This window comes from Fluviibacter sp., assembly GCF_057744235.1.
On the sequence record NZ_JBIJFP010000008.1, the window covers coordinates 1 to 56,595 of the forward strand.

The following is a 56,595-nucleotide window of genomic DNA, read 5'->3' on the forward strand; positions in this document are numbered from 1 at the left end:
GTAAGAAATGGACGATGCCCATCAAAGATTGGAAAGCGGCATTGACTCGGTTTACTATTGAGTTCGGCGATAGACTCGTTGTGAATTAAATGAAACACCGTTTACACAAAAATTCTGACACGCTCCTGTCGGGGCAACCATGTTGCTCAATGCAGGTTTTATTAATGCGTTTTGGGCTATCTTAACCACTGGGTTATTCATACTTTTATTGAGCTTGCCGATTTGTTTTGTCGCTGCCCGGCAAGGGCTTGATATGGATTTGATGACCCGTGGCGCGGGGTTCGGCTATATAGGCTCAACCATTACCTCACTCATATACGCCAGTTTCACGTTCATTTTTTTTGCGCTTGAAGCGGCAATCATGGCTTATGCGCTAGAGCTGGGCTTTGGTATTTCACCTGTCTGGGGCTATCTTATTTGTGCTCTGGTCGTTATCCCGCTGGTGACTCATGGGGTGACGGTCATCAGCAAGCTTCAATCCTGGACCCAGCCTGTGTGGCTGATATTGCTTGCGTTGCCCTTTGTCTTTCTCTTGCTCGAACAGCCGGCAGCGTTAGAAGGTTTGTGGCTATACGCAGGTCTAAATATTGATCAGGCAAACGTTGGTTTTAACCCTTATTTATTCGGAGGGGCAGTAACCGTTGGCATGGCATTGGTGCCTCAGATTGCAGAGCAGGTTGATTATCTTAGGTTTATGCCTGAAAAGAAACCGTCAAATGGCGGTCGATGGTGGGCGGGTGTGCTTCTTGGAGGCCCAGGCTGGGTGATACCAGGTGTTCTGAAAATGCTTGGTGGCGCTGTTTTGGCCTATGTGGCTTTAAAAGCAACGTTGCCCCCCGAAAAGGTCGTTGATCCTAACCAGCTTTATCTAATTGGCTTTTCCCACGTATTTGACAGCGAGTGGCTAGCGTTATGGGCCACTGTACTTTTTGTGATCATCTCTCAGATCAAGATCAATGTGACGAATACCTATGCGGGGTCTCTCGCTTGGTCTAATTTTTTTGCACGGCTCACACATAGTCATCCGGGTCGTGTTGTCTGGGTAATTTTCAACGCCGTGATTGCATTGCTTCTGATGGAGATGAATGTTTTTCAAGCGCTTGGACAGGTCCTTGGGCTGTATTCGAACATTGCCATTTCCTGGATTGCAGCAGTTGTGGCTGATCTGATCATCAATAAGCCAATGGGTCTTTCTCCGGCAGGCATCGAATTCAAGCGCAGCAAACTTTATGATATCAATCCCGTCGGGGTCGGCGCGATGGCAATCGCTTCAACCTTATCAATTCTCACTTATACGGGTTGCCTAGGCGACAAAATTCAGCCTTTTGCCTCATTTGTGGCTATCGTGAGTGCCTTCGTTGTGTCTCCTATAATTGCTTGGGTGACTGCTGGCAAGTACTACCTAGTGCACGACCAGTCCGAACCTAAGAAGGGACCGTTATCCACGCACTGTGTAATCTGTGAGGGTAATTATGAAACCCCTGATATGGCCTATTGCCCAGCCTATCAGGGGAGCATATGTTCACTCTGTTGTGCTTTGGATGCTCGCTGTCATGATCGTTGCAAACCCAATGCCAGCTTATCAGCACAGTGGCATGCTTTTCTGAGGGTTGTGTTGCCCAAGGTTGCATTACCCTATATTGAATCAGGTCTAGGGCATTATCTCTTGTTAATGGGATGCATTATTCCGGTACTCGGCTTAGTTCTTGCAATGCTGTACACCCACGAATCCCTGAGTCATCCTATTGGGAACGATGATCTGGCCTTCTACTTAAAAGACAGCTTCCTAAAAATCTTTGCCATGCTGTCGCTTCTGTCTGGAGTTATTGCCTGGTGGATGGTTCTCACCCAGCAAAGCCGTCGGGTGGCTCAGGAAGAGTCAAATCGCCAAACCACCTTATTGCTCGAAGAAATAGAGTCACACAAGCGAACAGATGAGCAGTTACAAAGAGCTACCCGTTTGGCTGATCAAGCTAATCAAGCTAAGAGTCGCTACATTACCGCAATTAGCCATGAACTACGTACGCCTTTGAACAGTATTCTTGGGTATGCACAGATACTAGATGCCGATGGGGATATCCCGCCACACCGTCAGCAGGCAGTCAGTGTAATACGTAAAAGTGGAGACCACCTGTTGTCACTGATTGAAGGAACTCTTGATATCGCGAAGATTGAGGGAGGGCGTTTGGCCCTTGATATTAGGCCCCTTGTTTTTAAAGAGTTTTTACTTCAAATAGTCGGTATGTTCGAATTACAGGCGCGCAATCGTGGATTATCGTTTGACTACATTGAATCCGGAAAACTGCCTGATTACGTTCGAGCAGATGAGAAACGGCTCCGCCAAATTCTCATTAATATTTTGGGCAATGCCATTAAATTTACCCTGAGTGGAGGGGTTGTATTCAAAGTCGAATTTCTTCGTGAAATGGCGATTTTTGAAATTACCGATACCGGTCCTGGCATTCCTGAAGCCGAACTAGAAAATATCTACGAACCTTTTGTTCGAGGAAGTAATGCTCAGGCTAGCGGTAGTGGTGTTGGACTAACTATCGCCAGAATGCTGACTGACCTTATGGGTGGTGAGATGCAGGTCAGCAGTGAGGCTGGCAAGGGAACCACCTTTCGAATCAGATTGTTTTTGCCTAAGTTGCACGAAGGGATAAAGCATCGCGCGATTCAGCGACTTCGTCCGTTGGGCTATGAAGGGCCCAGACGACGCATTTTGGCTGTTGATAACGAGAAAGCTGATCGAGAGTTACTCAGTCAATTACTTACTCCCCTCGGTTTTATTGTAGAACAAGCTGACAGTGGAGAAGCATCCCTAGATGTCATTGGTGAGTTCCAACCCGACATTATTTTCATGGATCTCGCTATGCCGGGTATTGATGGGTGGGAGACAGTCAGTCGTATCCGTTCACAACAACTTTCCAACGCTAAAATAGCGATCATTTCAGCCAATGCTTTCGATAAAGGTCTTGAAAATTCATGTGGAATCGAGGCTGAAGATTTTATTGTCAAGCCTATCAAGGTTCAAGATCTATATCGGTGGATTGGTCAGGCAATTGACCTGATATGGATTGAATCTCCCGATGACATCCCGTCAAATGGTGTACCGATATCGCCCCCCCCAATTATTAGCCCAGGGGGTATTCACCGAAAGCGCCTTGAAGAAGCGATAAATCTTGGTTATCTCCGTGGCATCCTGGAAGTTCTCCAATCTATAGAAAACCTGGATCCGCGCTACGCGGAATACGTTGACGTGTTGCGAAATCTTGCCAAACAATTCGAGTTTGATGCCATGACACAAGTCATCCGGAAATATGAGCATGAATCTCACTGAACGAATGTCTGCAGGCATCGTCCTGGTTGTTGATGATGTCCCTGAGAATCTGGCGCTCTTGCATGATGCGCTGGATGAAGCCGGTTATACAGTGCTCATTGCTACTAATGGTGAGGCAGCGCTTCAGCGGGCACGGCAAAGCCTACCTGATGTCATGCTGCTGGATGCGATGATGCCAGGAATGGATGGTTTCGAAGTGGCTCGTCAGATGAAGTCCAATTTCACTACTGCCCAAATTCCTATCGTGTTCATGACTGGCCTGACAGAAACTCAGCATGTGGTTGCCGCTTTTGGTGCTGGTGGTGCTGATTACGTGACAAAACCCTTCAAGCCGGTTGAAGTTCTAGCACGTATCGCCGCCCATATGAATAATGCACGGCACATCCGTCAGGCACGAACGGCACTTGATGCCTTTGGTCAGGCCACAATCGCCATACGTCCGGCTGATACTCGTTTAGTCTGGCAAACCCCCTTGGCACGAGAGCTGCTCAAAGCCTTTTTTGATTCACCGCCAGAGGTTGCTCCGCTAGAGCTTCTGCAATGGATTCATAGAGCTCTTGAAGCTCGCGCATCCCAGCGTGACCCTGCTGGGATGCTTATTCAGCAGGGAAATCGCCGGCTTATGGCTACTTTTCATGATCAAATGGATGATGATGAGTGGTTGGTGGTTATTCGGGAAGAAAACGATACTTCAGCGATTGAGGCTATTGTGGCAGCCTTTAGGCTGACTCAAAAAGAGGCAGAAGTTCTTTACTGGGTGACTCAAGGTAAAACAAGCAAAGATATTGGCGATATCCTGGAGATCAGCCCCAGAACGGTTAATAAGCATCTTGAGCACATATTTGAAAAGCTTGGTGTTGAAACCCGGACTGCCGCAGCTAATCTTGCGCAGGGAAAAATACGCGGACTCTGAGGGTTTTAGGCTCGTATACGCAATCTGACGTATTTCAGCTTTAGCTTCTGAACCGTAATCTGGCATCGCAGTGCAGCAATGCTGCCCCAGTTTATTCATGTTCAAGGAGCTATCAAGATGAAACGTCGTAATTTCCTTAAAGCGACTGCGCTATCAATTGCCGTTGCTTCCGTTGGGCTAAACTCGCTGAGCGCTTTTGCTGCTGACACCATCAAGGTCGGTATTCTGCATTCGCTGTCTGGCACGATGGCCATTTCAGAGACAGCGTTAAAAGAAACGGCACTGATGACCATTGCCGAGATTAACAAAAATGGTGGGGTAAACGGTAAGCAGCTTGAACCGGTGGTAGTAGATCCTGCCTCAAACTGGCCACTGTTTGCTGAAAAGGCACGCCAGTTGATTACTAAGGATAAGGTAGCCGTAGTGTTCGGTTGCTGGACATCAGTTTCCAGAAAATCAGTGCTTCCAGTATTCAAGGAACTGAATGGCCTGCTGTTCTACCCGGTTCAGTATGAAGGTGAAGAGCTCGAAAAGAATGTGTTCTATACGGGTGCAGCACCTAACCAGCAAGCAATTCCAGCTGTTGAATACCTGATGAGTAAAGAAGGTGGTTCGGCCAAGCGTTTCGTACTGCTGGGTACCGATTATGTCTACCCACGTACTACCAATAAGATTCTGCGTGCTTACCTGAAGAGTAAGGGTGTGGCTGACGCTGACATCATGGAAGAATACACGCCATTCGGCTTTAGTGATTATCAGACCATTATTGCCAAGATCAAGAAGTTCTCTTCAGATGGCAAGAAAACCGCAGTTATTTCCACCATTAATGGTGATTCGAACGTTCCTTTCTATAAGGAACTGGGTAATGCGGGTATTAAATCCAAGGATGTCCCAGTCATGGCCTTCTCGGTGGGTGAAGAAGAGCTGCGCGGTATCGACACCAAGCCGCTCGTGGGCAATCTGGCCGCCTGGAACTATTTTGAGTCTTTGAAGAATCCGGCAAACACTAAGTTCATTGACATGTACAAGGCCTGGGCGGTTTCCCAGAAGTTGCCGAACGCCAGTACAGTTGTGACTAATGATCCGATGGAAGCGACTTACGTTGGTATCCATATGTGGAAGCAGGCAGTTGAAAAAGCTAAGTCAACTGATGTTGATAAGGTCATCGCGGCTATGGGGGGGCAGAAGTTCAACGCACCATCTGGTTTTGTTGAAGAGATGGATCCCAAGAATCATCACCTGCACAAACCAGTCTTCATTGGTGAAATCAAGGCCGATGGTCAGTTCAAGGTAGTTTGGAAGTCCAAGGGCACCATTAAAGCGCAACCCTGGAGTCCTTACGTTCCTGGTAATGACAAAAAGAAAGATGAGCCAGAAGCCAAGTAAGTTCGAAGCGGTGCGGTTTTCCGCACCATGCTGAAAAGCAAACCGGCTCAGTGTGATGAAGATCATCTCTCTGAGCCGGTTCTGCGAGCGAGAAATCTATGAAAAACCGTCTAGTAGCCCTTCTGTTAGTTTTCATGACGTTCCCTGCGTGGGCAAGTCTTGATACTGGTCTCTTAAGAAAGCTTGCCTCGGATGATGCCGAGATCAAAGTTTTGGCAATCCAAAAGATTGCGCAAACAGCAGATCCAGAAGCGTTAACAGTGTTACAGGCTATGGCCGATGACAAGCTGTACATTGCTGGCAAACAGGTATTGATCATTGATAGGGATCAGGCGATGGATGCAGCCACCGGTAAACCTATTGAAATGCCTGCCGAACCAGAGAGCATTACAACAAACAATCAAATTGTTGGTGAACTGGAAACGTCTATTGCTGCATTGAAGTTATTTGATCCACAGGTCAAGGTACGTCTGGCTGCCGCCAAGATGCTTGAGGAAAACCCATCAGCAGAACTCGCACCATTGCTGGCAAAAGCGCTGGCTAGCGAGCAAGATTCCAAAGTTAAATCTTTGCTTACAGTTGCTTATGCTGAATCGAATCTAGGAAACCAGGATCCGAAAGCGCGTTTAGCCGCCGTTCAGGTCCTCGGTGATACTGGTTCACCGATGGCCAAGACACTCTTGTTGCCGTTAACAGAGTCAGCAACGGAACCTAACGAAAAGGTACGCCTGGAAGCGATCAAAGCGATTAAAGCGATTGATGGCCGTTTGGCTATCGCTGACTTTATCGCCAGTGCATTTTCTGGGCTGTCTTTAGGAAGTATTCTTTTATTGGCTGCGCTGGGACTTGCTATTACCTATGGTGTCATGGGCATTATCAATATGGCACATGGCGAGTTGTTGATGATTGGTGCTTATGCCACCTATGTTGTCCAAAGCATCTTCCGGACTCATTTTCCAGGGGCAATTGACTGGTATCTACCGGCCGCTATCCCCGTGGCATTTTTCTCCGCCGCTCTTGTGGGGATTCTGATGGAGCGTACGGTGATTCGTTGGCTTTACGGGCGTACGCTGGAAACATTGTTAGCCACCTGGGGACTATCACTGGTATTGATCCAAGCCTCTCGGGTGGTCTTTGGTGCGCAAAACGTCGAAGTTTCGAACCCCAGTTGGATGTCGGGGGGTATTACATTGCTGCCGAATCTGATTTTGCCGTGGAACCGAATCTTCATTGTTTGTTTTGCACTCTTTGTGCTGGTGCTGGTCTGGGTTCTCATGAACAAGACCAGACTAGGGATGTTCATTCGTGCGGTGACTCAGAATCGCCCTATGGCAAGTTGTGTGGGTGTGCCAACTGCACGGATTGATACGATGGCCTTTGCTTTGGGCGCAGGTATTGCTGGCCTTGGTGGTGTTGCACTCTCACAGATATCTAACGTTGGCCCTGATATGGGGCAGAACTACATCGTGGATTCATTCATGGTAGTGGTGCTCGGTGGGGTGGGCCAATTGGCCGGTACTGTCTGGGCTGCCTTGGGATTGGGTGTGTTTACCAAGGTTCTGGAAACCTGGGTGGGTGCAGTTATTGCCAAGATCCTTGTGCTGGTTTTCATCATTGTATTTATACAAAAGCGTCCGCAGGGCATCTTTGCCCTCAAGGGTCGCTTTGTTGAGTAAAGGGTAACAATCATGCGAACTCCACTGATTACCCGCGTCATGTCATCCATGAGTGGTAAAGCTTGGCTTTCCCTAGGGTTATTTCTGTTCATCACACTAGTGATCGTCCCGTTTCTAAATTTAGGCACCTCAGAAGAAAGTACGTTTCACCTGTCGACCTACGCCATTACCTTGTTTGGCAAAATCATGTGCTATGCGCTCGTCGCTGTGGCAATGGATTTGATCTGGGGATATGGTGGCATCTTGTCACTGGGGCATGGATTGTTCTTTGCCCTAGGCGGTTACGCATTTGGGATGTATCTGATGCGTGAGACAGCCATTGCCAATGGTAATGCGGGTGGCTTGCCTGATTTTATGGTGTTTTTGGATTGGCAAGCCTTGCCGTGGTTCTGGTTCGGCACAGATCATTTTGCCTGGTCGGCAGTGCTGGCCTTTCTAGTGCCCAGCGTTGTCGCTTTTATATTTGGTTACTTTGCATTCCGTTCACGAATCAAAGGGGTGTATTTTTCAATCATCACCCAGGCACTAACCTACGCAGGTATGTTGTTGTTCTTCCGCAATGAAACAGGATTTGGCGGTAACAACGGGTTTACAGATTTCAAGACCATTCTTGGATATTCGGTCACGGCACCTGAAACACGTATTGTATTGTTTGGATTAACAGCCTTTGCACTGGCCGTTGCTTTAGTATTTGGTCGCTGGCTGGTGACTTCAAAATATGGTCGTGTGCTAACCGCCATTCGTGATTCTGAATCACGGGTGATGTTTATTGGGTATAACCCGCTTTGGTACAAGCTTTTTATTTGGACTATCTCTGCAGTGCTTTGTGGCATTGCAGGTGCACTCTATGTCCCACAAGTCGGCATTATTAATCCCTCTGAAATGTCGCCAGCAAACTCCATTGAGATCGCAATCTGGGTAGCTGTTGGGGGGCGCGCAACACTTATCGGGCCTGTGATTGGTGCTTTCGTTGTTAACTTGGCTAAAAGCTGGTTTACCGTCAGCTTCCCAGAGTACTGGCTATTTTTCCTGGGGCTGTTATTCATTGTCGTGACCCTGTTCCTACCTCAAGGACTTGTTGGGTTGTGGAAGAAAATTGCTGAACGCATGAAAGCTGCCAAGGGGGTTGTATGAACTCAGTCATCAATAACAATTACCTCAATGAAGGATCTGGGGGTGATGTTGGTTCGAGTTTAGGACACCAGTTCATACCGGGTCAGCTCGATACATCTCATAACGTTATTCTTTATCTAGAAGACATCACGGTCAGTTTTGATGGATTTCGCGCGTTGAACGACCTTAATTTGCGTATTAACGTGGGGGAGCTTCGCTGCATCATTGGTCCAAATGGCGCAGGAAAGACGACCATGATGGACGTCATAACCGGAAAAACACGCCCCGACTCTGGGTCAGCTTTCTTTGGTCAAACCATTGATCTGACCAGAATGACTGAACCTGAAATTGCGCATGCTGGTATTGGGAGAAAATTCCAAAAACCAACGGTCTTTGAGCATCACACGGTTTTCGAAAATCTTGAACTCGCAATGCGAACTGACAAGCGGGTCATGAAAAGCCTGTTTGCATGGATATCTGGAGATCAGAAAGACCGGATTGCCGAGACCTTGCGTCTAATCAGGTTAGATAAAGATGCTGATCGTCCGGCAGGTTTGTTATCTCATGGTCAAAAGCAATGGCTTGAAATTGGCATGCTGCTGATGCAGGAGCCCAAACTGCTTTTGCTCGATGAGCCAGTTGCTGGCATGACCGATGATGAAACCATGCGAACCGCAGAGCTATTCGTGTCGCTGGCTGGTAAGCATTCTTTGGTCGTCGTTGAACACGACATGGCCTTTATCGAAAAACTGGGTGGCAAGGTGACTGTATTGGACGCTGGTTCGGTTTTGGCTGAAGGTGATCTCGCAACAGTTCAAAATGACCCGCGTGTGATCGAAGTCTATCTGGGACGTTAATCATGTTAGTTGTTAATGATCTAAATCAGTATTACGGCGGAAGTCATATTCTTCGCGGCTTATCATTTGAACTTAAGTTGGGGGAGGTAACAACGCTCCTTGGCCGCAATGGCGTAGGCAAAACTACGTTACTTAAATCACTTATGGGGATCGTCAAAACAAAGTCAGGAAGCATTACTTTCGATGGCCAGAACATTACTACCCTCCCATCATACGAGCGCGTAAAGGCAGGAATTGGTTATGTTCCTCAGGGCCGAGAGATATTTCCACGGCTGACTGTAGAAGAAAATCTGCTGATGGGTTTGGCAACAAAACCAGGCTCAACCCCGATACCTGCAAGAATCTTTGAAATGTTCCCAGTGCTTCAGCAAATGATGCATCGTAGGGGAGGTGATTTATCCGGTGGGCAGCAGCAACAGCTCGCTATTGGACGTGCACTTGCAATGGGCCCTAAGTTACTCATTTTGGATGAGCCTACTGAAGGCATACAGCCATCGATTATCAAAGATATCGAAAGAGCAATTCGAGCCCTGGCAGCAACAGGTGAAATGGCTATATTGCTCGTTGAGCAATACTACGACTTTGCTGAATCGCTAGCCGATCAATACCTGTTAATGGAGAGAGGTGAATTCATCATGCGTGGCCGTGGCGAAGATATGCCTCGCGACGGAGTTAGAGAGGCACTGTCCGTATAATCACGCTATGAACCGTGATGAGCAATGCCATCAATCTAGCTGGAAAGCAGTCCTTCATTTGGGCTTCGAAAAGCGTAAAGAAACTACTGTGCTAGCGCATTGCCGGCATGAAGGACCCCTTCGCGTTCAAAAAGCCTTGTATCCCGAGGGCAAGGATTTGTGCCAGGTAATTGTGTTGCATCCGCCTTCAGGTATTGTTGGAGGCGATGACCTTCAAATAACAGTAGAAGCTAGTGAGCAAAGCCTTGTACAAATGACTACACCAGGGGCTGGCAAACTGTATGGTTCAGCTGGCCCTTTAGCTAGACAATCGGTAGACATTTCGGTAGGAGCTGGTGCACTCGTTGAGTGGATGCCCCAAGAAACGATTGTTTATGACGCGGCACGCGCTAACCTTCATACCCACGTTAATTTATCCGCGGACAGTACTTTCTTTGGCTGGGATATTTATTGTCTTGGTCGTTTAGCTTCTGGCGAGGTGTTCAACCAAGGTGCTGTTAATGTGTCCTACCGTCTAGAACGTGATGGTGAAGCACTCTGGATAGAACGGGGACGTTTTTTGGGCGATGACCCATTGCTCCACAGTGTTGTTGGTCTTGATGATCGATCTGTGTGTGGCACCCTAATGCTTTCATACAAAGGTATTGATGCCAGTGCAAAAGATTTAATGGCGCTATGCCGTGAAACTGCACCAATTGATGATTCACTCTATGGGGTGACCTTTTTGCCGGGGTTGTTATTGGTACGATATTTAGGGCAGAGCAGTGAGGCCGTCAGAAGTTGGTTTACAGAACTTTGGACGAGACTTAGACCAGAATACCTGGAAAGACCCGCTGTTCTTCCAAGAATTTGGAACACATGAGGAAAAGCTATGGAATTAACGCCACGCGAAAAAGATAAGTTGCTGATCTTTACAGCAGGCCTTTTGGCCGAGCGACGCAAGGCCAAAGGATTGAAGCTTAATTATCCTGAAGCGGTTGCATTGATTACCTGCGCAATTATGGAAGGCGCACGTGAGGGACGTACTGTGGCAGACCTCATGTATGAGGGGACTAAGGTTTTGCAAAGGGATGATGTGATGGATGGCATTGCTGAACTCATTCCTGAAATTCAGGTGGAGGCAACATTCCCTGATGGAACAAAACTGGTGACCGTTCACCACCCTATTGTTTAAGCGACGGAGTTAACTATGATTCCTGGAGAAATGTTGGTAGAAGCCGGTGAAATTACCTTGAACCAGGGGCGCGCTACCATCACGTTAACTGTAGCAAATACGGGGGATCGACCCATTCAGGTCGGGTCACATTACCATTTCTATGAAACCAATGCCGCATTGAGCTTCGATCGTGATGCTGCCAGAGGCTTCAGACTAGACATAGCGGCCGGTACGGCCGTACGTTTCGAACCCGGTCAAAGCAGAACCGTACAGTTGGTCGCCCTAGCTGGTCGACGCACAGTTTACGGGTTCCGTGGTCTGATTCAGGGAGCACTGTAATGAGTATAAAAATATCCCGACAGTCTTATGCAGAGATGTTTGGACCTACCGTTGGTGATCGATTTCGTTTGGCTGATACAGACCTGATTATAGAAGTTGAGAAAGACTTTACGACCTATGGTGAGGAAGTGAAGTTTGGCGGTGGCAAAGTCATTCGTGATGGCATGGGACAAAGTCAGAGTCTTGCTGAGAAGGTTGTTGATACAGTCATTACAAATGCGCTCATCGTTGATGCGATCCAAGGCATAGTGAAAGCTGATATTGGTTTAAAAGATGGCAAGATCGCCGCCATTGGCAAGGCGGGTAATCCGGATATCCAGCCAGATATCAGCATTGAAATCGGTCCGGGTACTGAAGTCATCGCTGGTGAAGGCATGATCGTAACGGCAGGGGGTGTTGATTCACACATTCACTTTATTTGTCCACAGCAGATCGATGAAGCGTTAAATTCAGGTGTGACCACGATGATCGGTGGTGGCACAGGTCCTGCAACAGGCACTTTTGCGACAACATGCACCTCGGGGCCTTGGCATATCCATCGCATGCTTGAAGCAGCAGAAGCTTTTCCGATGAATATTGGATTTCTGGGTAAGGGAAACGCCAGTCTTCCCGGAGCCCTAAGGGAACAGGTTGAGGCAGGTGCTATGGGCCTCAAGCTCCATGAAGACTGGGGAACAACGCCTGCCGCAATTGATTGTTGTCTAGGTGTTGCCGATGAAATGGATGTGCAGGTTGCTATTCATTCGGATACATTGAACGAATCGGGATTTGTTGAAGCAACCTTGGATGCTTTCAAAGGCAGAACTATCCATACCTTTCATACCGAAGGCGCTGGTGGTGGGCATGCGCCGGATATCATCAAGGCCGCTGGGCTTCCTAACGTCTTGCCTAGTTCAACGAACCCAACGATGCCCTACACCATCAATACCATTGATGAGCACCTCGATATGTTGATGGTTTGCCACCATCTGGATCCGGCCATCGCGGAAGATATTGCTTTTGCCGAGTCACGGATACGCAGGGAGACGATTGCTGCAGAAGATATTCTTCATGATCTGGGGGCCTTCTCAATGATGAGTTCGGATTCACAGGCGATGGGTCGGGTAGGAGAAGTCATCATTCGTACTTGGCAAACAGCTCATAAAATGAAACAACAACGTGGTCCACTGCCAGAAGATACCGAACGAAACGACAATTTCCGTATTAAACGCTATATCGCCAAATACACCATCAACCCTGCACTAACACATGGTATTGCGCATGTTGTTGGATCAATTGAAGTGGGTAAGTTGGCAGATATGGTTTTCTGGAAACCCGCCTTTTTTGGAGTCAAGCCTACTCTGGTCTTAAAAGGCGGGATGATCGCTACGGCAGCAATGGGAGACCCCAATGCCTCGATCCCAACCCCACAACCAGTGCATTACCGTCCCATGTTCGGTAGTTTTGGTAAAGCACTTAAAACATCGGTGACATTTGTTTCAAAAGCGGCGCTGGATAATCCCGCAGTGAAGGCCTTGGACCTCGCAAAGCCCTTAGTTGCGGTTACTGGAACGCGACATCTGAAAAAATCAGACATGATCCATAACGGCAGCACACCGCTAATAGAGGTTGACCCAGAAACTTATGCAGTTCGGGCTGATGGTGAGCATTTAGTGTGTAATCCTGCTCAGACTCTGCCAATGACCCAACGTTACTTCCTTTTTTGATGACAATGCGGATATTTACACAAAAAACTACAGTGCCAGCAACAGAATCGGTTGCTTTGTCCTACGATGATAGAAAGCGTAGTCGTCTTAAAGTTACCCTAAATTCTGGCGAGGAAGCCGGCATCATGCTGGAACGAGGAGAGCATCTTCATCACGGTGATCGGTTGTTGGATAGAGAAAGCGGTGCGGTAGTTGAGATACATGCTGCACCGGAAAAGCTCATTGAGGTGATAGCCGGTACATCGATACTTTTTGCGCGTGCTGCCTATCACTTAGGTAACCGCCATGTCCCAGTACAGATTATTCCCGGGCCAGAAGGCGGACGCTTATTATTTCAGACAGACCATGTTTTAGCAGAAATGGTCAAAGGATTGGGCTGCCTGGTCGGAGAGACGGAAGCTGGCTTTCAGCCGGAACATGGCGCTTATGGCGGTGGACACCATCATCATGATCCTGATGAACATGCAGAACATCATCACCATGATCACGCCCACGTCCACGAAGAGCATCATCACCATGACGAACATCGTCATGATCCTGGACATGGTCCGCATCGATCTGTTCCCAAAATTCATCAGTTCAACACGAAATAAATCCATTCGTGCCAGTTTCTAGGTCACTGATCCGTTTGTTGCAATTGAGCAGTCCAGCATTGCCTGTGGGTGCATACACCTATTCCCAAGGATTAGAGTGGGCGGTTGAAAGTGGCACGATAGTCGATGAAGCTTCTACCTGCGCCTGGATTTCAGATCTTTTGATGTATGGCATGGGTCGTTATGAAGCGCCCTTGATCGCACGCCTGATTCAGGTTTGGACGGATGGAGACCTCCAAACTCTAAGCCGATTAAACAAAGAATTTATTGCCACGCGTGAATCATCGGAGCTTCGGGCAGAAACAGTGCAGATGGGGTATTCCATGACTCGTCTTGCTCGCGAACTTATGGATCCAGCGCTCGCTCAACTCATTACTAGATTGGCGGAAATGCCTGAGGTTTCCTTTCCTACTGCCTGGTCTGGTTTTGCTGCATCGTGGGATATAGAACCAAAAGATGCTTTAACCGCATATTTATGGAGCTGGTGTGAGAATCAAGTGATGGCAGCCTTGAAAGCGGTGCCCCTTGGGCAGGCTAGCGGTCAGCGTGTTCTCATGAAGTTAACGGAATCAATCCCGACTATAGCTGCAAAAGCGTTAGTGATGCCTGAATGCGATTGGTCCAATTTAACCCCGGCGTTTGCTATTGCAAGTGCTCGTCACGAAACTCAATATTCACGTCTTTTTAGGTCTTGATCATGAAAAAACCTCCCCTAAGAGTTGGCATTGGTGGCCCTGTTGGCTCTGGTAAAACGGCATTAACCTTAGCGCTATGCCAGGAATTGCGGGACAAAGTTGACATGGCGGTGGTCACGAACGATATATACACTGCGGAAGATGCGCGCTTCCTCGTGGACCATTCAGCATTGGCAGCAGAAAGAATTATTGGCGTAGAGACTGGGGGGTGCCCCCACACAGCAATCCGTGAAGATGCCTCGATTAATCTTGAAGCGATTGATCGTCTGCAAAATGCATTTCCAGACGTCGAGCTTATTCTGGTGGAATCAGGTGGGGATAATCTTGCTGCAACCTTTTCGCCAGAGCTATCTGATCTGACAATCTATGTCATCGATGTTGCTGCCGGAGAAAAAATCCCAAGAAAAGGTGGGCCAGGCATTACAAAGTCCGATCTCTTGGTCATTAATAAAATCGATCTTGCGCCTATGGTTGGCGCATCTCTTGAAGTTATGGATCGTGACGCAAAGGCACAGCGCCATCATCGACCGTTTGTATTCACCAACCTCAAGACTGGTGAAGGCTTGTCCAAAATCATAGAATTTGTTCGTGATAAGGGTATGTTGTCTATCTAGTTTGGTTTTCTTATGTTGAACACGTCTCCTGATAGCCTAGCGTCTCTATATGGATTGATATTCCTGCTAGGTATGAAGCATGGTTTCGATGCGGATCATCTGGCAACAATCGATGGCATGACCCGGTTTAACGCAATCGCTAACCCCACATTAGCCAAATATTGCGGTGTTTTATTCTCTTTGGGTCATGGGGTTGTTGTTATTACGATTGCACTAACGGTCAGTGTGTTTGCAAGTAACTGGCAACCGCCCGAATGGCTCAATGCTCTTGGTTCGATAACCTCTTTCGTCATTTTGCTAATGCTTGGCGTTATGAATCTACACGCTGTAGTTACAAGTAAACCATCCGATGTTGTTGCATTTGTAGGGTTTAGGTCTCGGATTTTCGGCACGCATTTAGCAGTTAACAATCCGCTTTCAATGGCCCTGATTGGGGCTTTATTTGCACTATCTTTCGACACGGTGAGCCAAGCGGTTTTTTTTGCATTGACGGCTACTTATTTTGGCGGCTGGCAAAATGCACTGGTGTTTGGTTTAGTTTTTACGTTGGGGATGCTTTTTACGGATGGCATCAATGGACTGTGGATTTCTCGCCTAATCAATAAGGCAGATGCTACGGCTCGCAATGTTTCACGCATCATGACGATCGTTGTGGGCGGCGCAAGCATTGGGGTAGCGCTATTAATTGCTCTGAAATTCTTTGTGCCGCAGGTTGATGTCTGGTTCGAACACAAAGAACTGTTGCTTGGCCTTGCGGTAGTTTTGATTATAGTTGGTAGCTATTTCATTCCGATGAAGTTATTGAAGGCTTCGGGTGAGTTTGGCTGATTCTGCTTCTATCAATCTTTGCTATGAATGCTGCTCCTTTGGCCTGAGTTTCATTATCTAACGCCAGTGGTATTTCACGATGGGTCTGTAGCTTTCCTAGTCGAGTGCGCTGGTCATAAATTCGTGTTCCGTGACCAACTGTGAAAGTTCCTCTGATGATTGCTTTCACTATTCCTCGCGCAAAAGGCACTAGATTTGTCTTTATCACCCCAGCCTGTCGTGCACCCTCGATCTCATCAAGTACGATCTGTCGCATCTCAGCCGGGCAGGAGGCAATAAGCTCACCGATAGCAATCCTTTCGTTTTGGGTGCATTTTGGAAAAATTAGATCTTCTCCACAACCACTCGATGTCATAGCATTGCTATCTTCTGTGGTTGTTGTAGTTTCTGTGTTGTAGTCTCTGTTTAGGGGAGGTGGGTATTCTTTATTTCCTGTAAATGAAGAATCCTGACTCCCAGTGAAGCCTAAATCCTGCTTTACTGTAAATTCACATTCCGAATTCCCTGTAAATCCATATTCCGGCTTTACAGTAAATTTAGCAACTTGGTTAGGGTTTGCTGCCAAATGAGAACTATGCTTTGCTGCTTGGTGTGGTGGTGTAGTTAGTAATTCATCAAGAGCCGCATCCAACAATTCGTGGTTTCGAAAATAATAGGTCAGATTGCTCCGGCGATCGAGATTTTGCACTTAAAATCTGTCCCATTGAGTCTGCATGTGGCGAAACAAAACAATGGGTTAGAGAACTTCGCGTGCTTAATGCATGGGCTAAGCTTCGATGATTTAACCCATTGCCTGATAAAGGATAAAATTGGCTTAAAAAACCTACCTACGAACCAAGGGGTAGGGAGTTCGAATCTCTCCGAGCGCGCCAGAATACAAGGCCTCCAGCGATGGGGGCCTTTCTCATTTGTCCCATTCATATCAAAGTGTCCCATAGATTTTGGGTGCTTGGGCACTGTTACATATCTTGACCCCTTGATGCTATTGACTTTGCGGGGTTTAAGTCAGATCGAGTACTTGGTTACCGGCCAAGTACTCGATAGATGAATCAATGAACAGGAGTGCACCCACAAATCAAGCCATGGACTGTTCCTATAATTGAAGTCAATTCCGACCTATGGTTTGTTTATAGGAGGAAGCAATGAAATCAGAGCGGTTTACCCACGAATTTAAAGATGAAGCCGAAAAGCAAATTGTTGAGCGAGGCTATTCCGTTGCAGAAATTTCAGCTCGGCTCGGACTATGGGACAGTCAAATTACTGAAAATTATGAGTAAATTGACGTAGGCTTCTCTATCATTATCCCTTTCCATGTAGACTTGGGCGCCATTAACGCTTAATGGTGTTAATTGTTATAATTAGAATTTCACGATGGGTCTGTCGCTTTCCTAGTCGAGTGCGCTGGTCATAAATTCATGTTCCATGACCAACTGTGAAAGTCCCTCGGAAGATTGCGCTCACTATTCCTCTCGCAAAAGACACCAGATTTGTCTTTATCACCCCAGCTTGTCGGGCACCCTCGATCTCATCGAGGACTATCTGTTTTAGATGGTCCGTGCCACCAAATGTCGTTAGGCCATACCTACGAAGAGGTATTTCAATCAGTCTGGCTTCTTCTCATAATATTCCTACTTGTTTAGTCGGATTAGTGGAGGAGTGAGGCGATGTCAGGTTGTGCGAATAATCATGTGAACATTGAAGGTGTCTATCAGTTCGACGCACGTGGCGTTTCCAAACGATTCCGGCACGCGGCAATCTTTGGTGCGATCAGTGCCTTGACGCCTGGTGAAGCAATGCGCTTTGTCAATGACCACAATCCGCTACCTTTGATTGAGCAACTCCTGGTTCGTTATGGTGATCGCATTGAGGTGAACTATGTGAATAAAGATCCGGGTGCCATTGTCATTGATTTCAAAATCGTTCAGTAGTTAATTGGCCTTGGGTGTCTAATATGTTCAAAAACATAGGAAAAATTTCATTTGTTTTATGGTTGGTGACAATGCTCATCGTCGGTGTTTACGTCATTCGGGGTGGTGCTGTGCAACAGGTTTCTGGTGCTCGTAACGCTATTATTCTTTCGCAAAGCGATCGCGCATTAGTGCTTGAAGAAATGCGAGCAATGCTTGCGGCCACGCAGCAGATTATTGATGGTGCGGCTCGGGATGACCGCCAGCAGATTATTGCTGCGGCCAAAGCCGCAGGGATGGGGTCGGCAATTGATCTGGATCCAAATTTTCTATCTAAACTGCCGCTTGAATTTAAAACACTGGGATTCAGCATGCATAGTGACATGGATGCTATTTCAAAAGCTGCAGATAAGCAGGTGCCATTGCCAGAGATTTCTGGCATGTTGGCCGCGACTTTGAATAAATGTGTGGCTTGTCATAGCGCATGGGAAATCAAGCTCAAAGAATAATGGACTATCAAGGCATCCCTATTAAACCAACGGCATCGCTGCAATATTTCGATGCAGAAATTATCTCTCGACGATTCCGGGATATGGCCATGGTTGACGCGCTTAAGGCGCTACATCCAGGTGAAATTCTTAGATATCAGGATGTGGAGGCGCCATTTTCTTTGATACGAAAGCTGATCATTACTTTTGGGGCCAAAATTGAAATGTCGTATATCCAACGGAGCGTTGGTTTCGTTGTCATAGATTTTATGCGGCGTTGAACTGCACGCTGGTTGGCTGCTAGGTTGAGGCGCGCCGGTCGATGTCGATTTCGAGGGAGACGGTTAGCATGTCACCCTGGCCAAAGGTCAGAATCTCTTTGACACCGTTTTTAGCATGTTCTGGCTTGATAAGCATATCAATCGCGCTGCGATAAACCGTTAGATTCCAGATCATGCCGTTTATACCACTGCTCGATTCAAAGTCTAATGCAGTGCCATCAGGGCTAGTGATTCGCTCATCCGGTTTGATCGTGTACTGTAAACGGCTACCGGAAGGCAGGCTGAGCTCTGCGGTAATCACCTGCGAGTTTGTCAATGCATCGAATTCAGATCGGGAAATTCGAAAACGGATGTGCTCTGTGGCCAGGCGTAACTTCATGAATGATGGACTCCCATTGCTCAGGGGTGTTAACGTTGGTCAAGTATCTGACGCTATCTGAATGAGGGCAGATGATATTCATACAAAGTGGCTGAATAAAGCGCTTGATGGACCATGCGTGTGCTAAAGCCAGATCGGTTGAAGCGCGTCTGGCCTGTTCGCAGGTGGCCTGGGTCAGTTTGATCACAAGCGGCAGCGGTGATCCGCTGACATAACAGCCATCAAACCCTTGCGCATGAGTGATTAGTTGCTGGAGTATCTCTTGGGTCAGCAAGGGTGTATCGACTGGGATAAAGATCAGGGTTGCAGGCTCTGTGGTCTGCATGCTGACCCAGTTAATGGCACTGACCAACCCAGAGACCGGGCCCAGCCCGGGAGTGTTGTCATGGATAATGCTTTGAGGCTCTTCTGGCCAATCCGGGCGGTCTGCACCACTCATGAGCACATGATCACATCCCACTGTATGAAGCAGCAGGCGTGAACGCTCAAGGAGCGTCAATCCATTAATACGCAGGGCGGCTTTGTCTCGCCCCATTCGGACGGATCGCCCACCCGCCAGTACGATGCCGATCTTTTTAATGGCTGGCATGATCTTTAGTGCAGCCTTCATAAGTGACAGCGCCATGTGAGCAGAGGGCATGGCCTTGAACCCATTCGCTATCTCCATCGGTGTAATGCTCTTGTTTCCAGATAGGCGCACGGTGTTTGATTTCTTCGATGATGAAGCGGCAGGCTTTGAATGATTCATCACGATGCGGTGAGCTCACGGCGATGAGTATGCTAACGCCACCGATATCTAGTCGACCTTGGAAATGCTCAATAAAAATGTTGAGCTTTTGACCCCAGTTGGTCCGGGCTTCATCGCACAGTTCTCTTAAGGTTTGTAGGGCTAGCGCTTCAAAGACATCGTACGAAACGCCTTTGACTGACTTTCCAAGGTTGTGGTTGCGTACTGTGCCAATAAACATATCGGCAGCGCCGTGCTCGGGGTCGGCAACAAAGTTGATAGCCTCTTCCGTTGAAAGCGGTGCCATAGAGATGGCAAGATGATTAAGCCCTCCCATATCAGCCACCGCAGACCGGAGGAAGAATAGCTAGATCCGAAGATTCGGAGATGCAATCACTATCGTTTAGCACGCATCGACTATCAGCCAGAGCTGATTTCTCAATAAGTTCATCATCTCGGAAACCCGGTACGAGTTCTTGTAATTTTTGTCCGATCAAATTCTTAATTTGGCTAACACTAACGCCCTCCATCGTAGAGAGGCAAAGCGTACCTGTGTGGTATTTCCGGAAAGCGCCAAAGAGCTTGATATTTAATTCCAGAGGTTTTTCCATAAGGTTTTTTGTCCCGTTTTATTAAAATGCCAGTGGAAAGAGATCCATTGGCGCAATACAGACAGAGTCATCGATTGCCAGATCATTCTGGCCCTCTCCGAGGATGGCCCAGCAGTTCATGTCGAGCATGGGAGATAGTTTGAAAGACTGTTGACCATCAAGAATGGTGAGGTGTGTCTGACCATGGTCATCGCTATCCAGCCGGGCCTTGAGGAAATTGCGCAGGTCGCCTTTTTTGGTAAATGCATGCCGCAATTCACCATAATGGAACGATTCCTCGGGCATGCCGAGCAGTTGCCTGATCAAGGGCTGTACGAAAAAACGTAACCCAACGGCCGTCGAGATGGGGTTGCCGGGTAAGCCGAAGTAATAGCGCCCATCGGGTAACACGGCAAAGATCACGGGTTTGCCAGGCTTGATACCAACACCATGAAAAATGATTCTGGCGCCGTTTCGTTCAAGTAACTCGGGAATGAAATCCCATTTCCCCATAGAGACAGCACCGGAACTGATAATGATTCTGGCAAGTTTGCCGACATTTAGTGTATCCATGAAGGTCTGTATGTCATCTCCCATACTGCCTGCATAGGATGCAGGTATACCGGCTGATCTGAGCTGACTCAATAGGTAGGGCGCATTCGAGTTATAGATCTCTCCGTCTTTGAGTGGTAAATGATAGGCATCGCTGACTTCTTTACCGGTCGTAAATATTTCGACCTCAGGCATGTGGAAAACACTGACTTCATGAATGCCCGTTGCTGCCATGGCAGCGATATGACCCGCATGGATTCGGATGCCTTTGGTGACAAGCACCTGACCTGATTTGAGATCTTCGCCGGCATAGCGGATGTTGTCGCCTTTCTGCAGCGCGCTTGTCAGCTCTACTTCGACGGTTTCACCATTGGCATTTTTTATGGCCACTGTACGCTCGACAGGCACGACAGCATCAAATCCATTAGGGATTTTGGCGCCTGTCATGATTTCTATTGCCAGGCTCTGATCTGCCGTATCGAGGACGTCGCCCGCCGCCAAGCAGTGCCGCACATCGAAACGGCGAGGGGCGTCGATGTTGATGCCAGCAGTCTTGCTGGCATGTAGTGCAAACCCATCCATCGCCGAGTTATTAAACGACGGCACGTCTATCTGGCTGAGAACATCGTTTGCAATGACCAGACCCAGTGACTCATTCCTGTCGACAAGACGTGTAGCTTGGGGCTTGGCTTCTGCGGCAATGAGTGCCAGCGCTTCTTTGTAGCTGATCATTTTTGACATGCTGATGCCTGTATCTAGCCGCCCATGGCGGCCAGATTTGGGGTTGTGCCAGTCTGATGAAAGTGCAACAGGTGGGTCGGTGCTTTCTCAACCAACAGGGCGGCGATGGTTTCTTGTAGTTCTTCGCGCTGGTTGCGATGTTGTAACAGGTGGCGTAAATCATGCCCCCCGTTGCCAAAAAGACAAAGCCGCAGGTTCCCTGTTGCAGTGACTCGGAGCCGGTTGCAGGTGTTGCAGAAATCTTTGCTGTAGGGGGCGATAATGCCGATCCGGCCACGATAATCCGGGTGATGGAATTCCTGTGCTGGGCCGGCACCCTCTTCGCGGGGAAGTTGAGACCAACCCAGTATCAGCAATCGATCCCTGATTTCGTGGCCCCGGATATGATGCCGCTCAAAATAGTCCCGGTTTGTACCGGTTTCCATGAGTTCGATAAAACGGATGCTCAGGTCTTCTGTCCGGATCCATTCGAGAAATGCCGGCAGTTCGTGGTCATTGATGTCGCGTAACAGTACCGTGTTGATCTTGATATGTTCAAAACCGACATGTTGGGCAGAACGTATTCCCGCAAGTACCTGCGGTAGATGATCCTGTCCGGTAATTTCGGCAAAGCGTTGTTGATCTAGACTATCGACGCTGACATTAATGGCAGAGATGCCTGCCTTATGCCAGAGGCCGGCATTTTCTGCCAGGCGATAACCATTGGTCGTAGCAGCCAACCGGCGGATGCCCGGGATAGCCGAGATGCGTGCGGCGATTTCGGCAAAGTCCTTGCGGATGGTGGGTTCGCCACCTGTCAGTCGAACCTTCCAAAGCCCAAGACCGGCAAGGCCTGTGACCAGGTTTTCAATCTCATCAGCGGATAGAAACTGCGGCTGGCCGTTCTTTTTGTAGCCGTCCGGTAGGCAATACTGGCAGCGGTAGTTGCAAATATCGGTGATGGATAGACGCAGATAGCTGAAACGCCGTCCGTGCGGGTCAATGAGCGTGTGCATCTTATCCTCGGTTTCTTCCAGGCGTTGCCTCTAAAGCCAGCGGTTATTGCGCATTCAATGCGTTGTACGCTGTAGTGATAACACTTTTATTATGAAATGAAAGTAATGCTGGTATCGGGCTTATCCGGGGTAGAGGCGCTACACCTTTGGTGGTAGACGCAATCAGATGCTTAGCCTGGCATGCCATCAATTCGAGGGCGCCAAAGCCATGGGGCATATCGAATGACGTACATTAGAAAGCCGAGAGACCAGGCTGTACCGGCAATGATCAGCAGGGGGTTTGCCCAGCCGTTTTCTAGTGTCACGGGGGCGCTTGCAAGTACACGAGTGATGGCGCTAATGCCAATGAGGCAAAAGAAAGTGATTTCGATGCGGCTGGCGATGATGGGGCGGCCAGTGTGTCCCATGGCCGTACGCGTGATCATGCCAGCAATGATTAGGCCCATTGCTCCGGTTGCAAGTGCATGCACCGGCAAAGAACGGGGAACAAGGCCTAATGATTCCAAACCCATACAGATCAGCGTGATGGGAATCCAGACATAACCAATCTGCAGTACACAGACCATGGGTTGCTTCAATGTTTTCCATGGTCTCCAGCCGATCCATCGGATTGTATTGATGGCAGCGGCAACAAGACAAAGAAAAAAGGCAATGCGTGGGGCAGCCGTCAGCCAACCAGCAATGCCTAATAGGGTAGCTAGGGGCGTGGCCACGATAAAGAAAGATGGTTTCCAGAGAGCGATGCCACGGATGGCATTCTGGGTGAAGTTAGGAATAACTCGCCCGCCCATGATGACGAGTAGCATCATGATGGCCAGAAGTGCCAGTTCTATCGGATACAGCAGGTTGCTCTGTGTGTCTGAGATGAGCATGGTATAGAACCAGGCATTCAGTGCACCAACTAGTGTGACAATGCCGAGCAGGCTGAAGTTCTTCCAGAGCTTGGCCAGCCAGAGTACGCGGCAAAGTAAGACGGCCAATAATACGTTGAAGGTGATATCCAGTGTAGCGGCCAGAACGATGTGGTCATTAACTAATGACATCGCCATCGCAATGCGAGCGGCCAACCAAATACCACACAGTATTGCCAGGGGTAGGCCAGCTGCTGGCAGGATGCCTGTCCAGTTATTGCTGGCTGTCAGCAGAAATCCGGCAATAACAGCCAGAGCAAAGCCGAAGACCATTTCATGCGCATGCCAGACAACGCCAGTGAGGTTGTTGCCCGAGAGTGAGAGCGCGCCGAAAACTAGTGCTAACCAGAGAGGTATGGTCGTAGTGGCAATTAGTACGGCACCTAGGTAAAAGGGTCTGAAGCCCAGTCGCCACAAGCCGAAACCAGACATCGGTTGCTCTCGTCTGGCCTGGCTTTCTTGAATGCTCAGCAAATTGCTGGGGCGGGCTGATTTCTTGGGGGGATGCATGTGTGTCTGCCATTTGGGAAGCTAGACACAGATTTTCGTCAGGAAGCGCTCAGTTTGACCATACCCATTCGGGTGTAGTCGACATTGTTTAACTGAGGTTGTTGGAAACAGCCCATACGGCGGCTTCAACACGAGAACGGAACTTCAGCTTCTTAAGGAGGTTACGGATATGCACCTTCACGGTGCTGTCCATGATGTCGAGTTCACGGGCGATGAGTTTGTTCGACATACCGTGCGCCAGGCATTTCAGAATACTTAACTCCCGCTCCGTCAGACCAGCCTGGGAACGATTGGTGACCATAGCCTCCTGCCTTAAAGCGCTGGCCAGAAGGCCGCTTAATTCCGCACTGATGGCGTTTCGCCCCAGCATCGACTCTTTAATGAGACGAATCATTTCTTCGGGGTCTGTGTCTTTCAGAATGTAACCATCAGATCCTGCCCGTATGGCACCGACCAGATCCTCTGAGCTATTGGAAACGGTAATCATGATGATCCGCGCATCCACATCCATGTCTCGCATCCGCTGAAGGCTTTCAATGCCATTCAGCCCTTTCATATTTAGGTCCAGCAGAATCAAATCCGGCTTGTGTTCAAGTGCCAGGGCAATGCCTTCTTCACCTGAAGCGGCTTCTGCAATGATGTCGAATTCCGGCTCCATGCCGAGTAACTGGATCACGCCTTTCCGGAATAGCGGATGATCGTCTATGATCAATGTCTTGATGGTGCTGTTCATGATCTGCCTTTATGAGTCGATATTTGATTTTTCGGGTACAAAGGTCAGCAGAACTTCTGTGCCACCCTGTTCACCGTTTCTGATGGTGATTACCCCATCAAGGGATTGGGCCCGGTCTTCCATGATGATCAATCCATAATGGTTTTCCGGAGATTTAGCATCGCCAATGCCGACACCATTGTCCGTAATCTGGACGGCGACCACGCCGTGCTCCGTGACGGTTGCATTGATCGTGACGTTACTTGCGCCAGCATGTTTCTCGATGTTGGCGAGTGCTTCACGGATAATGCGCAGCACATGAATTTCTTCGTTCGCTGATAGTAATGTGGGTGATAGTTCGTTATGGCAATCAATCTTAAGATTGCAGCGGCGCCCGAATTCATCAGCAGTTTCAATCAGCGCTGTATGGAAGCCTCGTTCGTCAATCTTCAGCCGGAACGCACTGATCAGCTCTCTTAGCTCCTTGTAAGCCGTGGCCAGCCCAGATTTAAGTTCTGCAACAATTTCGTGTTGATGTTCGGGTGATAACTGGTTTTTTTCGAGTCGGGCTACCTGAATTCGCAGATAGCTGAGGGACTGAGCGATGGAATCATGAAGTTCTCTGGCAATTGTTGAACGCTCTTCCAGAACGGCGATACGGTGCAGTTCTTCCTGGTGCTGTATTTTAGAAAGCGCCATGGATAGATTGCTGCCAATGGCTTCCAGAACGCGGAACTTCCAGTCGGGTAGATCGGCATCGGAGTTTAGGGTGAAAGGCATGACACCATTGATCGAGCCCATATGTTTCATCGGCACAAAAATCATGTTTTGTGGATGGTTAGGATCACCATGCGTTTTACTAAGACTCTTTTTGAAGCAGTTTTCGCAGTCACGCTCTTCGCACAGATGTTGAATTTCCTTTGGGGGAAGATTAGAGGTAAGGCGATGTGCCGGGAAGACACCATGTTCGCTGATGCAGATCGTGCCGGCGCTCAGACCTAGCTCGGCCTCGATATCATCGAGCAAGTCTTTGAGCATGCCGGGCGTGATGTTATTGTCAGTCAACTGTAATGCTGATTTATACATGAGCTCCAGGGAGCGATTGCTCTCGGTCAATTCTCTAGTGCGCTCTTCGATGAGTTTTTTCTGGTTGTCATAGGTGGTGGCGATTTCCGACACCATCATGTTAAATGCCACGCCAAGCTGGCCCAGTTCATCTAGATCCGTGTGTTGTGCTTTGGCCGAGAAATCCTTGTCGCGCACTCGACTGGCTGCCTGAAGCAGATCTCTCAGTGGCCGAACAACCTGGTTTTTCATCATCCACATGCTGATTAGACACACGGCAACGGTCATGATGAGCAGTGCAATCTGCAAAGATCGCAAGAGGGCAATCTTTTGTTCTAGATCTTGTTCAATCAGGAAAACCACATCGTCGATCTGTTGAACAAATTCGGGAATGATCTGTTCTAGCTGATTTAATGTTGAGCTATTCGTCCTGACCCCAATGGCGATCAAGGAGGGAGCGATTTCCTTTTCCCAGGTCGTGTGGATATCGTTGAACTTTGCCGGTAGCTCACTATAGTCTGCGGCACGGATAAGAATAAAATCTTCGAGTGCATTAAGGCGAATCTCGAACTCTGCCGTGGCGGCGGCTATTTTCTGGTGAGATCCACTGGCTTCGGCATAACTCAGCAGTCGGTAACTCATCATGCGCAGGGAGCCTGCCGAGTTAATGGCGTTGGCTTTGCCTAGGCTGTTGTCAGCAATTGATGTGGACAGCGCCATGGAAATAACTGAAAGCAGTACTACTGTGCCCATGGCAAGCCCCAATCTGGCCAGCAGTGAGTCCTTAAGCGAAATATTGGTGGGAATAATCGAGAAAATCATGGGTCGATCGTTTTCTTTCACCCTTCTGGATGTCGGGGGGTATTAGGGAGTACCACTATTTTGAACTTTACTCGGCAAATCTATGGGCTACTGCTATGTGGTGATTTATAACCGCCTGTTCCTAAAAGGATATTCCTCCATTCTTCGTGTCGGGTCTATACCACTAAAGGCGTAGACGTCTTAAAACCCCAATGATTTCCGGGGCTTTCACACATGAACGCACCTTCCTATGATGCTTTCCAATAGAAAAGAGAAAGCACGGAGGTTGTCATGTTTAACAGAAAGCAGTGGTCAGTCGTTTCATCCAGTACGTTCGCATTCACGATTTGTTTTGCGATCTGGATGATGTTTGCAGTGATCGGGATTCCGATCAAAGCCAAACTAGGTCTGAACGAAACCGAATTCGGTTTGTTAACTGCCATGCCGGTGCTGTCGGGTTCTCTGATCCGTTTGCCTCTGGGCATGTTGACCGACAAGATGGGCGGTAGGATTGTTTTCTTCATTCTCATGCTGGCCTGTGTTGTACCCATCTGGTTTATTGGGGACGCAACTGAATACTGGCAGTTCTTGGTGCTTGGTTTGTTCGTAGGCCTCGCCGGGGGCTCATTCTCGGTGGGTATTGCTTATGTTGCCCGCTGGTTTGATAAAAAGAATCAAGGCCTAGCGATGGGGATCTTTGGCGCAGGTAACTCGGGTGCCGCAGTAACGAAGTTCGTAGCCCCATCAATCGTTCTGGCTTTCGGCTGGACAATGGTGCCTAAGGTTTATGCAGTTGCAATGCTGGTGACCGCGCTAGTCTTCTGGATGTTTAGTTTTACTGAGAAGAGTCATAACGTCAGCAGTAGTGTTTCGGTTGCCGATCAGCTGCAAGCCTTGAAAGATCCGCGCGTCTGGAAATACTGCCAGTATTACTCGATCGTCTTTGGCGGTTATGTCGGTCTGGCGCTGTGGATGACCAAGTACTACGTCTCAGAATACGGCTTTGATCTGAAGACTGCTGCGTTGTTGGCGGCCTGTTTTTCGTTACCGGGTGGCGTACTGCGTGCGGTGGGCGGTTGGTTGTCGGATAAATACGGCGCGCATTCAGTCACTTGGTGGGTGTTGTGGGTGAGCTGGATTTGTCTGTTCATCATGTCATACCCGCAAACCGATTTTACAATCCAGACCGTGAATGGCCCCGAAAGCTTCCATATTGGGCTAACACCAACCGTATTCACCATCCTGCTATTCATTATCGGTGTGGCCTGGGCCTTCGGTAAAGCCTCTGTTTTCAAATATATCTCTGATGATTATCCGAAGAATATCGGAGTGATCTCGGGCATTGTCGGTCTGGTCGGTGGTTTGGGCGGGTTCATTTTGCCGATCATGTTCGGTGCCCTGGTCGACCTCACGGGTGTTCGCTCCTCATCGTTCATGTTGCTGTATGGCGTTGTCTGGGTCTCGCTGATCTGGATGTACTACACAGAGGTTCGTATTTCCTCGACGTTGGACCGCAAGTCTGAACCGCAACCTAAACAACACGCTAAATAACATTGAATTCACTCATCGAACGGAGCAAATCATGGCGAAAGTTTTAAACACCTGGCTACCGGAAGACAAAAAATTCTGGGAGACCGAAGGAAAATCCGTTGCGCGTCGGAATCTCTGGATTTCGATCCCTTGTCTCCTGTTGTCATTTGCGGTCTGGATGGTATGGAGTGTGGTGGTTGTTAATCTTCCTAACATCGGCTTCAAATTTGATACCGATCAGCTGTTCTGGCTGGCCGCATTACCGGGGTTGTCGGGCGCGACGCTGCGGATTTTTTACTCCTTTATGGTGCCAATTTTCGGTGGTCGCCGTTGGACAGCTATCTCCACAGCATCACTCTTGCTCCCAGCGATGGGTATCGGATTTGCCGTGCAGAACCCGGAAACACCCTATGCAACGTTTCTGGTGCTGGCGCTGCTCTGTGGCTTTGGCGGTGGCAATTTTGCGTCCAGTATGTCGAACATCAGTTTCTTCTTTCCGAAAGCACAAAAGGGCGGTGCGCTGGGGCTAAACGCTGGCCTGGGTAATCTGGGTGTGTCTGTTGTTCAGTTCGTTGTACCTATCGTTATTACTGCAGGGGTGTTTGGTGCCTTCGGCGGTGATGCCCAGACATGGGTCAAAGGTGCGCAGACCAAACAGATGTGGTTGCAGAACGCAGGATTTATTTGGGTGCCTTTTGTTGCGGTATCGACACTGGCGGCCTGGTTTGGCATGAACGACATTGCCAGTGCTAAAGCCTCTTTTGCTGATCAGGCCGTCATCTTCAAGCGCAAGCATAACTGGTTGATGTGCTGGCTTTATCTGGGGACATTTGGTTCGTTTATTGGTTATTCAGCAGGCTTTCCCTTGCTGACAAAAACCCTGTTTCCTGAAGTAAACCCGGTGCAGTATGCCTTCTTGGGCCCGTTGGTTGGTGCCATTGCCCGTGTGATTGGCGGCTGGGTTTCGGACAAACTGGGTGGTGCTGTTGTGACTTTCTGGACGTTCATTCTGATGATCGCTGCAGTGTTTGGCGTGATCCAGTTTGCACCTTCTGCTTCAGGCGCTGGAAGCTTCTGGGGATTCTTTGCCATGTTTATGTTGCTGTTCGTTGGCACTGGCGTGGGTAACGCATCGACGTTCCGAATGATCCCGATCATTTTCATGACCGAACGTCAGCGTGAAGCTGCTGGCAAAGGCAAAGCTGCAGAAGATGCCGCAATCGTGGCTGGTAACAAGGAGGCTGCCGCGGTGCTGGGCTTTACCTCTGCGATTGCTGCTTACGGCGCCTTTTTCATTCCTAAATCATTTGGCACCTCAATTGCGGCCACCGGTAGCGCTGAATTTGCACTCTATAGCTTTATCGTCTTTTACGTCACCTGCATCGTCATCACGTGGTTGTTCTACAGCCGTCGTAATGCACCGATGCCTTGTTAATCCGCTGATTTGTACAACTACGTACTAAAGGAAACGAAATGAGTCACTTTATAGATCGACTGAAATTCCTCAGTGCAGACAAAGAACACTTTTCTGATGGCCATGGTCAGACAACGACCGAAAACCGTTCATGGGAAGACGCCTACCGGAAACGCTGGCAGCACGACAAGATCGTGCGTTCAACACATGGCACTAACTGTACCGGCTCCTGCTCCTGGAAAATCTATGTCAAAGGCGGCATCGTAACCTGGGAAACCCAGCAGACTGATTACCCGCGTACGCGTCCGGATATGCCGAACCATGAACCACGTGGTTGTGCTCGGGGCGCTTCCTATTCGTGGTATCTGTACAGTGCGAATCGCGTCAAACATCCGATGGTGCGTTCTTCGTTGCTCAAGGCCTGGCGCAAGCAACGTCAGACGCTGTCACCGGTCGCCGCCTGGGAAGCTGTGGTTTCCGACCCGAAGACCGTACGTCGTTACCAGAGCGAGCGTGGCAAGGGAGGCTTCCTGCGCACCAGCTGGGATGAAGTGAATGATATGGTAGCCGCTGCCAATATCTACACGGCAAAAAAACACGGCCCGGATCGGATTATCGGCTTTTCGCCGATTCCAGCCATGTCGATGGTCAGCTATGCCGCAGGCAGTCGTTATCTGTCCCTGATCGGTGGCGTATGCATGAGCTTCTATGACTGGTACTGCGATCTGCCGCCAGCCAGCCCACAGACCTGGGGTGAGCAGACCGACGTGCCGGAGTCGGCTGACTGGTACAACTCGTCCTACATCATGATGTGGGGCTCAAATGTTCCACAGACGCGGACACCGGACGCGCACTTCATGGCGGAGGTCCGCTATAAGGGTGCCAAAGTGGTTTCCGTTTTCCCGGACTATTCGGAAGGTGCCAAATTCGGGGACATGTGGCTGCACCCGAAGCAGGGCACCGATGCCGCACTGGCTATGGCCATGGGCCATGTGATCCTTAAGGAATTCCACGTCGCGGGCAAGAGCGAGTATTTCGATAATTACTGTCGCCAGTACACCGACATGCCGAATCTGGTCTGTCTGGTAAAAAAAGATGGTGCCTATGTGCCAGATCGCTACGTGCGTGCCGCGGATCTGGTCGGTGCAATGGGTGAAGCCAACAACCCAGACTGGAAGACGCTGGTCATTGATGAAGCCAGCGATGCACTAACGGTACCGGTGGGTTCGATCGGGTTCCGTTGGGGTCAGGAAAAAGACGGCGCACCGACGGCCGATAAGGGTATGTGGAATCTGAAGGAAGAAACCAGTGATGGTCGTCAGATAAAACCACGCCTCTCGCTCGTTAAGCATCATGATGCCGTGGTTGAAGCCGCTTTCCCGTACTTCGGTAACATCGCCCATGAACACTTCAACAGCACCTCGCACAGCGATGTATTGAAGCGCCGCGTACCGGTACGCAAGATCCAGACAGCTCAGGGCGAGATGCTGGTGGCCACTGTATACGACCTGTACGTTGCTAACTACGGCGTCGATCAGGGTCTGGGTGGCGATAACGTCGCCAGCAGCTACGATGACGATATTCCGTACACGCCAGCCTGGCAGGAAAAGATCACGGGTGTGCCGCGTGACCAGGTAACGCAGGTTGCCCGTGAATTTGCCCAGAACGCGCATGACACGCACGGCAAATCGATGGTCATTATCGGTGCGGCCATGAACCACTGGTATCACATGGACATGAACTACCGCTCGATCATGAATATGCTGATTATGTGCGGTTGTATCGGTCAGAGCGGTGGTGGTTGGGCGCACTATGTGGGTCAGGAAAAGCTACGCCCACAAACCGGCTGGACAGCGCTGGCCTTTGCGCTGGACTGGAATCGCCCGCCGCGCCATATGAACAGCACCTCGTTCTTCTATGCACATACCGATCAGTGGCGCTATGAAACCCTGCGCGTAGCAGATCTGCTGTCGCCGCTGGCCGACAAGGGTAAGTTCAGCGGTAGCTTGATCGACTTTAATGTACGTTCCGAGCGTATGGGCTGGTTGCCATCGGCACCGCAACTGGAACGTAATCCATTGGAGCTCAGTCGTGAGGCAATCGCCAAGGGTCTGGATCCTAAGGAATATGTCGTCAATCAGCTGAAGTCGGGTGAACTCAGGTTTTCTTGTGAAGACCCGGATAACCCCAAGAATTTCCCACGCAATATGTTTGTGTGGCGTTCAAACCTGCTCGGTTCGTCCGGTAAGGGGCACGAGTATTTCCTCAAGCATCTGCTCGGGACCACGAACGGTGTTCAGGGTAAGGATCTTGGTCATACCGGCGAGGTTAAACCTCAGGACGTGGTGTGGCACGACGAGGCACCGGAAGGCAAGCTGGATCTGCTCGTTACGCTAGATTTCCGGATGTCTACGACTTGTCTGTATTCGGACATCGTCCTTCCGACGGCTACCTGGTATGAGAAGAACGATCTGAATACCTCAGATATGCATCCGTTCATCCATCCTTTGTCAAAAGCCGTGGATCCAGCTTGGGAAGCCCGTAGCGATTGGGAAATCTACAAAGGTTTTGCTAAGCGCTTCTCGGAACTTTCAGATGGCTATTTGGGTGTCGAGAAGGATGTCGTCGCGGTGCCAATTTTGCACGATACGGCCGGTGAGATTGCCCAACCTTATGACACCAAGGACTGGAAGAAGGGTGAATGCGAAGCCGTTCCGGGCAAGACCATGCCGAACTTCGTGGTGGTCGAGCGTAACTACAGTGAAATCTACGAGAAGTTCACTTCCCTGGGGCCGCTCCTGGATAAGCTGGGTAATGGCGGCAAGGGCATCAACTGGAATACCCAGCATGAGGTCAAGCTTCTTGGCGAATTGAACTATAAGGTTCGTAACGAAGGTGTTGCACATGGCCGTCCGAATATTGATACCGCTATTGATGCCACGGAAGTGGTGCTAACCCTGGCGCCAGAAACGAATGGTGAAGTCGCCGTAAAGGCTTGGCAAGCTCTGTCAGAGTTTACAGGTATCGACCACCGTCATTTAGCGCTGACCCGTGAAGACGAGAAGATCCGTTACCGGGATATTCAGGCGCAGCCGCGCAAGATTATTTCTAGCCCGACCTGGAGCGGTATTGAATCTGAGCATGTCAGCTACAACGCTGGTTATACGAATGTGCATGAGCTGATCCCATGGCGCACGCTGACAGGCCGTCAACAGCTGTACCAGGATCACGAGTGGATGCGCGCCTTCGGCGAAGGCTTCTGTTCGTATAAGCCGCCGGTCGATCTGCGCAGCCATCAGCAAGTGATGAATGCCAAGCCCAATGGCAATAAAGAGATTGCGCTTAACTTCATCACGCCGCATCAGAAGTGGGGGATTCACAGTACCTACACCGATAACCTGATCATGCTGACGTTGTCTCGCGGTGGGCCGATTGTCTGGTTGTCGGAAGTAGATGCACAAAAGGTTGGCATTGAAGATAACGATTGGATCGAAGCCTTCAATAGCAACGGTGCATTGTGCGCTCGAGCCGTGGTGAGCCAGCGTGTGCCCGAAGGTATGGTGATGATGTATCACGCCCAGGAGAAGATTGTGAACGTGCCAGGATCTGAAATTACCCAAACGCGCGGCGGTATTCACAATTCGGTAACCCGTGCAGTACTCAAACCGACTCATATGATTGGTGGGTATGCCCAGCTGAGCTATGGCTTCAATTACTACGGCACCGTGGGTTCTAACCGTGATGAGTTTGTGGTGGTTCGCAAAATGAACAAAGTGGACTGGATGGATGGTCCTGCACAACCGGCGATGGAGGCCTGATCATGAAAGTTCGTGCACAAATTGGCATGGTGCTCAATCTGGATAAGTGCATCGGTTGCCATACCTGTTCCGTGACGTGTAAAAATGTCTGGACAACCCGTGAAGGGGTTGAGTATGCCTGGTTCAACAACGTTGAAACGAAACCGGGAGTTGGTTTTCCTCATAACTGGGAAGATCAGAAGCAATGGAATGGCGGTTGGGAGCGAAAGTCTAACGGCAAACTGCAACTCAAGATGGGTTCAAAGCTGAAGATTCTGTCAAAGATCTTCGCCAATCCGGATCTGCCACAGATTGATGATTACTACGAACCGTTCACCTTCGACTACGAGCATCTGCAGAACGCCCCTTTATCCAAGGCAGCGCCTGTAGCACGCCCTCGTTCGTTGATTACGGGCGAGCGTATGGAAAAGATCAATGGTGGCCCTAACTGGGAAGAAATTCTCGGCACAGAGTTCAGCAAGCGCTCGAAAGACACTAACTTCGAAGATGTCCAGAAAGAGATGTACGGACAGTTCGAAAACACCTTCATGATGTACCTGCCGCGCCTGTGTGAGCACTGCCTGAATCCAGCCTGTGTGGCTGCCTGTCCGGCCGGATCTATCTATAAGCGGGAAGAAGACGGCGTGGTTCTGATCGATCAGGACAAGTGTCGTGGTTGGCGCATATGCGTTTCGGCTTGCCCCTACAAGAAGATCTACTACAACTGGAAAAGCGGTAAGTCCGAGAAGTGCATTCTCTGCTACCCGCGTCTGGAATCCGGCCAACCAACGGTTTGTTCGGAAACATGTGTCGGTCGTATTCGTTACCTCGGTGTTCTGCTCTATGATGCCGATCGTATCGAGCAGGCAGCATCGATTGAAAACGAGCAAGACCTGTACCACGAGCAGTTGAGCATGTTCCTGGATCCGAATGATCCAGAGGTTCGTGCCGCTGCACTACGCGATGGTGTCCCACAAGCCTGGATTGATTCTGCTGCACAGTCTCCGGTCTACAAGATGGCGATTGACTGGAAGATCGCCTTCCCGTTGCACCCGGAATACCGCACGCTGCCAATGGTCTGGTACGTTCCGCCTCTCTCGCCGATCAATACGGCGATGGAAAAGGGTCAGATGCAGATGAAGGGTGTGCTGCCAGATGTGGAATCACTGCGCATTCCGGTCAAGTATTTAGCCAATCTGCTTACGGCTGGGGAAGAGAAGCCTGTACATGAGGCACTTAACCGCATGCTGGCTATGCGTCGGTTTATGCGAGATCGTCATGTCGCTAAGTACGAAAATCAGGCCGTTTTGGATCAGGCTGATCTTACTGTAGCAGAGGTTGAAGATATGTATCGCTATCTGGCCATTGCTAACTACGAAGACCGCTTTGTTATTCCGACCACGCATCGTGAATATGCGGAAAACGCCTTTGATATGAAGGGTTCTTGCGGATTCTCGTTCGGGAATGGTTGCTCGGATGGTGATTCAGAAACTAGCCTGTTTGGCCGTAAGAATGGTGAACGTGTAATTCCGATTCATGAGGTGAAATGATGCAACCGAGAACATTAAAAGCGGTTTCGCTACTGTTGCACTATCCAGATCAGGATCTACTGGATCACCTGACCGAGTTACAAGCTGTAACGAATGACGATTCGACGATTCACCACAGCCGTCTGGCTGCGCTCTATCAGCATCTCGGACAAGGCGATCTGTATCTGCTGGAAGAAAACTACGTAGCTTTGTTCGACCGAGGTCGTGGTACCTCGTTGTATCTTTTCGAGCATGTTCATGGCGAATCGCGGGATCGCGGCCAGGCCATGGTTGATTTGCTGACCATGTATGGCGAATCTGGTTTTGATTTGCCGCCGGGCGAGCTGCCGGACTATCTACCAGTGTTTCTTGAATATCTGTCTCAGTTGGATGCCGCTAAGGCCAAACAGCTCTTGATGGAAGTCACCCATCTGGTTCGTAATATCGGGGAAAACCTGGCTAAGCGAGGTAGTCATTATTACCTGTTGTGCTCGGCGCTACTTGAAATGGCCGGAGAGAAGGGTATCGACATGGAATTTGTGCCGATGGACTTTAGTACCGAACAGGAAGACTACGACAAGTTAGACAAGGTCTGGGCCGAAGAGCCTGTCACTTTTGGCGGTGGTTGTTCCACGCCAGATTACGGGACAGGTTCTGGGGAATCCGTCGTGCAATTCATGCCACGTGCTGACAGCCAAAAAGCACCGGCTGTCGAAACTCTGGGAGCATAACCATGAGCTATGTGAATAATCTGTTATTCGACATTTATCCTTATGTCGCACTTTCGATCTTTCTACTGGGTAGTCTGATTCGCTATGATCGGGATCAATACACTTGGAAAGCTGATTCATCACAGTTGTTGCGACGTGGGCAACTGAGACTGGGTAGCAACCTGTTTCATATCGGCATTATTGGTCTCTTTTTCGGCCACTTTGCTGGTCTACTGACACCAAAAGATCTGTATCACGCAGTAGGCCTTTCAACCGAAGGTAAGCAGCTGCTAGCGATGGTGGCTGGTGGGGTAATGGGCACAATGGCGATGATCGGTGTTTTACTGTTACTGCAGCGCCGACTTTCCGATCCGCGTATCCGCAAGACCTGCACCGGAATGGATATCTTTATTCTGGTCTGGATCTTCGTCACACTGGCTCTAGGTCTGCTTACCATTCCATTCTCCGCAGGTCATATGGACGGCAGCGTTATGCTTCAACTCGCCGGATGGGCACAGTCAATTGTGACATTCCAGCCTGGTGCGGCGGAGTATCTGAGCACGGTGTCATGGGCTTATAAGATCCATCTGTTGTTCGGGATGACGCTGTTTGTTCTATTTCCGTTTACCCGTCTGGTTCATGTCTGGAGTGGATTTGGCTCGTTGGGCTATCTGATCCGTCCGCATCAGGTGGTCAGAAAACGCCGATAATTCTCAAAATGAGGCAACAGCGCAAAGAAATTGTGGACAGAAATTGCGTTGTTGCCAGTTTTGGATTTATCTATTGCGGTAGAAAACAAGACTTACTGAATTGAGAGATGGATCTATGTCCACACAGTTTTACCGATATCTTGTTAATGATCTCCCTGACGCATTGATTGTTTCTGATCTCAAAGGCATTATCCAGATTTGGAACACGCGAGCGGCTGAACTACTCAGAATCCCAGCAATCGATGCCATCGGGAAAAGCTTAGATCTGATCATCCCAGAACATCTTCGTATTAGCCATTGGACAGGTTTTCACAAAGCGATATCAGAAAATCATCTCAAACTTAACAAAAAAGTTGTACGCACAAAGGCAGTTTGCGGTGATAACACTGTGGTTTATCTGAATATCGCCTTTTCGCTCGTCCATGGAGAGGATGGCAAACCGATTGGTGTGTCAGCGATTGCGCGACTTGATTAGACTTTATTGCATTTCAATTACCACGTTTGGGGTATATACAGCCTAAGCCCCTCTTGAGACGATACCGACATTCCCTGAACAAGGACGGATGTCATGATCACCGATCGAATTGATGCGATTACAAAAATCCCCGCCGCCTACCAGCACGCAACGCTGCCGGCACCAAAGAGCGTCAAGATCGAGATCTCTCCGAGATGTAATTATCGTTGCGGCTTCTGTGCGCTAAGAAACCGTGAGGTTCAACCCAAATGGGATATGGATCTCAATCTATTTAAGCGGATTACTCGGGAAATGCGCGATGCTGGTGTCGAGGAAATCGGTGTCTTTTACCTTGGCGAATCGTTCATGGCGCCCAAGCTATTGGTCGATTGCATTCGATATCTCAAACAAGAGATCGGGATGCCCTATGTATTTTTGACTTCGAACGGGTCGATGGCTTTTCCGGAGGCAGTTGAGGCTTGCATGCAAGCTGGTCTTGATTCGCTTAAGTGGTCGTGCAACGCTGCAGACGAAGAACAGTTTGAAGAGATTATGGGCGTTTCCAAAAAGCTCTTTCACCGTGCTTACGACAATGTGCGAGCTGCTTGGGAGATCCGTGAACGGGGTGGTTATAAAACAGGCCTCTATGCCTCATCGATACAATACGATGGAACACAGCAAGCCCTGATGGAAACTCTGATTAACGAGAAAGTCGTGCCGTATGTCGACCAGCATTACTGGTTGCCTCTATATTCAATGGGCGCATTTGCCACACAGCGTGAAGAAGAACTCGGCTATAAACCAACAGCGGGTAACCAAGGCCGCATTGGCAGTCTTCGTGAGCCCTTACCCTGTTGGTCTGCCTTTACAGAAGGGCACGTAACAGCGGAAGGTCGGCTTTCTGCCTGCTGCTTTGATGCCACCGCTAACTGGACGATGGGAGATCTGAATCAAACCCATTTCATGGATGCCTGGAATTCACCGGAATTCGTAAAACTGCGTGAGGCGCATCTCCGCCGTGATGTGACCGGCACTGTCTGTGAACAGTGTATTGCCTATTGAGTTGCAGTAGGCGGAGTCACGTAGATGGGATCCTGGGGTTGTCCGCACGAGATACAGGGACGCTGCCAGAAAGTGGCGCAGCGGGCATGTAACCCTGGTATGAAAGGCTGTGTTCTGGCGGGTCGCTATGTCTTTGCTAATGATGAAGCAAAGAATGCGCGCTTGCGACACAAGCAGCAGGCTTTAGAGAGCAAGGTGATGATGCCTCAAGGAAGCGATGGGCCAAATCAGAATTAGTTTCTGCATCGCCCAGCACTGACCTGAACCAGCAACGTCAGAATAAAAGCCAGCAGCGCCAGCGCATTGAGTGCGCCCCCAAGAGTTCTGATGGTGGTGTCGGGTAGGAGATCACCCATGATGCGGACGGCAACGCCGAGATGCAGTAAGGCGAGAGGCATGTACATCCGAGCACTGAAGGGAATGGCCACCCGCATGATGGCCGGAAAAATAATCGGGGCGTGACCGATGACCATGGAAAAGACGAAGCCCAGCGCAACCGCATGGACCGCCGCATCCCGCTGATAAGCACTGAAATCGGTTGGGAGGATCGGCGTCAGTAGCATCCCCCCCGTCAGTAACCAGAAGTAACCACTGAGCAGGCAACAGGCAACAAAGCGCGTAATGCCGGTTTGGCGTATTGTTTTTCGTGCAATATCAAATTGGAACAGCCAGAGAGCCAGGCCGGCAAGGCCCAGGCCCAGCAGTGTGTTATCTGTAAAAGCAGTCATGCCGGAGCGCAGACTGCCTAGCGTCATAATCACCAGTAAGGCGACAAACCATTTGGCCGTTGATTGGCGGGGTGGCATGAACCGGGTGAGTTCCAGACGTTCGCCGGCGATGGTAAAGACCAGAAAGCATAGTCCGAGGGGAATGCTGACCCATAGATTGCCTGTCCAGAACCACAGGAAGGTACCCAGGAACCAGAGTGCTGCTGCAAGCCATAGCGTGATGGTGAATAGTGCCTTCTGTTGAATAACGATCATGGCGCTGGCTGCCGTAAATACGGCACCAGCCAGCATCATCAGACCTGGAGCAAAATGGCTGGAAAGAGAGTCGGGTGTCGGGAGTAAAAGCAACAAGCCACCGAGCCCGCTGAACAGCGGTGCCAAGTAGGCCCAGAGATAGCGTGTGGCCACCGCCCGCTCCAGACCGATGAGCGTGCCGAAGAAGGCCGATACCATGAAAGCGCTGTGAGATCCGCTGGCCGATTGAACCATCTCCGGCGTTGATATTCCGAATCGGGCAAGGCCGGTGGCCACGCCTGTCACCAGCGATAGCATCCCTAATAACAGGAACGGCAGGCGGTATTTAGGTGCCATCGACATTACCACCCGAAGCTTTCTCTGGCTTGTTCGGACATCATGGCGGGTTCCCACAGCGGATTGAACGTCAGCGCAACTTTGATGAGGGTTTCCGGCGCGACATGGGATCGTATGCACCGCTCGACATCTTCAATCAATAGATCGCCGACCGGGCAAGCGGGCGATGTCATGGTCATGGAGATCATGATCTGCTGGCTATCGTATTGAACATCGTAGATCAGACCCATGTCGACGATATTGATCCCGGCTTCAGGGTCGATGACTGTTTTAAGCCAGCTCAGGATTGCTGTTTTGTCGAGCAGTTCAGGCGGCGTCAGCGGTGTACTCATAGGGACATCCATAAATCCTGTGTTTAATGTAGTCGTCCGTCAACGCGTGGTTTGATTAATATCGGGATATAGCGATAGCCAATGATCCCGAATGCGATTAGCCAGCATAGAGCTGATAAAGTGAGTTCAGTGATGTAGGTGCTCGGAATAATGAAGGGAGCAATTACCCTGAATAACAGGGCGGTGATCATCAGATAGAGTGGGTATCTGTCCCACTTGTTGAATTGCACTTTACGACCTGTATGTCCGTTGCTGATGCGGATGATCATGGCGGGGGCAATAAGACCGATGGCGCCTAGGGTAAACATGTGGATCGAGGCAGCGCCTGCCCAGTGCCCCAGATAAGGCGTGGCAGCATTCAGTAAAAGATTCGCCACGATGGCCAAATAGCCAAGGTACATGATGCCGATATCGATCCGGCAAAATGCTTTGGACGGAAACCACTTAAAAAATCGCATCAGTAGCAGCACTGCTAGCAAGAGACAAAGCCCCGAGAGTAAGGGGGCGGGTAACCAGTTGGTAAAGATCAGTGCGAAGCCAATGAGTTTGATGCCATGCTGGCTCCATGACGGCTGGATCAGATCGACAGAAAAAGCGCCCTTCATAAATGCTGGAATGGTTCTTTCCAGCATGATCAAGAATGCCAGTCTGAAAAGAGCCAAGGTCATGGTTGTGCCTATAGTAGGATCGATGCTTTCAACCATCATGCTGAGCTTGGCGATGATGAAGATCGGCAACGACATGATCAGGTAGACATTATCGGGAAAGCTGTCTTTGCCATGATGACGGATCAGGTCGATATTCAGGAGCACCACAATGAATATCAGGAATAGCGGAGATAGCGCGTAGGCGACGAGCGGCGGCCATGCACCGCCATAAGCCATGACAAGCCGATCCAGCAGCCATAATCCGCATAGCACAACAAGAATAGGTCCGTGCCGTCCCCGAATACCTAACCAGTTTTTTGTGGCGGTTAACAGAAAACCACCGAGTAGCGCCCAGCCAAATCCGTAAAACATTTCGTGGGCATGCCAGCGAGATGCCGAGAGAAGGGGGGTGAGATCCAGTGCTGACCATGATGTACGGCCGCTATAAATCCATGTCCACCACACTGGGAACAGGGCACCGGATAAGCAGGTGACAACGAAAAATGGTCGAAACCCAACCTGCCAAATAGCAGCGTTCAAAAAACGTCTAAGGTGCAACATATTATGTGGCTGAACTTAAATCATAGGATAGTTTTCCCAAGTGTATGGATTTTTTCAGAACAATAAATACCCCGTAGTGGGTACATATAATTTCGTGTGTTTCTGAAGGAAGTTTTTGGGTAATCACAACGCTTTGGCAACAGCCTAGGTGTGCAAGATGGATCGACTTTGCGTCCTTGCGTCGGGTGTTATCCGTCAGGTAGAGGTGTTTATTGCAAACGAGCGAGTGCTTCAGGATTTTCCTGAATCACACCGATACAAGCAAAGGTCAGTTGCGAGGCGGATGGTCCTCGGTGAAAACAATTAGGTTTTCAGATCGCCTGCAATGTAGCCAGCCAATTGCTGGATAGTCTCTTCATGACCCGCGATAATTGATTTAACGACATCGCCAATCGATACCAGCCCAATCACCTTGTCACCTTCCATCACCGGCAGGTGGCGAATGTGCTTTTCGGTCATGATACCCATGCAGTCATCAATGGTTTGATCGGGGCTCATCGTAATGAGCTGGCTGGTCATTAGCTCCCGAACCACGGTATCGCGTGAGTTACGGCCGCGCAAAATGACTTTACGAGCATAATCACGCTCCGTGAAAATGCCTTGTAGGGCGTTGCCTTCCATGACGAGCACCGAGCTGATGTCTTCTCGTGCCATCAGCTCGAGTGCTTCCAGAACCGATGCGTCCGGGCGAATGGCATAGATGCCGGAAACTTTATGGTTCAGCAGTTGGCGAATGGTGAGTGACATCTCTGACTCCTGTTGTTTAAGCACACGGTTTGCTCGAAGTATTAAGATATGCTTACCGCTCCTTTCTGGCAAGAGGGGTGTGTAATTTCTTTCGATTTCACCCAGATAATTTTATGACGAACTTTCCGATTTCTCAGATCCAGAATTTTCTGCTTCAGTCCCATCATGGGCCTAAGGCCTTTCGTCCTGGGTCGGTTTGTCTGGTTGGGGCTGGGCCGGGCGATCCCGAATTGCTCACCTTGAAAGCTTTGCGGCGGATTGCCGCAGCCGATGTAGTGCTCTATGACAATCTGGTTGGCCCGGAACTCCTCAAGTGGGTAAATCAGGGTACCGAGTGCCATTACGTCGGCAAGAAAGCGGCCAAACACGCGTTGCCACAACAGCAAGTTAACCAGTGGTTGGTCGATCTGGCTCGAGCCGGTAAACGTGTGGTGCGATTAAAGGGTGGTGATCCGTTCATCTTCGGGCGTGGCGGCGAAGAGATGGATGCCTTGCTCGAAGCCGGTATTGCAGTGGAGGTCGTGCCGGGTATTACAGCCGCTGTCGGCTGTGCGGCCTATGCCGGTATCCCATTGACGCATCGCGATTGGGCGCAATCGGTGACTTTCGCAACGGGTCACCTGAAACAGGGTTTGAATGAGCTGGATTGGGCCGGGTTGTCACGTCCGGCTCAAACGGTGGTCTTTTACATGGGGATGACGGCTGCAGCCGGTATTGCCGAAGCGCTCATGGCGCATGGTCGTGCGCCAGAAACGCCCGTCGCTGTGATTTATCACGGGACTCGCCCAGATCAGAAGGTAGTTATTGCCACGCTAAAAACGCTGGCCAAACAAATTAGCGCCGAGGCAATCAAGCCACCGGCGCTACTGATTGTGGGAGAGGTGGTTCGGCTCTATAGACCGAACTGAATACCCACCGAAGCGGGTCAGCCTAAAAGCTTAGGCAGCCTGTGCAGGTATCCCGTTGCCAATACGCGCAATGCGGTTGTTGGCATCGGCGTACACCAGCTTGGGTTCGTAATTAGCCAGTTCCACCTCGTTGTACACGGCAAAGGTCGCGATGATCAGCAGATCACCAGGTGCAGCACGACGTGCGGCCGAACCATTAACGGAGATCATGCCCGATCCGCGTGCACCGCGAATGGCATAAGTTGTGAAGCGCTCGCCATTGTTGATATTCCAAATGTCGATCTGCTCGTACTCACGAATGTTTGCGGCGTCGAGCAAGTCTTCATCAATGGCGCAAGAGCCCTCATAGTGCAATTCCGCATGCGTGGTAGTTACGCGGTGCAGTTTGGACTTGAGCATGGTTCGCTGCATGGATATCAACCTGAAGTCAGGAAAGGGAAGCGCATTGTGAATCGTGAATTACGCGCTGTCAATAACCCTGTAACAAAAAGTTTTATTGATAAAAAACCAACAAAAACAAAGAGTTCTAGATCTCTAGATTGTCCAGGAGCCGAGGGGTGCCGAGCTTTGAGGCGGCAACGATCACTAAATCAGTGTCTGAGGGGGTTGCCGGTGCCAGATCTTGCTGGCGGCGTATGCTGATGTAATCTGTTTTCCAGCCATGGGCATCCAGGTTTTCAGTGGCTTTTTGGCACAAGGATTCGTAATTTCGGTCACCTGATAGCACGGCCTGGCGAATGTTTTGCAAGGTCTGTTGCAGGCGTGGTGCTTCGGCACGCTCTTCCGGGCTGAGGTAGCCATTACGCGAAGATAGGGCTAAGCCATCTTCAGCACGGACAGTTTCGCCACCGATGATTCTGATGGGCAGCATGAATTGCTTTGCCATGTTACGTAGCACCATGAGCTGCTGATAATCCTTTTTTCCGAACAGCGCGACATCCGGCTGCACAATCTGGAATAGCTTCATCACTACCGTGGCAACCCCCCGGAAGTGGCCAGGCCGACATTCGCCTTCCAGCAGAAACTGGATCTCTGCCGGTTCAATCACGTAGGTCTGAGGTTCGGGGTAGAGGTCGGCTTCGGTGGGGGCAAACAGGAATTCAACGCCGGCTTCACTTAGTTGGGCGCAATCTGCTTCAAAGGTGCGGGGGTATTTGTCAAAGTCTTCGTGGGGGCCAAATTGCAGCCGGTTGACGAAAATGCTCGCAACGACGCAGTCAGCGTGTTCACGACCTTGGCGCATGAGACTGATGTGACCGGCATGCAAGTTGCCCATGGTCGGCACAAAGGCAATGGTTCGTCCTTGCTGACGTACTTGAGCCAACGCCGAACGGAGCTCGGCAACATTTGAGAAGATTTGCATGCTTATTCCGGGTAAATCTGATCCGGGCCAGGGAAAGTGCCGGCGCGGACTTCTTCAACATAGGCAGCAATGGCCGCGGCCACTGAATCTTTGCCCGTCATGAAATTTTTAACGAAGCGGGGTTTTTTACCGGGGGCGATATCCAGCATGTCATGCAGCACAAGGACCTGGCCGGAGCAGCCGGTGCTGGCACCAATGCCAATGGTCGGAATGCGCAGGTGGCTGGTAATGAAGTCAGCCACCTTCGCCGGCATCGCTTCGAGAACGACCAGGCTGGCACCGGCTTCTTCCAGCGCCATGGCGTCTGTTAGCAACCGCTCGCGATCACCATCACCTCGACCCTGAACGCGGTATCCACCCAGTTGAAACACCGATTGTGGTGTGAGGCCGATATGGCCGCAGACTGGAATGCCCCGCGCTGTGAGAAAACCGGTGGTGACTGCCATCTCACGGCCCCCTTCGATTTTCACCATCTGGGCGCCGGCGGCCATGAGCTGGGCGGCATTACGGAAAGCCAGCTCCGGGCTTTCCTGATAGGTGCCAAAGGGCATGTCGGCGATGATTAGTGGCCGGTCGCAGCCGCGCGCAACGCAGGCAACGTGGTAGGCCATGTCGGCCTGTGAAACCGGCAGTGTCGAGTGGTGACCCTGTAGTACCATACCCAGCGAATCGCCCACCAGGAGGGCGTCAACGCCGGAGGCCTCAGAGACGCGGGCAAAGGTTGCGTCATAGCAGGTCAGCATGACGATCTTTTCACCACGTTCACGCTGGCGGGCCAGGTCAAGCGGGTGAAGACGGCGGACAGTGGTTTGTGCTGACATGATGTAATAGATTCAGTTTAAGATGGCAGACGCGGTATTGTGAGATGTGCACACAACCCCCTTTGTTTTTTGTGCCACAAGTAAGGTGCTGGTGATGATACGTAAATTTTTCCGGACAGGGTTAGTTTGTCTGGGTTTTTTCGGGCTGACAATACCGATGCCGGTATTAGCAAACGTTGAGGCCGTGGGGTCTTCGCTGGTTGCGCCAACAATCCGTCAATATGAGGCGGCATTCACTGCGGCAACCGGTATCCGTACGTCTTATGTGAATTCCCTGGAAGATATTTCAACCTCGGAATTGTTCGTGGGCATTTATGATCTGGCGGTTGTGGAGTTTCCAAGTGCCGGGGATCGCCTTCAGCAGCTAGGCCTTTTTCAGTTCCCACTTTTTGGGTTTGGTGTGGCTGTCGTAGCCAATGTGCCGGGGGTGCCGGCTGAGTCCTTACGCCTGAATGGGGCGCTTCTCGCCGCCATCTACATGGGGCGCATTAACCGTTGGGATGATCCTAGAATTTCTGAAATCAACCCGGGCCTGAGGTTGCCATCGTTGCCGATTGTGCCAGTAGCCCAGTCGGATGGATCGGTAGCTACACTCAATTTCATGCGATATCTCGCAGACGCTTCTGTCGATTGGCGTCAAGGCATTGGTATTGGATCCGGTTTGATTTGGCCGCTGGGCGAAGGTGAAAAAGACAGCCGTGCTGCGGCGCAAAAAGTGCTCGAGACCGAAGGCGCGCTGGGTTTCCAGCCCACCATGAATCTGGCAACGTTTAATTTAGTGGCGACTCAGCTGCAAAATGCACAGGGGCATTACGTTAAGTTAAGCAATGCGCGGGTGCGTCAGGCATTTGAGAGTTTTACGAGCCAGACGAAGCCCGGAGCCATGGCCCCCGTTAATGTGTCCGCCGTGGACGCCTGGCCGATTATATCGATTGTTTATGGCCAAATGAAGCAAGTACCTGAAGATATCCCGGATGCCATAGAAACCGTCCAGTTTCTGACCTGGGCATTAAAAAATGCGCAGCGTATCGAGACGCAAGCCGGATTGTTTCCTGTGGCCTACGAGGTGGTCGCGCCCGCGTTGAACAGTATGGTCACGAAGAAAACCTATGATGGCCGTGCCGTGAAAAAAGGGAGTGGATCATGAGCATTCGGGCTTTGATGCCTGCCTGGTCGATCCGTATTGCGGTGTTGCTGCTGTTTGGTTTGATCACGACGCAGGCTTTTGCCGGGCGTGTACCAACCAAATACAATGACCGTTATCAGTCCTTGTACGCGGAGCAGGAGCTTTTTCGTAAGCGACCGGAGCTTCTGGGGTGCGTCGCCCTAGCCAAGGACTTTGCACAGACGACTAGCGGTAGCGTGTTCAACAAACTGCGTTTTACGCCGAAATCGGTGCAGACAGCGTATGTCCTTGAAGGCACGTTGCAAGGGATGCCGTATCAGAAAGTCCGGATTTATGCGGAAGGCCGTGTCAGGGCGTACAGTTTCTTCGAGAACTGGGAGCCGGCGGTTGTTCTCTGTGATGTCCCCCTGGAAGGCCCGCCCCGGATTGTTCTGGAAATGGGTAAGAATCAACCCTGAGTACTGTGTGTACGACTCATGTGGTTTTTGATGTCACAAAAAATTAACCTGTCTGTTTTATAATTTTGTAACTATCTGTTTTTATTAAATCTTGGCGATCTGGTGTCGTCAGTTTTGTAGGTGCTGTTTTGACCGGATGCCGACTGGATGCCCGTTATTTTGCCTATCTTTTGGGGGTGCTGTTCTGTGCAGCCCCGGGATGGGTGTCGGCATCCGAAGATAATCCGGACGGTTTTTTTGTTCGACCATCGCTGACTGGCGATTGGGGCGGTCTGCGCAGCAAGCTCGAAGATAACGGTGTCGTTTTTAGCCTGACCCAAACCTCCGATGTGATGGGTAATGTCAATGGTGGTGTGCGTCGTGGCGTGGAATATGACGGCTTATTCCAGCCTCAAGTCGATATGGACCTGAATAAGCTCGTAGGGTGGGCAGGGGGCAGTGCCCATATCGCGGCTTATGTGGTTCAAGGGAAGGGTATTAGTCAGACCAATCTCCACAACATCATGACCGTGACCAATACCGAATACGCGCCGGACGGCACCAAGATGGGCGAATTCTGGCTCAAGCAAAAGCTTTTTGATGAGTTTCTGGCCGTTAAAGTGGGGCAGATCGAAGCGGATCTGAATTTTAATACCATCGAATCAGCGGCCTTTATGGTGAACAGTACCTGGGGCTGGCCGGCGATCTGGGCACAGAACTTACCCGGATCCGGGCCTACGTACCCGAATGCGGTACCCGGTGCACAGTTGATCCTGACGCCCAATGAACGTTGGGCATTTCAGGGCGCCGTGTTTAACGGCAATCCTACAGGCAAAAACCCCAATGGCAATAGCAATGGGCTGGAGTTCCCATTGGGGCAAGGTGTGCTGAGCTTCGCTGAAGCGATTTATAACCTGAATCCCGAAGGTAAAGGCGGTATGCCAGGGACTTACAAGCTGGGTGGGTGGTACAACTCACAAAGCTTTAATAGCCTGAGCATGGCAAATGATGGTCAGCCACTGGCTGCGAGTGATAATGCGACGCCGCAAAGCTACAAGGGCAATTATTCCTTGTATGCCAGTTTTGACCAGGCCATCTGGCGGGATGCCAACACGGATAACCAGGGGCCGAATGTATTTGCCAGTGTGCACATCAGTCCGCAAAGTGACCGGAATCAGGTAAACTGGTTTGTGGAAGGGGGATTAGCCTATACCGGTCTGGTGGATGGCCGGCCGCTGGATCAGTGCGCCATCGGCTTTGCCTACATGAACATGAGTTCAAGTTATGCGAACAACGTGCGCTATGAAAACCAGTATCAGGGGACGAATCAACCAATCCCCAATTTCGAATCATTCATAGAGCTGGATTACCAGGCCGTAATTTCGCCCTGGCTAGCGATTCAGCCGTTCATTACTTATGTAATTAATCCCGGTGCTCGGGCACCGCAACCTCAGAATAATCAGCTAGCTATTCCCAATGCTACGGTGCTCGGTTTAAGAACGATTGTGTCCTTCTAAACGTTCGATCGCTTGGTTAGCAACCTGTGGCAGGTACTGATCCAGTTGGCCAAGACCGGGGACGCTCATGTTCGGCATTACATCCAGTAGCGGGCGTAGCACAAAAGCCCGTTGATGTAGGCGAGGGTGCGGCAACACCAGCAATGGGGTATCCATGACCACGGTGTCATAGAGCAACAGATCCAGATCCAGGGTGCGCGGTGAGTTACGCATCACATCCTTGCCGCGATCTCGTCCGAATTGACGCTCGGTTTCAAGCAACCAGCGCATCAGCGCTTCGGGTGCTAAGTTCGTGCGACAGGCGGCAACCCCGTTGATGTAATCGGGCTGCGCTTCTTCGCTGCCTATCGGTGCTGTCCGGTACAACGGAGAAAGCTGCCATTCAGCCGTGCTGGCATTGTTTTTCAGCTTTTGGATGGCCTCTTGCAATGTATTGCGTGCATCACCCAGATTGGCGCCTAGGCCAATCACGGCCAGATGCGGTAAATGGGGTGCCATTATTCGCCCTGAGGGTTTGTGGGCGTGTTACCGCCGTCAGCATTCTGGCTGCGTTTACGATTAGGGCTACGGCGCCGGCGTTTCTTGGCGGGGGCGGCGTTATCCTTGGGTGCGCCAGCAATCAGAGACTCTTGAACAGCGGCATCGGATTCCTGAAATGCTGTCCACCACTCACCTAATTCTGAATTGATCTCGCCTGTTTGTGCCCGCAGGAGCATGAAGTCATAACCCGCCCGGAAGCGCGGGTGGCCAAGCAAGCCATAGGGGCGCTTGCCGCTGCGTTGTTCGAAGCGCGGCTGTAGTGACCAGATTTCTTTTATGTCACCGACCAGGCGTTTGGTAATGGCCAGTTTGGTTGCCTGGCGATCGAGTACATCAGACATCGCAGCAAACAGTGCCGGAATGGCTATCTCATTTTTGGCTTTGCGCTTGTTCCAGTGTGCCAGCACTTCGTGCCAGAGCAGGGCGGCAAAGAGGAAGCCCGGAGAAATAGATTTGCCTTCGCGGATCCGCTGGTCGGTGTTGGTCAGTGCCTGTTCTACAAAACGTTCGCCTAAGGGTTGCTCAAGGATGACATCGAGTAAAGGCAGTACGCCATGGTGCAGACCTTCATCACGTAGGCGCTTCAGGCAAGCCAGCGCATCACCGCAGGTGAGTAGCTTCAGCATTTCATCAAACAGACGCGCCGGGGGCACGTTGTCAAGTAAATCAGCCATTTCACGAATCGGTTTGCGTGTTGCAACGTCCAGATCGAGATTCAGTTTTGCACCCAGACGGACAGCGCGCAGCATACGTACCGGGTCTTCACGGTAACGTACCTTCGGGTCGCCAATCATGCGCAGTGTGCGCTGTTTAAGATCTGCATAGCCATGGTGGTAGTCATGAATCGTTTCGTCGTACGGGTCGTAGTACAGCGCATTGACCGTAAAGTCCCGACGGGCGGCATCGTCCGATTGTGTGCCAAAGGTGTTGTCGCGTAGTACACGGCCATGTTCATCGGTGGCGGAGGCGTCTTCATGCAGAGCACGGAAGGTGGTGACTTCAATCAGCTCCTGGCCGACCATCACATGCACAATCTGGAAGCGTCGTCCGATAATGCGAGAGCGGCGGCAGCAACGACGAACCTGTTCTGGTGTGGCATTCGTAGCGATATCGAAATCTTTGGGGTCACGATTCAGGAGTAAGTCACGAACGGCGCCACCCACCACATAAGCACGATAGCCTGCGCGTTCCAGATCCTCACAAACCCGTTCGGCACCTCGACTCAGCATGTCGCGCGTAATGCCGTGTGTTTTTACCGGAATGATCGTAGGTTCCTGCTGAACCGCTGGTGCGGCGTGGCGGTTAAAAATCTTTTTGACGAAACGGCGGATCATTAAGCAAGACCAATCATACGGAATAGCGCGTCAGGCGTGCTGCTGTCGCGTAGGGTAATAGCAGGCCAGCCTTTAGCGATGGCATGCGCTTTCAATGTGTCATCAGCATCAACGGCCACGGGGTTGGTCGACCATTCCAGCAGCGGTAAGTCGTTGTGCGAATCGCTATAGAACCAGCGGCGCTCAAAGCTGCCTTGCCAGAGCCCAATCGATTCTAACCAGGCGTTTACCCGAGTAATTTTTCCCTTCTGGAATGACGGGGTGCCCACCGGTTTGCCAGTGAATTGGCCGGCAACCTCGCCCGGGATCGTGGCAATCAGATGCGGAATGCCAAATTCCCGCGCAATGTCACCCGTAACAAACGCATTGGTGGCAGTCACCACGGCACAGAGATGCCCCATTTCCAGGTGGTGGTTTACCAGGGCGCGGGCGTTATCTAGCATGATCGGGAGAATATGCTTTTGCATAAATTCACGATGCCACGTATCTAGCTGCGAGCGAGGGTGACGCGCCAGCGGTGCCAGCTGGAAGTCGAGAAAGGCATGAATATCCAGCGTGCCGGCTTTGTAATCAGCGTAGAACTGGGCGTTTTTAGCGGCCTGGATTTCCGGATCAACCACGCCTTTGCTAATAAGAAACTGGGCCCACTCAAAATCGGAGTCTCCATTGAGTAGGGTATTGTCCAGATCGAACAGGGCGATGGTGCGTTGTTGCGTCATAAATTAGTCTGCAGTCACAGTAGATTCAGCCAGCGCCGTACGAAGCAGAGGCAGGGTAATGCGGCGCTTATGCTCCAAAGACAGTTCGTCCAGCCGGCGGATTAAGGCCGAGAGGCTAGACAGATCGCGTGGTGCGCGCTGGTAGAGATAATCGAGCACATCAGGTGTAAGCACCCAGCCACGATGCTCGGCACGTTGCGCGAGCAGGAGGCGTTGGGCGGCTTCGTCCAGCGGTGCAAGGCGGTAGATATGGCCAGCCCCTAAGCGGGTGCGGACATCTTCCCGTAAATCCGGTTGGGCATCGGGCGGCAGATCCATAGTCACTAACAGACGTTCGCCTGCGTGCGCGAGGCGTACCAGGTGACGGAATAGGTCTTGCTGGCCGTTGGCATCCAGTTTCTGGGCATCTTCCAGTGCCCAGCCTTGTGCAGGCGGCGTTAAGAGCATGTCTGATAGGGGTAATGGGCTGAATCCGCCACTGATCAGGCATTGGTTCAGAAATGACTTGCCACTGCCCGTAGGCCCCCAGATAACGAATAGATTGCCCGGATAAGCCGCAACCGGCTGATTCAGCCAGTTTTCCAGCGCTGACAGCAATTCCACGTTCTCACCCGGCAGAAAGTGCTGCAGGGCAGGCGTCTGGTCTGGCAGGAGATCGAGTATCAGTTGTTGCATGGTCACCTGCATCGTCAGGCAGGTTGTATCCTCATCGGTTACAATTCGCGGTGTAAAATCGCCCGCGTTAGTCAGAAGCCGCCATTTTACACGGCATTCAGCCCCAGACGTTGCACTCTTAACGCCATCTTGATTTAAGGATCGCCCATGTTTTGCCCGCTCAATCACGCTCGCCAATTGTTTGCTGCTCATGATGCCAAGGCCGGTGGTGGTCTATCTTACCGTGATGCCGGCGTGGACATGGAAGCCGGTGATGAACTGGTCGAGCGTATCAAGCCGATGGCCAAGCGCACCATGCGTGAAGGCGTCATGGCTGGTATTGGTGGTTTTGGTGCCATGTTCGAGATTTCCAAAAAATATAAAGAGCCCATACTGGTTTCCGGTACCGATGGCGTAGGTACCAAGCTACGCCTGGCCTTTGCCTGGAACCGTCACGACACCATCGGCCAGGATCTGGTGGCCATGAGCGTTAACGATATTCTGGTGCAGGGTGCCGAACCATTGTTCTTCCTGGATTACTTTGCCTGTGGCAAGCTGGATGTAGATACCGCCGCCGCTGTAGTGGGTGGCATTGCCAAGGGTTGTGAATTGGCCGGCGCTGCACTGATTGGTGGTGAAACCGCTGAAATGCCGGATATGTACCCAGCGGGTGAATATGATCTGGCCGGTTTTGCTGTCGGCGCTGTCGAGAAATCGCAGATCATTGATGGCAAGAGCATTAAGGCGGGCGATGTGGTTCTAGGCCTGGCTTCAAGCGGTGCCCACTCGAATGGTTACTCGCTGATCCGCAAGATCATCGAGCGCAGCGGTGCTAAACCGACCGATCTGCTGGATGAGGTGACTCTGGGTGATCTGGTCATGGCACCCACCCGTATTTATGTGAAGTCGGTATTGGCAGCTTTCCAGGCATTGCCTGGTGCGCTTAAGGGCCTGGCGCACATTACCGGTGGCGGCATTACTGAAAACGTGCCACGTATTCTGCAGACTGGCCTGACGGCTGAAATCCAGCGCAACAGCTGGGAGCGTCCGGCGCTGTTCAATTGGCTGCAGGAAGCGGGTGGCGTGGCCGACGATGAAATGCACCGCGTATTCAATTGCGGTATCGGCATGGTGATCGTGGTGGCCCCGGAAAATGCGGATGCCGTTAGCAAGGTGCTGGCCGAGCACGGTGAACAAGTGAGCCGTATTGGCGTGATTCGCTCCAGCCAAGCCGGTGAAGCACCGACCGTCGTGGTCTGATTAGGCTGCGAGAAATTCCGCTGCTTTAACCGATAACGCCGACCCATCAGGTCGGCGTTGTTGTTTTTGGCAAGGTGTTTTCCGTGTTCCCGTGCCATAAGAGCGGGGAGATCCAGTTTCGGATTTGTTTTACAGCTTCTTCGAGAGTCGGTTCCCGAAGTGCATTTCTCTTCAGGAAACTTTTCCATTGAGTTTGCTTGGCATTGTCAGCAGCGAACTCATCACTCAATCCCATAGGGGTTTTAGCGGGCATGGGTGTGCCGCGTCGGTTTAATGTTGCCTCCAGTGCTATGCGAAGAATCATAGGATCAAAAGTCAATTCGCGTTGCATGATCCAAAGATCAAAATAATCCTTCATACGGCTATTGGTGCTGCCTAATTTAATGATGGCTTCAATTTTTTCGGCTACAACGGTATATCGTGGATATACCAATAGTTTGGGTGACGCTAGGTTATCCAGCAAAACGGGATAGTCAGCAAATTCAGGTTTGGGTGTCACGGCGTCACCATAGCCGATATCCACCCGGATATTACAGCGGCTGTTGCCTATCTTTCCCTGAATTGAAACCTGTAACCCAGGGTAGTTCGCTTGCGCTCGGATATCGCTGCAAGTTACAGAGTCTGCTTCGAAAGTCAGCCCGTCAGTGTAAGGCACGCGACAGATATCCTGAAAAGTTTGAATTACGTGTATGGCTTCAGTAGAGCCGAAACCAAGAAGATCAATGTCACGGGTTGGCCGTAGTGGCACGTCAAACCATAAGTCGAACAACAAAGCGCCTTTGAGCGTAAAACTATCTGCATATTCAGAAATGCTGAGTCGATAAAGAAACCGCTCAAGGGCATAGCGCGTCAAAATCCGTTGGTATTCCTGGTTTGATGCCTTGGCTAGATTAAGTAACCTTGCTTGAATCGACGCGATGATATTGGAGTACGTCACGAGAGTGATTCTAGATAAGGCCGCATGACATTGGTGACCCTCAGATGTTTTGCCGCCTTGTGCAGGGCATCCATATGAATTATTTTTTTTGCCCACGCTTCATGCAGTGCTTCTAGAGCAATATCCAGCCCAAGCTTGTTACGGTATTTGAAACACTCGGCAATTGTTCTGTGTATATCCGTCACCAGAATTTGAACCACCCCATCAACGGTCTTTTGTTCAATACCAAAGCCATCAGAAATGGAATCGGTTCTGAAAACGCGCAGCGGTGGGTAAGACTGTTTGGGTGGGCTTTGGTGTCTTTGAATGGCGATCCATATCTCGTGGGGTAGTTGGGTCGTTATCCCGTGAATCTGAAGTGCCGTGAGCAGGCAAAAGACCGCGCCCGGGTATTTAATGGCAGTCTGGGCAAGCTGGCTTTCTTCAGAAAGCGGATAAGCAGGATCAACATAAAGCCCTCGACTGAGCTTGAGCAGCTTGCCATTCTTAACCATCTCCGCGATCGCAACTCGATGAATCCCTGCGTCTTCAAGATCCTTCGTTTTAAGGATTCCTTGACGGCTGCAGAGGTAGGCGGCTTTTTCTTGATGGCATTTCATACCGCCATTTTTACAAATACACGCCAAATGTCAACATTTGGCAATTTTTTGTAGAAAATCCGCAACGCGCCGACTGATCAGGTCGGCGTTGTTGTTTTGGAGGCAGTCAAAAGCTTCGCAGCCAATGGTGTTATTGAGCCAAGTGATCTGGCGCTTTGCCAGTTGACGTGTGGCGTAGATGCCGCGCTCTTCGAGTTCTTTAGCCGGTAAGGTGCCTTCCAACATTTCCCATGCCTGGCGGTAGCCGACGCAGCGCATTGAAGGTAATTCGGCATGGAGCGTGTATTTGCTGCGGAGCGCTTCGACCTCTTCGATGAAGCCTTGTTGCAGCATGAGCTTGAAGCGCAGGGCAATGCGCTCGTGGAGCCAGGCGCGGTCGCTGGGTAATAGCGCGAGGGATAGAAAGCGATAGGGGGGTGCAGGCTGTTGCTGTTGTTCGGCGTAGAGCGCTGAAGCAGGTCGGCCGCTGAGGAGGCAGATTTCCAGTGCGCGCTGGATGCGCTGTGAGTCGTTAGGCGCTAGTCGTGCCACAGTGATTTGATCGAGCTTTGCCAGTTCTTCATGAATCGCGGGCCAGCCCTGTTGTTGGGCGCGTGCATCGATTTCGGCACGAAGCGTTGCGTTGGCTTGCGGCAGATCCGAGAGGCCTTCAAGCAGCGCCTTGATGTAGAGCATGGTGCCGCCCACCAGTAGCGGAATGCGTCCACGAGACGTGCTCTCGGCCATGGCTGCTAATGCGTCTTCCCGAAAGCGGGCGGCGGAGTAACTTTCTTCCGGCGTAATCACATTAACCAGCGCGTGTGGGTAGTGCTGCAGCGTCTCGTTATCGGGTTTGGCCGTGCCGATGTTCATGTCTTTGAACACCAGTGCCGAGTCAACGCTGATTAGATCGATCGGGTAAAGATCGGCCAGTTGTAGCGCCAGATCGGTTTTACCGCTGGCGGTGGGGCCGAGCAGCAGTATGGCGGGCGGCAGTGTGTTGTTGGTGTCAGCGACCATGGAGGAACAAGGCATCGATGGCCGGTAGGTCGACCAGAATCCAAGTGGGGCGGCCATGATTGCACTGGTCTGCACGTTCCGTGTCTTCCATTTGGCGCAATAGGGCATTCATTTCTGTGAGGCTTAGGCTGTGCCGACCACGGATGGCGGCGTGGCAGGCACAGGTGCCGAGGAGTCGTTCCTGCCGGGCAATTAAGTTAGCCTGAGCCGGTGACTCTTGCAGTGTGCGGAGTAGCTCTTTCAGCAGGCTTTCGGCATCAATACGGCCAAGCCCTGCAGGGACTTGCCGAACGACCAGGGTATTGGGCCCGGCTTCCGATAGCTCTAGCCCGAGCGCCTCAAACTCGGTGTGATGCTCGTGATAGCAGGCCATAGCCAGGTCGTCCAGGCTAACCGCTACGGGAATCAGTAAGGGTTGCCGGGGCGGTTGACTCATGCCACAGGCTGTTTTGAGCTTCTCGTAGAGCACGCGTTCGTGCGCGGCGTGTTGATCTATGAGAATCATGCCCTGGGCATTTTGAGCAACGATGTAGCGATCATGCAGTTGGCCGATGGCATAACCTAAGGGCGGAATTTCCGAAGGGGGTTGTTGCTGTTCGGCCTGGAACGCTGGTGCATAGGCCTGCATGGTGGCTGCATTTTGAGACGGGGAGATCTGAACGCTTTGGTAATGGCTCCGCGGCTCCGCCAGCCCCAAACCCTGTTGATAGCTGGCGGGCGTGGTGTAGGTATTTGCAACGCGATCCAGCGTAATGGGCGGTGCCGTTTCAGTACTGGTCGCAAGTACCTGCTTGAGCGCGTGGTAAATGAACTGATGCACCGCGCGGCTGTCTCGGAATCGCACTTCGGTTTTGGCAGGGTGGACGTTAACGTCTACGAGTGCCGGATCGATAGTGAGAAAGAGGCAACAGCCCGGTTGGCGGCTACCGTGTAGTTGATCACGATAGGCTTCGCGAATGGCGTGTTGAATCACCTTGTCGCGCACATAGCGGCCATTGACGAAGGTGTGCTGGGCTTCACGATCAGACAAGATGGCGGTAGGGATCATGGCCCAGCCAGTCAGTTGCAGCAGGTCATTGCCCTGGTGAACGGTTCGGCAGGCTTTGAGAAAGTCATCGCCCAGCACTTGCCGGAGCCGACTTTCCGCGTTGTCAGGCGGCCAGTGGTGGCTTTCTTTGCCATCACGGCTGATGGTAAAGCCGATTTCGGGGTGGGCTAAGGCCTGGCGACGTATGGTCTCCATGCAGTGCGCCTGCTCGGTGGCTGCACTTTTAAGGAATTTGCGGCGGGCGGGCGTGTTGAAATATAGATCACGCATTTCAACCTGGGTCCCAGCGGGCAGGGCGTCTGGGGTTAATTCACCATCGGCACTTATCCGCCAGGCATGGTCTGCTGTTCGGGAGCAGCTGATCAGCGAGAGGCGAGAGACGCTGGCTATGGCCGCCAGGGCTTCGCCCCGAAAACCCATGGTGCCCACATGTTCCAGGTCTTCCAGTGAGCGAATTTTTGAGGTGGCGTGACGCGTGAGCGCCAGCCCCAGCTGGTTTTGATCAATACCGCAGCCGTTATCGGTAATGCGGATGAGCCGCATGCCGCCTTCTTCCAGATCAATGCGAATCCGGCTGCTGTCTGCATCAATGGCGTTTTCCAGGAGCTCTTTCAGCACAGACGCCGGGCGCTCTACAACCTCACCGGCAGCAATCTGGCTGATCAGATGCTCAGGGAGGGCACGAATGACAGGTTGTGGCGTAGTTAAGCTCATCGTCGAGATTATAGTGGGATCGGATAAAATAGCGGGCTTAGTCCCTGATCAATAGAAATGGCCCCGCTATGGAATGGCTTGCCTCTTTTACCGACCTTGTTCTGCATCTGGATAAACACTTGGTGTTTTTTGTCCAGCAATATGGCGATTGGGTCTACGCCTTGCTGTTCGCCATTATCTTTGTGGAGACAGGGATTGTTATTGCGCCCTTTCTGCCAGGGGATTCGTTATTGTTTG

General features: G+C 50.8%; 57 protein-coding genes and 1 pseudogene (1 of these 58 only partly in view). 33 read left to right on the forward strand and 25 right to left on the reverse strand.

Translation table 11 applies throughout. The annotated features are described in order from the left end of the window. Nucleotides 1-139: 139 nt before the first annotated feature. From AC3GOJ_RS05725 to AC3GOJ_RS05795, 15 genes are all read left to right on the forward strand, one after another. The gene (locus AC3GOJ_RS05725; protein WP_488236508.1) at nucleotides 140-3,340 is read left to right on the forward strand and encodes a hybrid sensor histidine kinase/response regulator; all 3,201 of its coding nucleotides are present in this window, start codon (nucleotides 140-142) and stop codon (nucleotides 3,338-3,340) included. Beyond that, entirely contained in the window at nucleotides 3,327-4,253 is a 927-nt protein-coding gene (locus AC3GOJ_RS05730; protein WP_488236509.1) for a response regulator, read from the forward strand. Before AC3GOJ_RS05725 ends, AC3GOJ_RS05730 begins: the two co-directional genes overlap by 14 nt. Before the next feature lie 117 nt (nucleotides 4,254-4,370). Next, nucleotides 4,371-5,639 (forward strand): urea ABC transporter substrate-binding protein, encoded by a 1,269-nt coding sequence (urtA, locus tag AC3GOJ_RS05735; protein WP_488236510.1) that lies wholly within the window; start codon nucleotides 4,371-4,373, stop codon nucleotides 5,637-5,639. A 98-nt stretch (nucleotides 5,640-5,737) separates the two neighbouring features. After that, entirely contained in the window at nucleotides 5,738-7,315 is a 1,578-nt protein-coding gene (urtB, locus tag AC3GOJ_RS05740; RefSeq protein WP_488236511.1) for an urea ABC transporter permease subunit UrtB, read from the forward strand. A 12-nt stretch (nucleotides 7,316-7,327) separates the two neighbouring features. Then, complete coding sequence (urtC, locus tag AC3GOJ_RS05745; protein WP_488236512.1) at nucleotides 7,328-8,449, forward strand: urea ABC transporter permease subunit UrtC; 1,122 nt, start codon at nucleotides 7,328-7,330, stop codon at nucleotides 8,447-8,449. Further along, a complete protein-coding gene (gene urtD, locus AC3GOJ_RS05750; RefSeq protein WP_488236513.1) occupies nucleotides 8,446-9,285 on the forward strand; it encodes an urea ABC transporter ATP-binding protein UrtD in 840 nt (279 codons plus the stop codon). The genes urtC and urtD overlap by 4 nt, the downstream gene beginning before the upstream one ends. Before the next feature lie 2 nt (nucleotides 9,286-9,287). Then, nucleotides 9,288-9,980: an urea ABC transporter ATP-binding subunit UrtE gene (gene urtE, locus AC3GOJ_RS05755; RefSeq protein ID WP_488236514.1), complete on the forward strand. Its 693-nt coding sequence runs from the start codon at nucleotides 9,288-9,290 to the stop codon at nucleotides 9,978-9,980. Nucleotides 9,981-9,987: 7 nt separating this feature from the next. Then, nucleotides 9,988-10,842 (forward strand): urease accessory protein UreD, encoded by an 855-nt coding sequence (locus tag AC3GOJ_RS05760; protein WP_488236515.1) that lies wholly within the window; start codon nucleotides 9,988-9,990, stop codon nucleotides 10,840-10,842. Nucleotides 10,843-10,851: 9 nt separating this feature from the next. Further along, a complete protein-coding gene (ureA, locus tag AC3GOJ_RS05765; protein WP_488236516.1) occupies nucleotides 10,852-11,154 on the forward strand; it encodes an urease subunit gamma in 303 nt (100 codons plus the stop codon). 15 nt (nucleotides 11,155-11,169) lie between these two features. Then, nucleotides 11,170-11,475: an urease subunit beta gene (locus tag AC3GOJ_RS05770; protein ID WP_488236517.1), complete on the forward strand. Its 306-nt coding sequence runs from the start codon at nucleotides 11,170-11,172 to the stop codon at nucleotides 11,473-11,475. Continuing rightward, nucleotides 11,475-13,181: an urease subunit alpha gene (gene ureC / locus AC3GOJ_RS05775; RefSeq protein ID WP_488236518.1), complete on the forward strand. Its 1,707-nt coding sequence runs from the start codon at nucleotides 11,475-11,477 to the stop codon at nucleotides 13,179-13,181. Before AC3GOJ_RS05770 ends, ureC begins: the two co-directional genes overlap by 1 nt. A 5-nt stretch (nucleotides 13,182-13,186) precedes the next feature. After that, nucleotides 13,187-13,774, forward strand: a complete 588-nt coding sequence (ureE, locus tag AC3GOJ_RS05780) for an urease accessory protein UreE (RefSeq protein ID WP_488236593.1) — start codon at nucleotides 13,187-13,189, stop codon at nucleotides 13,772-13,774. Between the two features lie 65 nt (nucleotides 13,775-13,839). Next, entirely contained in the window at nucleotides 13,840-14,469 is a 630-nt protein-coding gene (locus AC3GOJ_RS05785; RefSeq protein ID WP_488236519.1) for an urease accessory protein UreF, read from the forward strand. Between the two features lie 2 nt (nucleotides 14,470-14,471). Then, entirely contained in the window at nucleotides 14,472-15,083 is a 612-nt protein-coding gene (ureG, locus tag AC3GOJ_RS05790) for an urease accessory protein UreG (RefSeq protein ID WP_488236520.1), read from the forward strand. 12 nt (nucleotides 15,084-15,095) lie between these two features. Further along, nucleotides 15,096-15,911, forward strand: coding sequence for a HoxN/HupN/NixA family nickel/cobalt transporter (locus tag AC3GOJ_RS05795; RefSeq protein WP_488236521.1), 816 nt, complete (start codon nucleotides 15,096-15,098; stop codon nucleotides 15,909-15,911). On the opposite strand, the gene AC3GOJ_RS05800 is transcribed toward AC3GOJ_RS05795, so the two are convergent. Next, the gene (locus tag AC3GOJ_RS05800; RefSeq protein WP_488236522.1) at nucleotides 15,868-16,599 is read right to left on the reverse strand and encodes a hypothetical protein; all 732 of its coding nucleotides are present in this window, start codon (nucleotides 16,597-16,599) and stop codon (nucleotides 15,868-15,870) included. The genes AC3GOJ_RS05795 and AC3GOJ_RS05800 overlap by 44 nt on opposite strands. Nucleotides 16,600-17,053: 454 nt before the next feature. Between AC3GOJ_RS05800 and AC3GOJ_RS05805 the strand changes: the two are divergent. The 4 genes and pseudogenes from AC3GOJ_RS05805 to AC3GOJ_RS05820 form a co-directional block, all read left to right on the forward strand. After that, a pseudogene (locus AC3GOJ_RS05805) lies at nucleotides 17,054-17,155 on the forward strand (transposase); the annotation flags it as partial. A 420-nt stretch (nucleotides 17,156-17,575) separates the two neighbouring features. After that, entirely contained in the window at nucleotides 17,576-17,839 is a 264-nt protein-coding gene (locus AC3GOJ_RS05810; RefSeq protein ID WP_488236523.1) for a DUF2249 domain-containing protein, read from the forward strand. Between the two features lie 23 nt (nucleotides 17,840-17,862). Beyond that, entirely contained in the window at nucleotides 17,863-18,327 is a 465-nt protein-coding gene (locus tag AC3GOJ_RS05815; protein WP_488236524.1) for a hypothetical protein, read from the forward strand. Next, complete coding sequence (locus AC3GOJ_RS05820) at nucleotides 18,303-18,587, forward strand: DUF2249 domain-containing protein (RefSeq protein ID WP_488236525.1); 285 nt, start codon at nucleotides 18,303-18,305, stop codon at nucleotides 18,585-18,587. Before AC3GOJ_RS05815 ends, AC3GOJ_RS05820 begins: the two co-directional genes overlap by 25 nt. A gap of 19 nt (nucleotides 18,588-18,606) precedes the next feature. On the opposite strand, the gene AC3GOJ_RS05825 is transcribed toward AC3GOJ_RS05820, so the two are convergent. From AC3GOJ_RS05825 to AC3GOJ_RS05865, 9 genes are all read right to left on the reverse strand, one after another. Beyond that, nucleotides 18,607-18,966 (reverse strand): DUF7009 family protein, encoded by a 360-nt coding sequence (locus tag AC3GOJ_RS05825; RefSeq protein WP_488236526.1) that lies wholly within the window; start codon nucleotides 18,964-18,966, stop codon nucleotides 18,607-18,609. Next, nucleotides 18,914-19,576 carry a molybdenum cofactor guanylyltransferase gene (gene mobA, locus AC3GOJ_RS05830; protein ID WP_488236527.1) on the reverse strand — a complete coding sequence of 221 codons (663 nt, stop codon included), beginning with the start codon at nucleotides 19,574-19,576 and terminating at the stop codon, nucleotides 18,914-18,916. The genes AC3GOJ_RS05825 and mobA overlap by 53 nt, the downstream gene beginning before the upstream one ends. Continuing rightward, on the reverse strand, nucleotides 19,542-20,030 hold the full coding sequence (locus tag AC3GOJ_RS05835) for a molybdenum cofactor biosynthesis protein MoaE (RefSeq protein ID WP_488236528.1): 489 nt from the start codon (nucleotides 20,028-20,030) through the stop codon (nucleotides 19,542-19,544). Before AC3GOJ_RS05835 ends, mobA begins: the two co-directional genes overlap by 35 nt. 1 nt (nucleotide 20,031) lies before the next feature. Continuing rightward, entirely contained in the window at nucleotides 20,032-20,304 is a 273-nt protein-coding gene (locus tag AC3GOJ_RS05840) for a ubiquitin family protein (protein ID WP_488236529.1), read from the reverse strand. A gap of 21 nt (nucleotides 20,305-20,325) precedes the next feature. Further along, complete coding sequence (locus tag AC3GOJ_RS05845) at nucleotides 20,326-21,576, reverse strand: molybdopterin molybdotransferase MoeA (protein ID WP_488236530.1); 1,251 nt, start codon at nucleotides 21,574-21,576, stop codon at nucleotides 20,326-20,328. 14 nt (nucleotides 21,577-21,590) lie between these two features. After that, entirely contained in the window at nucleotides 21,591-22,571 is a 981-nt protein-coding gene (gene moaA, locus AC3GOJ_RS05850) for a GTP 3',8-cyclase MoaA (RefSeq protein WP_488236531.1), read from the reverse strand. A gap of 170 nt (nucleotides 22,572-22,741) precedes the next feature. Next, entirely contained in the window at nucleotides 22,742-23,992 is a 1,251-nt protein-coding gene (locus AC3GOJ_RS05855) for an NnrS family protein (protein ID WP_488236532.1), read from the reverse strand. A gap of 88 nt (nucleotides 23,993-24,080) precedes the next feature. Next, entirely contained in the window at nucleotides 24,081-24,725 is a 645-nt protein-coding gene (narL, locus tag AC3GOJ_RS05860) for a two-component system response regulator NarL (protein WP_488236533.1), read from the reverse strand. Nucleotides 24,726-24,734: 9 nt separating this feature from the next. Next, nucleotides 24,735-26,591 carry a histidine kinase gene (locus AC3GOJ_RS05865; RefSeq protein WP_488236534.1) on the reverse strand — a complete coding sequence of 619 codons (1,857 nt, stop codon included), beginning with the start codon at nucleotides 26,589-26,591 and terminating at the stop codon, nucleotides 24,735-24,737. A 270-nt stretch (nucleotides 26,592-26,861) separates the two neighbouring features. On the opposite strand from AC3GOJ_RS05865, the gene AC3GOJ_RS05870 reads away from it, so the two are divergent. From AC3GOJ_RS05870 to AC3GOJ_RS05905, 8 genes are all read left to right on the forward strand, one after another. Further along, the gene (locus AC3GOJ_RS05870; protein WP_488236535.1) at nucleotides 26,862-28,121 is read left to right on the forward strand and encodes an MFS transporter; all 1,260 of its coding nucleotides are present in this window, start codon (nucleotides 26,862-26,864) and stop codon (nucleotides 28,119-28,121) included. A gap of 31 nt (nucleotides 28,122-28,152) precedes the next feature. Beyond that, nucleotides 28,153-29,535: a NarK family nitrate/nitrite MFS transporter gene (locus AC3GOJ_RS05875; protein ID WP_488236536.1), complete on the forward strand. Its 1,383-nt coding sequence runs from the start codon at nucleotides 28,153-28,155 to the stop codon at nucleotides 29,533-29,535. A 38-nt stretch (nucleotides 29,536-29,573) separates the two neighbouring features. Continuing rightward, nucleotides 29,574-33,332, forward strand: coding sequence for a nitrate reductase subunit alpha (locus AC3GOJ_RS05880; protein WP_488236537.1), 3,759 nt, complete (start codon nucleotides 29,574-29,576; stop codon nucleotides 33,330-33,332). A 2-nt stretch (nucleotides 33,333-33,334) separates the two neighbouring features. Then, entirely contained in the window at nucleotides 33,335-34,861 is a 1,527-nt protein-coding gene (gene narH, locus AC3GOJ_RS05885; protein WP_488236538.1) for a nitrate reductase subunit beta, read from the forward strand. Then, on the forward strand, nucleotides 34,858-35,571 hold the full coding sequence (gene narJ, locus AC3GOJ_RS05890; protein WP_488236539.1) for a nitrate reductase molybdenum cofactor assembly chaperone: 714 nt from the start codon (nucleotides 34,858-34,860) through the stop codon (nucleotides 35,569-35,571). Before narH ends, narJ begins: the two co-directional genes overlap by 4 nt. Before the next feature lie 2 nt (nucleotides 35,572-35,573). Further along, complete coding sequence (narI, locus tag AC3GOJ_RS05895; protein ID WP_488236540.1) at nucleotides 35,574-36,260, forward strand: respiratory nitrate reductase subunit gamma; 687 nt, start codon at nucleotides 35,574-35,576, stop codon at nucleotides 36,258-36,260. Nucleotides 36,261-36,375: 115 nt separating this feature from the next. After that, complete coding sequence (locus tag AC3GOJ_RS05900) at nucleotides 36,376-36,735, forward strand: PAS domain-containing protein (protein WP_488236541.1); 360 nt, start codon at nucleotides 36,376-36,378, stop codon at nucleotides 36,733-36,735. 93 nt (nucleotides 36,736-36,828) lie between these two features. After that, nucleotides 36,829-37,776 (forward strand): radical SAM/SPASM domain-containing protein, encoded by a 948-nt coding sequence (locus tag AC3GOJ_RS05905; protein WP_488236542.1) that lies wholly within the window; start codon nucleotides 36,829-36,831, stop codon nucleotides 37,774-37,776. Between the two features lie 233 nt (nucleotides 37,777-38,009). On the opposite strand, the gene AC3GOJ_RS05910 is transcribed toward AC3GOJ_RS05905, so the two are convergent. The 4 genes from AC3GOJ_RS05910 to AC3GOJ_RS05925 form a co-directional block, all read right to left on the reverse strand. Beyond that, nucleotides 38,010-39,095 (reverse strand): hypothetical protein, encoded by a 1,086-nt coding sequence (locus AC3GOJ_RS05910; RefSeq protein WP_488236543.1) that lies wholly within the window; start codon nucleotides 39,093-39,095, stop codon nucleotides 38,010-38,012. Nucleotides 39,096-39,100: 5 nt separating this feature from the next. After that, nucleotides 39,101-39,427, reverse strand: a complete 327-nt coding sequence (locus AC3GOJ_RS05915; RefSeq protein WP_488236544.1) for a metal-sulfur cluster assembly factor — start codon at nucleotides 39,425-39,427, stop codon at nucleotides 39,101-39,103. Nucleotides 39,428-39,450: 23 nt separating this feature from the next. After that, complete coding sequence (locus AC3GOJ_RS05920; protein ID WP_488236545.1) at nucleotides 39,451-40,614, reverse strand: NnrS family protein; 1,164 nt, start codon at nucleotides 40,612-40,614, stop codon at nucleotides 39,451-39,453. 324 nt (nucleotides 40,615-40,938) lie between these two features. Further along, nucleotides 40,939-41,382 (reverse strand): CBS domain-containing protein, encoded by a 444-nt coding sequence (locus AC3GOJ_RS05925; protein ID WP_488236546.1) that lies wholly within the window; start codon nucleotides 41,380-41,382, stop codon nucleotides 40,939-40,941. Nucleotides 41,383-41,495: 113 nt separating this feature from the next. Between AC3GOJ_RS05925 and cobA the strand changes: the two genes are divergently transcribed. Further along, nucleotides 41,496-42,290: a uroporphyrinogen-III C-methyltransferase gene (gene cobA / locus AC3GOJ_RS05930; protein ID WP_488236547.1), complete on the forward strand. Its 795-nt coding sequence runs from the start codon at nucleotides 41,496-41,498 to the stop codon at nucleotides 42,288-42,290. Between the two features lie 30 nt (nucleotides 42,291-42,320). Here the strand turns inward: cobA and panD are convergent, their stop codons facing one another. From panD to panB, 3 genes are all read right to left on the reverse strand, one after another. After that, on the reverse strand, nucleotides 42,321-42,689 hold the full coding sequence (gene panD, locus AC3GOJ_RS05935; RefSeq protein WP_488236548.1) for an aspartate 1-decarboxylase: 369 nt from the start codon (nucleotides 42,687-42,689) through the stop codon (nucleotides 42,321-42,323). A gap of 127 nt (nucleotides 42,690-42,816) precedes the next feature. Beyond that, nucleotides 42,817-43,653, reverse strand: coding sequence for a pantoate--beta-alanine ligase (gene panC, locus AC3GOJ_RS05940; RefSeq protein WP_488236549.1), 837 nt, complete (start codon nucleotides 43,651-43,653; stop codon nucleotides 42,817-42,819). A gap of 2 nt (nucleotides 43,654-43,655) precedes the next feature. Next, entirely contained in the window at nucleotides 43,656-44,474 is an 819-nt protein-coding gene (panB, locus tag AC3GOJ_RS05945) for a 3-methyl-2-oxobutanoate hydroxymethyltransferase (RefSeq protein ID WP_488236550.1), read from the reverse strand. A gap of 94 nt (nucleotides 44,475-44,568) precedes the next feature. Between panB and AC3GOJ_RS05950 the strand changes: the two genes are divergently transcribed. The 3 genes from AC3GOJ_RS05950 (at nucleotide 44,569) to AC3GOJ_RS05960 (ending at nucleotide 47,554) form a co-directional block, all read left to right on the forward strand. Then, entirely contained in the window at nucleotides 44,569-45,621 is a 1,053-nt protein-coding gene (locus tag AC3GOJ_RS05950; RefSeq protein WP_488236551.1) for a substrate-binding domain-containing protein, read from the forward strand. Further along, a complete protein-coding gene (locus tag AC3GOJ_RS05955) occupies nucleotides 45,618-46,058 on the forward strand; it encodes a hypothetical protein (protein WP_488236552.1) in 441 nt (146 codons plus the stop codon). Before AC3GOJ_RS05950 ends, AC3GOJ_RS05955 begins: the two co-directional genes overlap by 4 nt. 128 nt (nucleotides 46,059-46,186) lie before the next feature. Continuing rightward, complete coding sequence (locus tag AC3GOJ_RS05960) at nucleotides 46,187-47,554, forward strand: carbohydrate porin (protein WP_488236553.1); 1,368 nt, start codon at nucleotides 46,187-46,189, stop codon at nucleotides 47,552-47,554. Here the strand turns inward: AC3GOJ_RS05960 and folK are convergent. Genes folK through AC3GOJ_RS05980 form a run of 4 tightly spaced genes read right to left on the reverse strand, consistent with a single transcriptional unit; the run spans nucleotide 47,531 to nucleotide 50,822 of the window. After that, nucleotides 47,531-48,052 carry a 2-amino-4-hydroxy-6-hydroxymethyldihydropteridine diphosphokinase gene (gene folK, locus AC3GOJ_RS05965; RefSeq protein WP_488236554.1) on the reverse strand — a complete coding sequence of 174 codons (522 nt, stop codon included), beginning with the start codon at nucleotides 48,050-48,052 and terminating at the stop codon, nucleotides 47,531-47,533. The two genes, AC3GOJ_RS05960 and folK, sit on opposite strands and share 24 nt — an antisense overlap. Then, nucleotides 48,052-49,428 carry a polynucleotide adenylyltransferase PcnB gene (gene pcnB / locus AC3GOJ_RS05970; protein ID WP_488236555.1) on the reverse strand — a complete coding sequence of 459 codons (1,377 nt, stop codon included), beginning with the start codon at nucleotides 49,426-49,428 and terminating at the stop codon, nucleotides 48,052-48,054. The genes folK and pcnB overlap by 1 nt, the downstream gene beginning before the upstream one ends. After that, nucleotides 49,428-50,147 (reverse strand): histidinol-phosphatase, encoded by a 720-nt coding sequence (locus AC3GOJ_RS05975; RefSeq protein WP_488236556.1) that lies wholly within the window; start codon nucleotides 50,145-50,147, stop codon nucleotides 49,428-49,430. Before AC3GOJ_RS05975 ends, pcnB begins: the two co-directional genes overlap by 1 nt. A gap of 3 nt (nucleotides 50,148-50,150) precedes the next feature. After that, entirely contained in the window at nucleotides 50,151-50,822 is a 672-nt protein-coding gene (locus AC3GOJ_RS05980; RefSeq protein WP_488236557.1) for an HdaA/DnaA family protein, read from the reverse strand. Between the two features lie 147 nt (nucleotides 50,823-50,969). On the opposite strand from AC3GOJ_RS05980, the gene purM reads away from it, so the two are divergent. Further along, nucleotides 50,970-52,061 (forward strand): phosphoribosylformylglycinamidine cyclo-ligase, encoded by a 1,092-nt coding sequence (gene purM, locus AC3GOJ_RS05985; protein ID WP_488236558.1) that lies wholly within the window; start codon nucleotides 50,970-50,972, stop codon nucleotides 52,059-52,061. A gap of 46 nt (nucleotides 52,062-52,107) precedes the next feature. Here purM and AC3GOJ_RS05990 read toward each other — a convergent pair whose 3' ends face one another. Genes AC3GOJ_RS05990 through mutL form a run of 4 tightly spaced genes read right to left on the reverse strand, consistent with a single transcriptional unit; the run spans nucleotide 52,108 to nucleotide 56,358 of the window. After that, nucleotides 52,108-52,998: a nucleotidyl transferase AbiEii/AbiGii toxin family protein gene (locus AC3GOJ_RS05990; protein ID WP_488236559.1), complete on the reverse strand. Its 891-nt coding sequence runs from the start codon at nucleotides 52,996-52,998 to the stop codon at nucleotides 52,108-52,110. Next, on the reverse strand, nucleotides 52,995-53,597 hold the full coding sequence (locus AC3GOJ_RS05995; RefSeq protein ID WP_488236560.1) for a type IV toxin-antitoxin system AbiEi family antitoxin domain-containing protein: 603 nt from the start codon (nucleotides 53,595-53,597) through the stop codon (nucleotides 52,995-52,997). Before AC3GOJ_RS05995 ends, AC3GOJ_RS05990 begins: the two co-directional genes overlap by 4 nt. Nucleotides 53,598-53,627: 30 nt before the next feature. Continuing rightward, nucleotides 53,628-54,596, reverse strand: coding sequence for a tRNA (adenosine(37)-N6)-dimethylallyltransferase MiaA (gene miaA / locus AC3GOJ_RS06000; RefSeq protein ID WP_488236594.1), 969 nt, complete (start codon nucleotides 54,594-54,596; stop codon nucleotides 53,628-53,630). Continuing rightward, nucleotides 54,586-56,358, reverse strand: coding sequence for a DNA mismatch repair endonuclease MutL (mutL, locus tag AC3GOJ_RS06005; RefSeq protein ID WP_488236561.1), 1,773 nt, complete (start codon nucleotides 56,356-56,358; stop codon nucleotides 54,586-54,588). The genes miaA and mutL overlap by 11 nt, the downstream gene beginning before the upstream one ends. 68 nt (nucleotides 56,359-56,426) lie before the next feature. Between mutL and AC3GOJ_RS06010 the strand changes: the two genes are divergently transcribed. Further along, a protein-coding gene (locus AC3GOJ_RS06010; RefSeq protein WP_488236562.1) for a DedA family protein crosses the window boundary here: on the forward strand, nucleotides 56,427-56,595 show its start. 473 nt of this gene lie beyond the right edge of the window; the window shows 169 of its 642 coding nt (coding positions 1-169); its start codon is at nucleotides 56,427-56,429; the stop codon falls past the right edge of the window.

Coding starts and splice junctions, on each gene's coding strand:
- AC3GOJ_RS05855 (WP_488236532.1), bottom strand. CDS start 23,992: ATGCATCCCCCCAAGAAATCAGCCCGCCCCAGCAATTTGCTGAGCATT.
- AC3GOJ_RS05925 (WP_488236546.1), bottom strand. CDS start 41,382: ATGTCACTCACCATTCGCCAACTGCTGAACCATAAAGTTTCCGGCATC.
- AC3GOJ_RS05955 (WP_488236552.1), top strand. CDS start 45,618: ATGAGCATTCGGGCTTTGATGCCTGCCTGGTCGATCCGTATTGCGGTG.
- AC3GOJ_RS05835 (WP_488236528.1), bottom strand. CDS start 20,030: ATGGGAGGGCTTAATCATCTTGCCATCTCTATGGCACCGCTTTCAACG.
- urtC (WP_488236512.1), top strand. CDS start 7,328: ATGCGAACTCCACTGATTACCCGCGTCATGTCATCCATGAGTGGTAAA.
- AC3GOJ_RS05730 (WP_488236509.1), top strand. CDS start 3,327: ATGAATCTCACTGAACGAATGTCTGCAGGCATCGTCCTGGTTGTTGAT.
- AC3GOJ_RS05845 (WP_488236530.1), bottom strand. CDS start 21,576: ATGTCAAAAATGATCAGCTACAAAGAAGCGCTGGCACTCATTGCCGCA.
- panD (WP_488236548.1), bottom strand. CDS start 42,689: ATGCTCAAGTCCAAACTGCACCGCGTAACTACCACGCATGCGGAATTG.
- ureG (WP_488236520.1), top strand. CDS start 14,472: ATGAAAAAACCTCCCCTAAGAGTTGGCATTGGTGGCCCTGTTGGCTCT.
- narJ (WP_488236539.1), top strand. CDS start 34,858: ATGATGCAACCGAGAACATTAAAAGCGGTTTCGCTACTGTTGCACTAT.
- AC3GOJ_RS05875 (WP_488236536.1), top strand. CDS start 28,153: ATGGCGAAAGTTTTAAACACCTGGCTACCGGAAGACAAAAAATTCTGG.
- mobA (WP_488236527.1), bottom strand. CDS start 19,576: ATGAAGGCTGCACTAAAGATCATGCCAGCCATTAAAAAGATCGGCATC.
- narH (WP_488236538.1), top strand. CDS start 33,335: ATGAAAGTTCGTGCACAAATTGGCATGGTGCTCAATCTGGATAAGTGC.
- panC (WP_488236549.1), bottom strand. CDS start 43,653: ATGCAAATCTTCTCAAATGTTGCCGAGCTCCGTTCGGCGTTGGCTCAA.
- cobA (WP_488236547.1), top strand. CDS start 41,496: ATGACGAACTTTCCGATTTCTCAGATCCAGAATTTTCTGCTTCAGTCC.
- purM (WP_488236558.1), top strand. CDS start 50,970: ATGTTTTGCCCGCTCAATCACGCTCGCCAATTGTTTGCTGCTCATGAT.
- AC3GOJ_RS05910 (WP_488236543.1), bottom strand. CDS start 39,095: ATGGCACCTAAATACCGCCTGCCGTTCCTGTTATTAGGGATGCTATCG.
- AC3GOJ_RS05900 (WP_488236541.1), top strand. CDS start 36,376: ATGTCCACACAGTTTTACCGATATCTTGTTAATGATCTCCCTGACGCA.
- AC3GOJ_RS05815 (WP_488236524.1), top strand. CDS start 17,863: ATGTTCAAAAACATAGGAAAAATTTCATTTGTTTTATGGTTGGTGACA.
- narL (WP_488236533.1), bottom strand. CDS start 24,725: ATGAACAGCACCATCAAGACATTGATCATAGACGATCATCCGCTATTC.
- AC3GOJ_RS05915 (WP_488236544.1), bottom strand. CDS start 39,427: ATGAGTACACCGCTGACGCCGCCTGAACTGCTCGACAAAACAGCAATC.
- AC3GOJ_RS05975 (WP_488236556.1), bottom strand. CDS start 50,147: ATGACGCAACAACGCACCATCGCCCTGTTCGATCTGGACAATACCCTA.
- miaA (WP_488236594.1), bottom strand. CDS start 54,596: ATGGTCGCTGACACCAACAACACACTGCCGCCCGCCATACTGCTGCTC.
- AC3GOJ_RS05865 (WP_488236534.1), bottom strand. CDS start 26,591: ATGATTTTCTCGATTATTCCCACCAATATTTCGCTTAAGGACTCACTG.
- AC3GOJ_RS05995 (WP_488236560.1), bottom strand. CDS start 53,597: ATGAAATGCCATCAAGAAAAAGCCGCCTACCTCTGCAGCCGTCAAGGA.
- AC3GOJ_RS05825 (WP_488236526.1), bottom strand. CDS start 18,966: ATGAAGTTACGCCTGGCCACAGAGCACATCCGTTTTCGAATTTCCCGA.
- folK (WP_488236554.1), bottom strand. CDS start 48,052: ATGGCACCCCATTTACCGCATCTGGCCGTGATTGGCCTAGGCGCCAAT.
- urtD (WP_488236513.1), top strand. CDS start 8,446: ATGAACTCAGTCATCAATAACAATTACCTCAATGAAGGATCTGGGGGT.
- ureC (WP_488236518.1), top strand. CDS start 11,475: ATGAGTATAAAAATATCCCGACAGTCTTATGCAGAGATGTTTGGACCT.
- AC3GOJ_RS05725 (WP_488236508.1), top strand. CDS start 140: ATGTTGCTCAATGCAGGTTTTATTAATGCGTTTTGGGCTATCTTAACC.
- AC3GOJ_RS05810 (WP_488236523.1), top strand. CDS start 17,576: ATGTCAGGTTGTGCGAATAATCATGTGAACATTGAAGGTGTCTATCAG.
- narI (WP_488236540.1), top strand. CDS start 35,574: ATGAGCTATGTGAATAATCTGTTATTCGACATTTATCCTTATGTCGCA.
- AC3GOJ_RS05905 (WP_488236542.1), top strand. CDS start 36,829: ATGATCACCGATCGAATTGATGCGATTACAAAAATCCCCGCCGCCTAC.
- AC3GOJ_RS05950 (WP_488236551.1), top strand. CDS start 44,569: ATGATACGTAAATTTTTCCGGACAGGGTTAGTTTGTCTGGGTTTTTTC.
- moaA (WP_488236531.1), bottom strand. CDS start 22,571: ATGCACACGCTCATTGACCCGCACGGACGGCGTTTCAGCTATCTGCGT.
- AC3GOJ_RS05820 (WP_488236525.1), top strand. CDS start 18,303: ATGGGAAATCAAGCTCAAAGAATAATGGACTATCAAGGCATCCCTATT.
- AC3GOJ_RS05770 (WP_488236517.1), top strand. CDS start 11,170: ATGATTCCTGGAGAAATGTTGGTAGAAGCCGGTGAAATTACCTTGAAC.
- AC3GOJ_RS05840 (WP_488236529.1), bottom strand. CDS start 20,304: ATGGAAAAACCTCTGGAATTAAATATCAAGCTCTTTGGCGCTTTCCGG.
- urtA (WP_488236510.1), top strand. CDS start 4,371: ATGAAACGTCGTAATTTCCTTAAAGCGACTGCGCTATCAATTGCCGTT.
- mutL (WP_488236561.1), bottom strand. CDS start 56,358: ATGAGCTTAACTACGCCACAACCTGTCATTCGTGCCCTCCCTGAGCAT.
- AC3GOJ_RS05795 (WP_488236521.1), top strand. CDS start 15,096: ATGTTGAACACGTCTCCTGATAGCCTAGCGTCTCTATATGGATTGATA.
- AC3GOJ_RS05880 (WP_488236537.1), top strand. CDS start 29,574: ATGAGTCACTTTATAGATCGACTGAAATTCCTCAGTGCAGACAAAGAA.
- pcnB (WP_488236555.1), bottom strand. CDS start 49,428: ATGATCCGCCGTTTCGTCAAAAAGATTTTTAACCGCCACGCCGCACCA.
- urtB (WP_488236511.1), top strand. CDS start 5,738: ATGAAAAACCGTCTAGTAGCCCTTCTGTTAGTTTTCATGACGTTCCCT.
- ureA (WP_488236516.1), top strand. CDS start 10,852: ATGGAATTAACGCCACGCGAAAAAGATAAGTTGCTGATCTTTACAGCA.
- AC3GOJ_RS05870 (WP_488236535.1), top strand. CDS start 26,862: ATGTTTAACAGAAAGCAGTGGTCAGTCGTTTCATCCAGTACGTTCGCA.
- ureE (WP_488236593.1), top strand. CDS start 13,187: ATGCGGATATTTACACAAAAAACTACAGTGCCAGCAACAGAATCGGTT.
- AC3GOJ_RS05760 (WP_488236515.1), top strand. CDS start 9,988: ATGAACCGTGATGAGCAATGCCATCAATCTAGCTGGAAAGCAGTCCTT.
- AC3GOJ_RS05980 (WP_488236557.1), bottom strand. CDS start 50,822: ATGCAACAACTGATACTCGATCTCCTGCCAGACCAGACGCCTGCCCTG.
- panB (WP_488236550.1), bottom strand. CDS start 44,474: ATGTCAGCACAAACCACTGTCCGCCGTCTTCACCCGCTTGACCTGGCC.
- urtE (WP_488236514.1), top strand. CDS start 9,288: ATGTTAGTTGTTAATGATCTAAATCAGTATTACGGCGGAAGTCATATT.